45 protein-coding genes and 1 riboswitch (1 of these 46 cut by a window edge) are annotated in these 49,167 nt (G+C 73.2%); of the genes, 28 read left to right on the top strand and 17 right to left on the bottom strand.

Annotation, left to right across the window (positions count from 1 at the left end):
- The 7 genes from ACFV7Q_RS06455 to ACFV7Q_RS06425 all read left to right on the top strand — a co-directional run.
- Positions 1-730 (top strand): FAD binding domain-containing protein (locus ACFV7Q_RS06455; protein ID WP_385424283.1); only part of this gene is annotated, 730 nt, incomplete at its 5' end.
- A 35-nt stretch (positions 731-765) separates the two neighbouring features.
- The gene (locus ACFV7Q_RS06450) at positions 766-2,040 is read left to right on the top strand and encodes an MFS transporter (protein ID WP_385424281.1); all 1,275 of its coding nucleotides are present in this window, start codon (positions 766-768) and stop codon (positions 2,038-2,040) included.
- Positions 2,037-3,545 carry an ATP-binding protein gene (locus ACFV7Q_RS06445; protein ID WP_385424278.1) on the top strand — a complete coding sequence of 503 codons (1,509 nt, stop codon included), beginning with the start codon at positions 2,037-2,039 and terminating at the stop codon, positions 3,543-3,545. The genes ACFV7Q_RS06450 and ACFV7Q_RS06445 overlap by 4 nt, the downstream gene beginning before the upstream one ends.
- Positions 3,546-3,557: 12 nt before the next feature.
- Positions 3,558-3,899: a nuclear transport factor 2 family protein gene (locus tag ACFV7Q_RS06440; RefSeq protein ID WP_385424275.1), complete on the top strand. Its 342-nt coding sequence runs from the start codon at positions 3,558-3,560 to the stop codon at positions 3,897-3,899.
- An 81-nt stretch (positions 3,900-3,980) separates the two neighbouring features.
- Complete coding sequence (locus ACFV7Q_RS06435; RefSeq protein ID WP_385424272.1) at positions 3,981-4,628, top strand: TMEM175 family protein; 648 nt, start codon at positions 3,981-3,983, stop codon at positions 4,626-4,628.
- 71 nt (positions 4,629-4,699) lie between these two features.
- Positions 4,700-6,079: an IS701 family transposase gene (locus tag ACFV7Q_RS06430; protein ID WP_385424269.1), complete on the top strand. Its 1,380-nt coding sequence runs from the start codon at positions 4,700-4,702 to the stop codon at positions 6,077-6,079.
- A 248-nt stretch (positions 6,080-6,327) separates the two neighbouring features.
- Entirely contained in the window at positions 6,328-7,776 is a 1,449-nt protein-coding gene (locus ACFV7Q_RS06425; RefSeq protein WP_385424295.1) for a GuaB1 family IMP dehydrogenase-related protein, read from the top strand.
- 99 nt (positions 7,777-7,875) lie between these two features.
- Here the strand turns inward: ACFV7Q_RS06425 and ACFV7Q_RS06420 are convergent, their stop codons facing one another.
- The 6 genes from ACFV7Q_RS06420 to ACFV7Q_RS06395 all read right to left on the bottom strand — a co-directional run bounded on the left by ACFV7Q_RS06420 (position 7,876) and on the right by ACFV7Q_RS06395 (position 14,477).
- A complete protein-coding gene (locus ACFV7Q_RS06420; RefSeq protein ID WP_385424266.1) occupies positions 7,876-9,108 on the bottom strand; it encodes a sensor histidine kinase in 1,233 nt (410 codons plus the stop codon).
- A complete protein-coding gene (locus ACFV7Q_RS06415; RefSeq protein WP_385424264.1) occupies positions 9,105-10,907 on the bottom strand; it encodes a cation acetate symporter in 1,803 nt (600 codons plus the stop codon). Before ACFV7Q_RS06415 ends, ACFV7Q_RS06420 begins: the two co-directional genes overlap by 4 nt.
- A gap of 118 nt (positions 10,908-11,025) precedes the next feature.
- On the bottom strand, positions 11,026-11,301 hold the full coding sequence (locus ACFV7Q_RS06410; RefSeq protein WP_385424261.1) for a hypothetical protein: 276 nt from the start codon (positions 11,299-11,301) through the stop codon (positions 11,026-11,028).
- A gap of 160 nt (positions 11,302-11,461) precedes the next feature.
- Positions 11,462-12,250: a LytR/AlgR family response regulator transcription factor gene (locus ACFV7Q_RS06405; protein ID WP_385424259.1), complete on the bottom strand. Its 789-nt coding sequence runs from the start codon at positions 12,248-12,250 to the stop codon at positions 11,462-11,464.
- A gap of 113 nt (positions 12,251-12,363) precedes the next feature.
- Positions 12,364-13,335: an SCO0930 family lipoprotein gene (locus ACFV7Q_RS06400; RefSeq protein ID WP_385424292.1), complete on the bottom strand. Its 972-nt coding sequence runs from the start codon at positions 13,333-13,335 to the stop codon at positions 12,364-12,366.
- Between the two features lie 125 nt (positions 13,336-13,460).
- Entirely contained in the window at positions 13,461-14,477 is a 1,017-nt protein-coding gene (locus ACFV7Q_RS06395) for a GDSL-type esterase/lipase family protein (RefSeq protein ID WP_385424257.1), read from the bottom strand.
- A gap of 308 nt (positions 14,478-14,785) precedes the next feature.
- On the opposite strand from ACFV7Q_RS06395, the gene ACFV7Q_RS06390 reads away from it, so the two are divergent.
- The gene (locus ACFV7Q_RS06390; RefSeq protein ID WP_385424255.1) at positions 14,786-16,240 is read left to right on the top strand and encodes an amino acid permease; all 1,455 of its coding nucleotides are present in this window, start codon (positions 14,786-14,788) and stop codon (positions 16,238-16,240) included.
- A gap of 10 nt (positions 16,241-16,250) precedes the next feature.
- Complete coding sequence (locus ACFV7Q_RS06385; RefSeq protein ID WP_179177713.1) at positions 16,251-16,706, top strand: Lrp/AsnC family transcriptional regulator; 456 nt, start codon at positions 16,251-16,253, stop codon at positions 16,704-16,706.
- 215 nt (positions 16,707-16,921) lie between these two features.
- Here ACFV7Q_RS06385 and ACFV7Q_RS06380 read toward each other — a convergent pair whose 3' ends face one another.
- A complete protein-coding gene (locus ACFV7Q_RS06380) occupies positions 16,922-17,248 on the bottom strand; it encodes a WhiB family transcriptional regulator (RefSeq protein WP_385424253.1) in 327 nt (108 codons plus the stop codon).
- Between the two features lie 130 nt (positions 17,249-17,378).
- Positions 17,379-18,101 carry a GNAT family N-acetyltransferase gene (locus ACFV7Q_RS06375; protein WP_385424250.1) on the bottom strand — a complete coding sequence of 241 codons (723 nt, stop codon included), beginning with the start codon at positions 18,099-18,101 and terminating at the stop codon, positions 17,379-17,381.
- 412 nt (positions 18,102-18,513) lie between these two features.
- Between ACFV7Q_RS06375 and ACFV7Q_RS06370 the strand changes: the two genes are divergently transcribed.
- Both ACFV7Q_RS06370 and ACFV7Q_RS06365 read left to right on the top strand, forming a co-directional pair.
- Positions 18,514-19,314 (top strand): carbon-nitrogen hydrolase family protein, encoded by an 801-nt coding sequence (locus ACFV7Q_RS06370; protein WP_385424248.1) that lies wholly within the window; start codon positions 18,514-18,516, stop codon positions 19,312-19,314.
- Positions 19,315-19,429: 115 nt separating this feature from the next.
- Entirely contained in the window at positions 19,430-21,127 is a 1,698-nt protein-coding gene (locus ACFV7Q_RS06365) for a flavin monoamine oxidase family protein (protein WP_385424245.1), read from the top strand.
- A gap of 204 nt (positions 21,128-21,331) precedes the next feature.
- On the opposite strand, the gene ACFV7Q_RS06360 is transcribed toward ACFV7Q_RS06365, so the two are convergent.
- The 3 genes from ACFV7Q_RS06360 to ACFV7Q_RS06350 form a co-directional block, all read right to left on the bottom strand.
- The gene (locus tag ACFV7Q_RS06360; protein WP_385424241.1) at positions 21,332-22,039 is read right to left on the bottom strand and encodes a DUF5995 family protein; all 708 of its coding nucleotides are present in this window, start codon (positions 22,037-22,039) and stop codon (positions 21,332-21,334) included.
- Positions 22,040-22,179: 140 nt separating this feature from the next.
- The gene (locus ACFV7Q_RS06355; RefSeq protein WP_385424239.1) at positions 22,180-23,574 is read right to left on the bottom strand and encodes a uracil-xanthine permease family protein; all 1,395 of its coding nucleotides are present in this window, start codon (positions 23,572-23,574) and stop codon (positions 22,180-22,182) included.
- An 84-nt stretch (positions 23,575-23,658) separates the two neighbouring features.
- On the bottom strand, positions 23,659-24,879 hold the full coding sequence (locus tag ACFV7Q_RS06350; RefSeq protein WP_385424236.1) for an MFS transporter: 1,221 nt from the start codon (positions 24,877-24,879) through the stop codon (positions 23,659-23,661).
- Positions 24,880-24,937: 58 nt separating this feature from the next.
- Between ACFV7Q_RS06350 and ACFV7Q_RS06345 the strand changes: the two genes are divergently transcribed.
- Positions 24,938-26,089, top strand: a complete 1,152-nt coding sequence (locus ACFV7Q_RS06345) for an ROK family protein (RefSeq protein WP_385424233.1) — start codon at positions 24,938-24,940, stop codon at positions 26,087-26,089.
- A 12-nt stretch (positions 26,090-26,101) separates the two neighbouring features.
- On the opposite strand, the gene ACFV7Q_RS06340 is transcribed toward ACFV7Q_RS06345, so the two are convergent.
- The 3 genes from ACFV7Q_RS06340 to ACFV7Q_RS06330 form a co-directional block, all read right to left on the bottom strand.
- Positions 26,102-26,845 (bottom strand): SDR family oxidoreductase, encoded by a 744-nt coding sequence (locus ACFV7Q_RS06340; protein WP_385424230.1) that lies wholly within the window; start codon positions 26,843-26,845, stop codon positions 26,102-26,104.
- 29 nt (positions 26,846-26,874) lie between these two features.
- A complete protein-coding gene (locus ACFV7Q_RS06335) occupies positions 26,875-27,081 on the bottom strand; it encodes a hypothetical protein (RefSeq protein WP_385424227.1) in 207 nt (68 codons plus the stop codon).
- A gap of 838 nt (positions 27,082-27,919) precedes the next feature.
- Complete coding sequence (locus ACFV7Q_RS06330; RefSeq protein WP_385424224.1) at positions 27,920-30,304, bottom strand: chitinase C-terminal domain-containing protein; 2,385 nt, start codon at positions 30,302-30,304, stop codon at positions 27,920-27,922.
- Between the two features lie 271 nt (positions 30,305-30,575).
- Positions 30,576-30,705, top strand: a riboswitch (FMN riboswitch).
- Between the two features lie 151 nt (positions 30,706-30,856).
- Here ACFV7Q_RS06330 and ribD point away from each other — a divergent pair.
- The 10 genes from ribD (at position 30,857) to ACFV7Q_RS06280 (ending at position 39,515) form a co-directional block, all read left to right on the top strand.
- Complete coding sequence (gene ribD / locus ACFV7Q_RS06325; RefSeq protein ID WP_385424221.1) at positions 30,857-31,993, top strand: bifunctional diaminohydroxyphosphoribosylaminopyrimidine deaminase/5-amino-6-(5-phosphoribosylamino)uracil reductase RibD; 1,137 nt, start codon at positions 30,857-30,859, stop codon at positions 31,991-31,993.
- Entirely contained in the window at positions 31,994-32,632 is a 639-nt protein-coding gene (locus ACFV7Q_RS06320) for a riboflavin synthase (protein ID WP_385424218.1), read from the top strand.
- The gene (locus ACFV7Q_RS06315) at positions 32,629-33,282 is read left to right on the top strand and encodes a nicotinamide riboside transporter PnuC (protein WP_385424215.1); all 654 of its coding nucleotides are present in this window, start codon (positions 32,629-32,631) and stop codon (positions 33,280-33,282) included. Before ACFV7Q_RS06320 ends, ACFV7Q_RS06315 begins: the two co-directional genes overlap by 4 nt.
- The gene (locus ACFV7Q_RS06310; protein WP_385424212.1) at positions 33,279-34,574 is read left to right on the top strand and encodes a bifunctional 3,4-dihydroxy-2-butanone-4-phosphate synthase/GTP cyclohydrolase II; all 1,296 of its coding nucleotides are present in this window, start codon (positions 33,279-33,281) and stop codon (positions 34,572-34,574) included. The genes ACFV7Q_RS06315 and ACFV7Q_RS06310 overlap by 4 nt, the downstream gene beginning before the upstream one ends.
- Before the next feature lie 66 nt (positions 34,575-34,640).
- Positions 34,641-35,126 (top strand): 6,7-dimethyl-8-ribityllumazine synthase, encoded by a 486-nt coding sequence (gene ribH, locus ACFV7Q_RS06305; protein ID WP_385424210.1) that lies wholly within the window; start codon positions 34,641-34,643, stop codon positions 35,124-35,126.
- Between the two features lie 35 nt (positions 35,127-35,161).
- A complete protein-coding gene (locus ACFV7Q_RS06300) occupies positions 35,162-35,443 on the top strand; it encodes a phosphoribosyl-ATP diphosphatase (protein ID WP_385424207.1) in 282 nt (93 codons plus the stop codon).
- Positions 35,444-35,493: 50 nt separating this feature from the next.
- Complete coding sequence (hisG, locus tag ACFV7Q_RS06295; protein ID WP_385424204.1) at positions 35,494-36,342, top strand: ATP phosphoribosyltransferase; 849 nt, start codon at positions 35,494-35,496, stop codon at positions 36,340-36,342.
- Between the two features lie 78 nt (positions 36,343-36,420).
- Positions 36,421-36,885 (top strand): PH domain-containing protein, encoded by a 465-nt coding sequence (locus ACFV7Q_RS06290; protein ID WP_385424202.1) that lies wholly within the window; start codon positions 36,421-36,423, stop codon positions 36,883-36,885.
- Positions 36,886-37,092: 207 nt separating this feature from the next.
- On the top strand, positions 37,093-38,445 hold the full coding sequence (locus tag ACFV7Q_RS06285; RefSeq protein WP_385424199.1) for a hemolysin family protein: 1,353 nt from the start codon (positions 37,093-37,095) through the stop codon (positions 38,443-38,445).
- Positions 38,442-39,515, top strand: a complete 1,074-nt coding sequence (locus ACFV7Q_RS06280; protein WP_385424197.1) for a hemolysin family protein — start codon at positions 38,442-38,444, stop codon at positions 39,513-39,515. Before ACFV7Q_RS06285 ends, ACFV7Q_RS06280 begins: the two co-directional genes overlap by 4 nt.
- Positions 39,516-39,717: 202 nt before the next feature.
- On the opposite strand, the gene ACFV7Q_RS06275 is transcribed toward ACFV7Q_RS06280, so the two are convergent.
- Positions 39,718-41,667, bottom strand: coding sequence for an AAA family ATPase (locus ACFV7Q_RS06275; protein ID WP_385424194.1), 1,950 nt, complete (start codon positions 41,665-41,667; stop codon positions 39,718-39,720).
- 377 nt (positions 41,668-42,044) lie between these two features.
- Complete coding sequence (locus ACFV7Q_RS06270) at positions 42,045-42,680, bottom strand: uridine kinase (RefSeq protein ID WP_385424191.1); 636 nt, start codon at positions 42,678-42,680, stop codon at positions 42,045-42,047.
- Between the two features lie 133 nt (positions 42,681-42,813).
- Here ACFV7Q_RS06270 and ACFV7Q_RS06265 point away from each other — a divergent pair, with 133 nt between their 5' ends.
- The 4 genes from ACFV7Q_RS06265 (at position 42,814) to ACFV7Q_RS06250 (ending at position 46,791) form a co-directional block, all read left to right on the top strand.
- Positions 42,814-44,298 (top strand): peptidase C39 family protein, encoded by a 1,485-nt coding sequence (locus ACFV7Q_RS06265; protein WP_385424188.1) that lies wholly within the window; start codon positions 42,814-42,816, stop codon positions 44,296-44,298.
- A 102-nt stretch (positions 44,299-44,400) separates the two neighbouring features.
- Entirely contained in the window at positions 44,401-44,820 is a 420-nt protein-coding gene (locus ACFV7Q_RS06260; protein ID WP_385424186.1) for an SPW repeat protein, read from the top strand.
- Between the two features lie 186 nt (positions 44,821-45,006).
- Positions 45,007-45,159: an SCO1431 family membrane protein gene (locus ACFV7Q_RS06255; RefSeq protein WP_385424183.1), complete on the top strand. Its 153-nt coding sequence runs from the start codon at positions 45,007-45,009 to the stop codon at positions 45,157-45,159.
- 459 nt (positions 45,160-45,618) lie between these two features.
- Positions 45,619-46,791 (top strand): acyl-CoA dehydrogenase family protein, encoded by a 1,173-nt coding sequence (locus tag ACFV7Q_RS06250; protein WP_385424180.1) that lies wholly within the window; start codon positions 45,619-45,621, stop codon positions 46,789-46,791.
- Between the two features lie 236 nt (positions 46,792-47,027).
- Here the strand turns inward: ACFV7Q_RS06250 and ACFV7Q_RS06245 are convergent, their stop codons facing one another.
- On the bottom strand, positions 47,028-47,255 hold the full coding sequence (locus ACFV7Q_RS06245) for a hypothetical protein (protein WP_385424177.1): 228 nt from the start codon (positions 47,253-47,255) through the stop codon (positions 47,028-47,030).
- 231 nt (positions 47,256-47,486) lie between these two features.
- On the opposite strand from ACFV7Q_RS06245, the gene ACFV7Q_RS06240 reads away from it, so the two are divergent.
- Complete coding sequence (locus ACFV7Q_RS06240) at positions 47,487-48,620, top strand: hypothetical protein (protein ID WP_385424174.1); 1,134 nt, start codon at positions 47,487-47,489, stop codon at positions 48,618-48,620.
- Positions 48,621-48,655: 35 nt separating this feature from the next.
- On the top strand, positions 48,656-49,167 hold the start of the coding sequence (locus tag ACFV7Q_RS06235; RefSeq protein ID WP_385424171.1) for a phosphotransferase family protein. The gene runs 634 nt beyond the window's last position; only the first 512 of its 1,146 coding nucleotides appear in the window; it begins with the start codon at positions 48,656-48,658; its stop codon lies beyond the right edge, outside the window.

Genomic DNA, 49,167 nt, shown 5'->3' with positions numbered 1-49,167 from the left:
CCCGACCCCCCGCCCCCCCCCGCGCGCCCGGGACCACACCCCCCCCCTTCGGCTCCCCCCCCGCCGGCGCCCGGGGGGGCGGCGCACCCCCCGCCCCCCCGGCGGGATCCGGATCGGGGCGCTCACCACCCTCGCCGAACTCGCGGGCAGCCCGCTCGTGCTCGCCGAGGCACCGGAGCTCGCCGCAGCCGCCCGCGCCAACGGCGACCCCCAGGTCCGCAACCTCGGGACCGCAGGGGGCAACCTGGCCGCCCGCGGGCCGCGCCCCACTGACCTGCCCGCGGCCGCCATCGCCGCCGACGCGCTGGTCGAGCTGGCGGGCCCCGGCGGGCGGACCACCGTCACCGCCGAGCAGCTGGAGGCCGCGGGGCCGCCGCCCGGGGCCGTGATCACCGCGCTGCTGGTGCCCGCCGGCGGGCCGGCCGCCGCCTTCGAGAAGACCGCCGACCGGGCGACGCGCCACCCGGTGTGCGCCGCCGCCGTGCGGATCACCCCCGACGGACCGCGGATCGCGGTCACCGGGGCCACCGCCCGTGCACTGCGGCTGCGCGGGGTCGAGGCCCGGCTGCGCGGGGGCCCGCACACCACCGGGGCCGTGCTCGCGGCCTTCCGCGCCGAGCCCCGGGACCTGTTCGTCCCCGGGCGCGGCGCCTCGGCCGAGTACCTCGGCCACCTCGCGGGCGTGCTCACCGCCCGCGCGCTGCAGAGGGCGGAACGGGCCCTCGGCTGACCGCCCACCACGGGGAATCGACAGGAGTGGCCGACGTGACCAGGACGACCGCGGGGTCCTCCCCGCGCCCGAGTGGCCCGCGGGCCGCCGGCTCCGGGGGCTCCGTCTCCGGCTCCCGGGGTTCCGGCTTTTGGGTGGTGGGCGCGGTCCTCGTCCTGCTGATGCTCTCCTCCTCCGTACCGTCCGCCCTCTACGTGCTCTACCAGGAGAGATGGGACCTGTCCTCCGGGATGGTCACCGTCGTCTTCGCCGTGTACGCCGTCACCGTGCTGCTCGGGCTCCTGCTGTTCGGATCCCTGTCCGACACCCTGGGCCGGCGCCCCGTGCTGGGCGCCGGACTGGTCCTGGCGATCACCTCCATGGGCCTGTTCGCCGGGGCCCAGGGGCCCGGGCTGCTGCTCGCCGCCCGCGCCGTGCAGGGGCTCGCGGTGGGCGTGGCCACGGGGGCGATGGGGGCGGCCCTGCTCGAACTCTCCCCGCGCTCGCGGCCCGCGTTGGGCGCCCAGGTCAACAGCGCGGGGCCGACGGTGGGCATCGGGCTGGGCGGGATCGGCGCCGGGCTCCTGGTCCAGTACGCGCCCGCCCCGACCGTGCTCAGTTACCTGCTGCTCGTCGGCGCGTTCGCGGTGACGCTGGTCGGGGTCGCCCGGATGCGCGAGAGCGCCCCGCTCGGCCCCGGCGGCCGCAGCTGGCGGATCGTCCCGCACCGGATCGGCGTCCCGGCCGCCGTGCGGGGCCGCTTCGCCGTCCTCGTGCTCACCGTCGTCGCCGTCTGGACGGTCGGCGGCTTCTACCTCTCGCTCGGCCCGCACCTGGCCCTGTCGCTGCTGCGGAGCACCAACTACCTCGTCGGCGGGGCCACGGTGGCCCTCCTGGCGGGCGCCGCCACCGCGGCCCAGTTGCTGCTCGGCCGCACCGCCCCGCTGCGGACCGCCGTGCTCGGCCTGGGCGGGCTGCTGGCCGGGCTCGCCCTGGTCCTGGTCGCCCTCCGGGCCGGCTCGGCCGGCGTGTTCCTGGTCGGCACGGCCGTTCTCGGCAGCGGTTGGGGCGCGGCCTTCCTCGGTGCCTTCCGGGCGCTGAGCGCACTGGCCGAGCCGGAGCACCGCGGTGAACTGACCGCCGCCGTCTACGTCTTCGCGTACCTCGCGATGAGCGTGCCGGCGGTCCTCGCCGGGCTGCTCACCAACATCCACGGGCTGCACCGCACCTCCGTCGGCTTCATGGCCGCCGTCGCCGGGGTGTGCGTCCTCGCCCTGTCCGCCACGCTGCGGCTGGCCGCCCGGACCCGGGCCGAAGGGAGTACGCCATGAGCGCCGCGAACGGCACCGGTCCGACCCGCAGGGAGCTGCGGCGGGCCCTCGCCGGGCTGGAGGTCTTCGCCGCCCTGACCGAGGAGCAGCTCGACTGGCTGGTCTCGGTCTCCGAGCCCCTGGTGCTCGCCGACGGGGAGGTCCTGTTCCGCGACGGCGAGGAGGCCACGGGCTTCCACGTCCTGCTCTCCGGCGGGCTCGTCGTCACCAAGGTCGTGGACGGCCGGGAAGAGGTACTCACCCGGCACTCCACCGAGGAGGACGGCGCCGCCGCCGAGGACCACGACGGCAAGCCCTCGGCCGCTCACCGGTTCACCGGTGAGCTACCGCTGCTGACGGACGGCGCGTACGTGGCCACGGCGGCCGCGAGCGGCCCGGCGACCACGGTCGTCGCCTACCCGAAGCCGGTGTTCTTCGAGATGCTGACCCGCTGCAACGGCGTGGCGGCCGTCCTGATCCCGGTACTGGCCTGGCGGATCAAGTCCTCCGAGGTGCAGGCCCGCAAACGGGCCACCGTGGAGGCCCTGGGGACGCTCGCCGCGGGCCTCGCGCACGAGCTGAACAACCCGGCGGCCGCCGTCGCCCGGGCCGCCCAGGAGCTGTCGCCGGCCCTGGACCGGCTCACCCGGAGCGCCCACGCCTGGGGTGCCGCCGCGGGCGGCGCGGAGCGTTCCGTACTGGACCGGGTGGCCGAGGAGCTGGACGAGCTGCCCCCGCCGGCCACCACGGACCCGCTCGCCCAGGCCGACGCCGAGGAGGAGGTCGCCGACTGGGCCGAGGAGGCGGGTGCCGAGCGCTCCGGACTGCTGGGCGCCGGGATCGCGGACCTCGGGCTGGAGTTGGGCTGGCTGCTGGAGCGGCTGGAGGGCATCGGCGCGCCGGCCCTGCCCACCGCCCTGGACCACCTGGCGGCCCTGCTGGAGATCCGGGCCCTGGCCGCGGAGCTGCGGGCGGCCGGTCCGAGGATCTCCCAGCTGGTCGCCGCCACCCGGGATTACGCCAATCTCGACCGGGCGCCCGAGCAGCGCTTCGCGGTGCCCGACGGACTGGAGAACACGCTGGTCGTGCTGCGTGCGAAGTTGGCGGGCATCACGATCGTGCGCGCGTACGAGCCGGACCTGCCCGAACTGACGGGCTACCCGAGCGAGCTGAACCAGGTGTGGACGAACCTCGTCGACAACGCGGCCGAGGCCATGGAGGGCTCAGGAACCCTGACCCTGCGGGTGCGGGCCGAGGGCGGCTGCCTGGTCGTGGAAGTGGCCGATACCGGCCGGGGCATCCCCGAGGAGTCACTGCCGCGGATCTTCGAGCCGTTCTACACGACCAAGGACGTCGGCAAGGGAACCGGCCTCGGCCTCCACCTCAGCTACCGCATCGTGACCCAGCGCCACCGCGGTTCGATCACCGCCCGGTCACGTCCGGGGGAGACCCGGATGATCGTCCGGCTGCCGCTGACCGCGGCCGCCGCCTGCGCCGAAACACCGACGGAACCCACCACCAGTTGAAACGGAGTCGCCATGGCCACGTACGACATCTCCACGCTCCACCCGGTCTTCGTCCGGCAGATGGATGCGCTCGCCGCGCTGGACATCGACGCGGTGATGAAGAACTACACCGACGACGCCGTGCTGGTCCGCTTCGAGGGGGCCTCGGTGGGGATCGACGCCGTCCGCGAGACGTTCACCGGCTACCTGTCGCTGAAGCCGACCCTGGTGGAACTCAAGGAGTACATCGAGACCGAGGACACGATCTTCTACCGGGCGATCATGAATCTGAACGGCGAACCGGAGCACGCATTCGGGACACTGGTGGTCCGCGATGGCCGGATCTGGCGCCAGACGGCCGGCTTCGGCAGCTGACGGCCCATATCCGGGTAGCGTGTGCGGGGAGGGCGGGGCAGCGCCCTCCCCGTGTGCGCAGGGAAATGACCAAGGGGAGTCATGGAACGCGAAACCGGTCGTATCGAGGCATTCAGTGACGGTGTATTCGCCATCGTCATCACGATTCTCGTCCTTGAACTCAAGGTTCCGGAAGAAACCGGCTCGGAGTTCTGGCACGGCGTGCGGGAACAGTGGCCGCACTATGCGGCGTACGTGGTGAGTTTCCTCATCATCGGTGTGATGTGGGTGAACCACCACACCATCTTCACCCACCTCAAGCGGGTGGACCGCCCGTTGTTGTTCCTGAATCTCCTGGTGCTGATGGTGGTGTCGGTGATTCCGTACACCACCACCGTCCTCGCGGAACACCTCGTCCACGGCGGCAGCTCCGCCAACTCGGCGGCAGTGCTCTACAGTTCGGTCACCGTGGCCTACGCCCTCGCGTTCCTCGCCTTCTGGTGGTACGTCACCCGCGTCGGCCACCTGTTCCACGAACACGTCGACAAGGACGGCGCCCGCGCGACGCGGCTGCGCTTCGGCCTGGGCGCCATCGCCTACCCGCTCACCGTCATCCTGTCCCTCTTCTCCGCCCCGCTCACTCTCGTCGCGCACTTCCTCATTGCGCTCTACTATGCGGCGAACCAGATCCCCATCCCCCTCGTGGTAGAGGATGAGCGGCTCGAATCTGCCGGCGACCTCAGGAAGTAGCCGCCACGGCCTACGGCCGTTTGGGGCCGTAAAGTAGGGTATTGGATCTAGTGGTCGCGGGGGAGGCCCAGATGGCTCGAACAGTGCTGCCGGAGGAATCCGCCAAGGAAATCTCCGAATTGATCGACGTCCTGATCTCGCTATTCTTCGAATCGTTACCACGGCGGGACCAGCGAAACTGGGCCCGCGTCTATCTCAACGGCCTCGTGCGCACCAGCGGGAAGAAAACGATCCGTAACATCGCCGGAACGGGCGCGAGTTCCGTCGAGCAGAGCCTCCAGCAGTTCATCAGCAAGTCGCCGTGGGACTGGACGCCCGTGCGGCGCTCGCTCGCCCAGTACCTCGAACGCACCGCCCAGCGTCCGCTGGCCTGGGTGGTCCGGCCCATGGTCATCGAGAAGGCGGGCGACCGCTCCGTCGGCGTCGGCCGGCAGTTCGTCCCCCAGCTCGGCCGCACCGCCAACTGTCAGCAGGCCAGCGGGATCTGGCTCGCATCCAGCGAGTCCAGCTTCCCCGTCGAATGGACCCTCACCCTGCCCGCACCGTGGACCGGCGAACTGCTGCGCCGCCGTCGGGCCGGGATCCCCGACACGGCGCGCTCGCTCACCCCCGCGCAGGACGCCGTGCACGCCGTCCAGCGGATGGCCGCCACCTGGCAGCTCCAGCGGCGGCCCGTGGTGATGGAGGTCGCCGGCGGCGACGTCGCCAGCTGCGTGGAGTCCTTCACCCTCCAGGACATCCCGTTCGTCTTCAAGGTCGACGGCTCGCTGCCCGTCTCCTTCGGCGGCGCCGGCCGGCAGCGGCCCGGACCGTACACCGCGCCCGCCCGCGAGCTGATCGACTCCCTGCGCTCCCAGCGACGCGTCGTCGAGTGGACCCGGCACGGCCGCGCCGAGGGGGCAGTGACCCTGCTGACCTCGGCCTCCATCCTCGCCGCCTCCGGCGAGGACCGGCCCGTACCACCGCCGCCGACCCCACTGCTCCTCATGGGCGCCTGGACCGAGGCGGCCCTGCTGCCCACCGAGTTCTGGATCACCAACATCGGCGACCGGCCCCTGGCCCAGCTCTTCCTGCTGGCCAAGCTCACCGACCGGGTGTCCCTCGACTTCATCGAGACCTGCGAACCCGTGGGCATCCGCGATTTCGAGGGCCGCTCCTTCCGTGGCTGGCACCACCACGCCACGCTCGCGAGCGTCGCCCACGCATCGATGCTGCTCGGCGCCCGCGGGCGGACCCCCGCCGGATACCCCGGCCCCGCCCGCGGCCCCCTCGCACCCGCCCGCGCCGCCGTCACCACGGCCGGCCGCCCCCCGGGTGCCGCCCCGGCCGTCACCGCCACGGCGTCCGCCGCCACGGCGCCCGCCAGCGTCACCCGGACCGGGCCGGCGCCGGTGCTGCCGCCGCGGCCGTTCATCCCCGGCCAGAGCGCCCGGCGCGCGTACATCCGCTGATCCGTCTGATCCGTCTGGTCCGTCCGATCCGGCCGCCGGGGGCCCGCGGACGGACGCACGCCGCAGCTCCGAGCCCTCTCGTGGCCTTTCGGGAGTCATATCCCGTAGGAACCCACGAGGGGGCCCGGTATGTCCTGGACGATCAGCCCGGGCGGCATTCGTGCCGGTCCATGGGAGAATGAAGTACGTGCGTTTTCCCGGCTGCCCCTCATGGGTATGACGGGATCCTCCGACTCGACTGGGATGTTCTGCACGTGCGTTTCCTCAATGACCTGAAGCCGCCGTACGACCTGACGTACGACGATGTGTTCATGGTGCCGAGCCGTTCCGCGGTCGGTTCCCGCCAGGGCGTCGACCTCGCGTCGCCCGACGGCACCGGCACCACCATTCCGCTCGTCGTGGCGAACATGACCGCCATCGCGGGCCGCCGGATGGCCGAGACGGTCGCCCGCCGCGGCGGCCTCGTCGTCATCCCGCAGGACATCCCGATCGAGGTCGTCACCGACGTCATCTCCTGGGTCAAGACCCGCCACCTCGTGCTCGACACCCCGATCACGCTGGCGCCCACCCAGACCGTCGCCGACGCCCTCTCCCTGCTGCCCAAGCGGGCCCACGGCGCCGGTGTCGTCGTCGACGCCGACGGCCGCCCGGTCGGCGTGGTCACCGACCACGACCTGACCGGCGTGGACCGCTTCACCCAGCTCTCCGAAGTCATGTCGAAGGAGCTCCTGCTCATCGACGCCGACATCGACCCCCGCGACGCCTTCACCCAGCTCGACGCCGGCCACCGCAAGCTCGCCCCGGCCGTCGACGCGGACGGCCGCCTCGTCGGCATCCTGACCCGCAAGGGCGCCCTGCGCGCGACCCTCTACTCGCCGGCCACCGACGCCCAGGGCAAGCTGCGCATCGCCGCGGCCATCGGCATCAACGGCGACTACGTCGGCAAGGCCAAGCAGCTGCTCGACGCGGGCGTCGACACCCTCGTCATCGACACGGCCCACGGCCACCAGGAGTCGATGATCAACGCGATCAAGGCCGTGCGCGCACTGGACCCGCAGGTCCCGATCGTCGCCGGCAACATCGTCGCCGCCGAGGGCGTCAAGGACCTGATCGACGCCGGCGCCGACATCATCAAGGTCGGCGTGGGCCCCGGCGCCATGTGCACCACCCGCATGATGACCGGCGTGGGCCGCCCCCAGTTCTCCGCGGTGCTGGAGTGCGCCGCCGAGGCGAAGAAGTACGGCAAGCACGTCTGGGCCGACGGCGGCGTCCGGCACCCGCGCGACGTGGCCATGGCCCTGGCCGCCGGAGCGTCCAACGTGATGATCGGCTCCTGGTTCGCGGGCACCTACGAATCCCCGGGCGACCTGCAGCAGACCGCCGACGGCCGGCTCTACAAGGAGTCCTTCGGCATGGCCTCGGCCCGGGCGGTCCGCAACCGCACCTCGGAGGACTCCGCGTACGACCGCGCCCGCAAGGCGCTGTTCGAGGAGGGCATCTCCACCTCCCGCATGTTCCTCGACCCGCAGCGCCCGGGCGTCGAGGACCTGATCGACTCGATCATCGCCGGTGTCCGCTCCTCCTGCACCTACGCGGGCGCGGGCTCCCTGGCCGAGTTCACGGAGAAGGCCGTCGTGGGCGTCCAGTCCGCGGCCGGCTACGCCGAGGGCAAGCCGCTCCACGCCAGCTGGAGCTGATCCCCCTCCGACCCGTCCCGGTGGCCCCGGCCCCGTCCCCCCGCGGGCCGGGCCCGGGGCCACCGGCCTTCTTCGGCCGACCGGTGGAACTCCTCCGGGTCAGGGGCGGGGGCGCGGCTCCCCGGGGACCGAGCTGTGCACGCCCGCCCGGTACTTGGGGATCCGCAGGGTGACCTTCATGCCCGCCCCGATCCCCGTCTCCATCACCGGCCCGTACGCGTCCCCGTACACCTGCCGGATCCGCTCGTCCACGTTCGTCAGCCCGATCCCGGACGAGGACGCGGCCTGCTCCCCGGCCAGGATGCGCCGCAGCAGCGCCGGATCCATCCCGACCCCGTTGTCCTCGATGCTGATCACGGCCTCCGCGCCCGCGTCCCTGGCGGCGATGGTGATCAGACACTCCCCGGCGGAGTTCTCCAGCCCGTGCTTCACCGCGTTCTCCACCAACGGCTGGAGGCACAGGAAGGGCAGCGCCACCGGCAGCACCTCCGGAGCCACCTGCAGGGTCACCTTCAGCCGGTCCCCGAACCGCGCCCCCGCCAGGGCCAGGTACTGCTCGATGGACCGCAGTTCCTCGGCCAGCGTGGTGAAGTCCCCCTGCCGCCGGAAGGAGTAGCGGGTGAAGTCGGCGAACTCCAGCAGCAGGTCACGGGCCCGCTCCGGGTCGGTCCGGACGAACGAGGCGATCGCGGCCAGGGAATTGAAGATGAAGTGCGGGGAGATCTGCGCCCGCAGCGCCTTGATCTCCGCCTCCATCAACCGGGTCCGCGACCGGTCCAGCTCGGCCAGCTCCAGCTGCACCGACACCCACCGCGCCACCTCGGTCGCCGCCCGCACCAGTACCGCCGACTCCTGCGAGCCGTACGCCACCAGCGCCCCCAGCACCCCGTCCTCCCCGGTCAGCGGGGCGACCACCGCCCACTTCAGCGGGCAGTCGGGCCGCTGGCACCCGGTCCGCACGCTCTGGCTGCGCCCCGAGTCCAGCATGACCGCGACCCGCGCCATCGCCCGCCGCTGGTGGTGGTCGGCGCCCGGCCCGTCCCAGGCCAGCACCGACTCCCGGTCCGTCAGGCACAGCGCCTCCGTCCCCAGCAGGGAGCGCAGCCGCCGGGCCGCCTTCCGGGCGGCGTCCTCGGTCAGCCCGGCGCGCAGCGGGGGCGCGGCCAGCGACGCGGTGTACAGGGTGTGGAACGTGGCCCGCTCCACGGGAGTGCCCAGGTCCGGCCCGGTCGCCCGCCCGCCGCGCCGGGCGTGCCACCGGCCGCCCGCCCAGCCCAGGCCGAGCAGCACGGCCCCCGACACCGCGGATGCCGCCAGCAGTGCAGCGGTCACCGGGCACCCCCGGCGCGGGCACCGCCCGGACGGCCGTCGCCCGGACGGCCGTCGCCCCGACGACCGCCCCCGGGAAGCGCACCCGGGAGGGCCCCGGCCACGGTCTCGGGCAGGTGCAGCCGGGCCAGGGTCGCCGCCGTCCCCGCCGGTACCCGGGACCGGGTCGCCACCGACACCAGCACCATGGTGGTGAAGCCCAGCGGCACCGACCAGGCCGCCGGCCAGGCCAGCAGCGCGTGCGCCCAGCCCTCGGAGGCCAGCCCGGCCCGGGTCGCCAGCACCGCGCCCAGTGCCGCCCCACCGCCGGTGAGCATCCCGACCACCGCCCCCGGCGGGGTCAGCCCCCGCCACCAGATCCCCAGCACCAGCAGCGGACAGAACGAGGAGGCCGACACCGCGAACGCCAGTCCCACCGCGTCCGCCACCGGCACGTCGGCCAGCGCCACGCTCCCCGCCAGCGGCACGAGCACCGCCACCAGTACCGCGATGCGGAAGGTCCGCACCCCCCGCCGCACCAGCACGTCCTGGTGCAGCACCCCGGCCACCGCCATGGTCAGCCCCGAGGCCGTCGACAGGAACGCCGCGAACGCGCCCCCGGCCAGCAGCGCCCCCAGCAGCTCGCCGAGCAGCCCGCCCAGCATCCGCTCCGGCAGCACCAGCACCGCAGCGTCCGCGTCCCCGGTCAGGGCCAGCTCGGGCACGTGGATCCGGCCGAGGGCCCCGTACACCGGCGGCAGCAGGTAGAAGAAGCCGAGCAGGGCGAGCACCGCCAGCGTGGTGCGGCGCGCGGCCGGGCCGTTGGGGCTCGTGTAGAACCGCACCGCGACGTGCGGCAGCCCCATCGTGCCGAGGAAGGTGGCCAGGATCAGCCCGTACGTCGCGTACAGGGCGAACGCCGGCCGGTCCCCGCCCAGCGGCTCCGACCAGCGCGAGGCCCCGGCCCCGGCCGCCGGTCGGGACCGCGGCACGGGCGTGCCGGGCGTGAACTCCAGCCGCGCGCGGGCCCCCACGAGGTGCTCCCCGGCCCGGAGGGTCAGCGGGGCCGCGGTGTGCGTCCGCCCGTCCACCTGCCCGGTGACCGTCACCGTCAGCGGTGCGTCCAGGGTGAGGCGTACGTCCTCGGCGAGGGTGACCGCGGTGTGCTCGCGGAAGACCGCCGGGGCGTCGAAGGAGGCCCGGGGCGCCCCGTCCCCGGCCCAGGCGGCCAGCAGGAAGAAGGCGGGCACCAGCAGTGCCGTGAGCTTGAGCCAGTACTGGAAGGCCTGCACGAAGGTGATGCTCCGCATGCCGCCGGCCGCCACGGCCGCGGTCACCACGGAGGCGACGACCAGCCCGCCCACCCAGTGCGGGGCACCGGTCAGGATCTCCAGCGTCAGCCCCGCGCCCTGGAGCTGCGGCAGCAGGTACAGCCAGCCGACCCCGACGACGAACAGCACCGCGATCCGGCGCACCGCCTGCGACTGGAGGCGGGCCTCGGCGAAGTCGGGCAGCGTGTACGCCCCCGAGCGGCGCAGCGGGGCCGCCACGAGGGCCAGCAGCACCAGGTACCCGGCGGTGTACCCCAGCGGGTACCAGAGCATTTCGGGTCCTTCGAGCAGCACCAGGCCCGCCACCCCCAGGAAGGAGGCCGCGGAGAGGTACTCACCGCTGATCGCCGCCGCGTTGAGGCGGGGACCCACCGTGCGCGAGGCGACGTAGAAGTCGGAGGTGGTGCGGGATATCCGCAGGCCCAGCGCGCCGACCAGGACGGTCACCAGGACGACTACGGTGACCGCGGTCAGCGCGTACGTCTGGTTCACCGGGGGTCCTTGAGGCCGGGGGAGGGGGACGGCAGGGACCGGAGTCTACGCAGGGCGACCGGACCGCAACAGGCGTGATCCGGCGCGTTCCGGGACCTGCCGTCAGCCATCGGGCAGGTCAGGGCGCCGGGTCGCGGTGTTCCGTGCAGTCCCGCAGCGCGATCTCCAGCTCCACGTACGAGTCCTCGGCGCGCCGGAACGCCAACCGCAGCGCGGCCTCCGCCCGGGGCGGCAGCTGGAGGTGGACCCCCTCGTTCGCCGCGTACAGGACGTCGGCCCAGCGGGCGGCGGTGCTGCGCAGCCGGGCGAGGAGCACCTCGGCCTCGGCGGGACCGGCCGGCCGGGTCCGGGGCAGTCCGGCCACTGCGTCGAGCAGCGCCTGGATCTCGGCCATCGGCACCCCCTTCCCTGATGACCTGCGGTTCCACGATAGGGGCGGTCGGGGGCTCGGGCGCGTCCCGCTGCGGGGCCTGCGACCGGCGGCACGGGTGGGGCGCCGTACGTCCTGTGCTGCGCGACGAACGGCCCCGGCCGCGCGCCGGACGGTCGGTGCGTCAACCGGTCGCCTGGCGCATCAGCAGGTCCCGTAGCTGCCGCGCGTGCCGGCGGCTGACCTGGAGCTCGGCGGCGCCGATCCGGACGCTGGTGGTGCCGGCGTCCAGCCGGAGCTCGTCGATCCGGCGCAGGGCCACCAGGTGGCGGCGGTGGATGCGGACGAACCCGCGGGCCGCCCAGCGCTCCTCCAGGGTGGACAGCGGGATGCGGACCAGGTGGCTGCCCGCGTCGGTGTGGAGCCGGGCGTAGTCGCCCTGGGCCTCGACGTACGCGATGTCGGTGATCGCGACGAAACGGGTGACCCCGCCCAGTTCGACGGCGATCACGTCCTGGCCGCGTTCGGCGACCGGCGCGGCGGCCGCTCCGGCCGGGGCGGGGGGCTGCCGCGCGGTGCTGCGGCCGAGGTGGTCGCAGGCCCGCCGGACGGCCTCGGCCAACCGCTCCGGCCGGACCGGCTTGAGGACGTAGTCCACGGCCTTGAGGTCGAAGGCCTGCACGGCGAAGCCCTCGTGGGCGGTGACGAACACGATCAGCGGCGGCTGGGCGAACCCGGTCAGCAGCCGGGCGATGTCGAGTCCGGTCAACCCGGCCATGTGGATGTCGAGGAAGACGACGTCGATGGCGTCGGCCCCGTCGGGGCCGCTCTCCAGCGCGCGGGTGATCCGGCGCAGGGCCCCGGTGGCGTCGCAGGCGCCCTCGGCGCTCAGGACGCGGTCGTCGGACCGCAGCAGGTACAGGAGTTCTTCGAGGAGCGGCTTCTCGTCGTCGACGGCCAGTACGCGCAGCATGCGACGAGAGTCTAGGGAGCGGTGCGCCGTGGCGGAACGGTGCGCGGCCCGCCCGCCGGGGGAGGGGGGGGCGGGGGGCCGCGCGGCTCGAAGGGTGGGGGGAGGGGAGGCGGTCAGGAGATGGTGATGGCCTTGCCGTCGGGAGCGACGGCGTACCAGGTGCCGCCGACGCCCTGGCCGTTGATGTCACCGGGCTTCTTGTCACCGGTGAAGGTGTAGATGGGCCAGCAGTCGATGCTCTGCTGCTTCTTGCCGTCGGGGCGGTCGAGCACCGAGAAGCCCTTCTCCGTGATGCCCTTGGCGTTGGCCTTGTCGACCGGGGGCACGACCGGCCACTTGGCCAGGCAGTCGCCGGTGCAGTTGGAGGCCATCGGCCAGGCGGTGTCCTTCTTGAAGCGGTAGACGGTCATGCCGTTGCCGTCGACGACGTGGTCGCCGAGCTTGGGGTCCTTGGCCACGGACAGCGCGCCCGTGGCCGGGGCCGCGCCGGAGCCCGCGCCCGCGCCGGAGCCCTGGCCCGCACCGGCCGCCCCCTTCGCGGCCTTCTTGCCGTCGGGGGCGAGCGCGAACCAGGTGCCGCCGACGCCCTGACCGTTCAGGTCCCCGGCCTTGGTGTCCTTGGCGTAGCGGTACACCGGCCAGCCACCCACCGTCAGCTGCTTGCTGCCGTCGCTGCGGACGACCTCGCCGAGCGCGGAGGCGTCCATGCCCGCGGCGGCGGTGACGTCGCCGGCCGGGACCGGGGGCCAGGCCTTGGCGCAGTCGCCGTCGCAGTTGGACTTCGGGGGCTTGGGGGTGTCCTTGTCGAAGCGGTAGAGGGTGAAGCCGGCGCTGTCGGTGAGGACCTGGCCGAGCTGTTCGGTCTGCGCGATCGCCAGCTGCCCGCCGGCCTTGGTGGCCACGTCCGCGCCCGCGCCGGCGTCGCCGCCCGAGCCGTAGTCGGAGCCGTACTCGGATCCCGCCTGGGCGGCGGCCCCCGCCGGCTTGACCGCGCCGGCCTTGGTCTCGCCCTGGCCGCAGGCCGTGGCGGTCAGTGCGACGACGACCGCCACGGTGGCCAGGGTGGTTCCGCGCTTGATGCCCATCTCGATCTCTCCCACGTGTGGTGTTCCCGTGTCCGGCGCCCGGTGTGCGGTGCGCCGGCAACTGTGCACAGGACACGGCGTGGGGAGCCCGGTCCGTTCAAGGCGGGCCGTGTGGGGTGTTTCACTCACCTCCCGTCGAACCCGGCCCGCCGCAGAGCCGTGACCACAGCAAGGCCCATCGCCCGGTGTCCGGCGTCATTGGGGTGCAGCCCGTCCTCCAGGTGCTCGGGTCCGAGCAGGTCACGACCGGGCAGCAGGGCCAGCCGGTCGTCCCCGGCGGCCATCCGGTCGCGGGCGGCCCGCTCCATCGCGTCGCGCAGGGCGCCCAGGGTGGCGCCCAGCCGGTTCGGGGTGCGCTCCGCATCGGGCCGCAGCACGGGGGAGACCAGCAGCAGAGGGGTCCGCGGGTGCCCCTGGCGGACCAGGTCGAGGAAGACGCGGGTGGTCTCGTACAGCAGCGGCACCGAATGGGGGACGCGGGACCAGCAGTTGGTGCCGAAGGCGAGGGTGAGCACGTCGGCGGGGAGTGCGGCGAGCTGCTCGGCGGTGGCGAGCTCGCCGCGCGCGGCACCCGCGTAGCCGAGGTTGACGGTGTCCCAGCCGAGTACCCGTCCGGCGACGGCCGGCCAGCCGTGGGCGGGGCGGGTCGACCACCACCCCTCGGTGATCGAGTCGCCGTGCACCACCCAGCGCGGGGCGGCCGGCGCCGGCGCGAGGGGGCCGCCGACCCCGCGCAGGCCCAGGATCCGCGGTGACTGGGTCTCGGGCGGGTGGACGGTGAAGGGGCCGGGCCCGCCGGGCAGGCCGATGCGCACGACGGCCTCGGTGGCCGGGTCGGTCCAGACCTCGCGGACCATCCCGTGGCGGTCCCACAGGGAGAAGCCGTGGGCGAGGTCGCGGAGCGCGTCGGTGGGACCGGGGACGGTGGCCCGGTAGCGGATCTCCACGGCGTGCGCCGCGTCCGCCGCGGTGAACTCCAGCCGCACCCCGATCGGCAAGCTGGCCCGCTCGCCCGTGTCCCGGGGCAGCCGCAGGGTGTCGGCCGGGTCGGCCCGGACCGGGAGTCCCCGGTCGAGCCAGGCGACCCCGCGGAGGAAGGGCAGCGGATCCAGCCAGGCAGTGGCCGTGCTGTCGGCGTCCATGGGCGCACGCTGCGACATTTCTGACGGGCTGTCAAGGCGGGCGGTTTGGGCGATTCACGCACTGATCGATCATCCACGTGCAACAAAGGGCCATCCCGAACGGATCCGTGCAACGATCGTGCGCCAATGTGCAAGGATGGTGCATTACGGGCGCTATCTCTCAGCTCGTAGGCTCACTCGCTGTACGTGGAGTGGCGCGGTCCGCCTGCTCGGCGGTCCGCCCATGCCCAGACGCATGTCTGTGTCCTGCTCCGGATCGCTGCGGCCGATGCCTCAACCCCCATCCGCAGTGTCAAAGGAGTCCCCTCGTGCTCGACCACGACCAGGCGCCGCCGCTCCCGAAGGAGTCGCGGGGGCCTGTGAACCCGCTGTTCCGCCGCAAGCCCGTGGAGCAGCTCGTTTCCGAGGGCGGCCAGGGTGAGGGCGGCGCCCTGCGCCGTTCGCTCACCATGTGGCAGCTGACGATGATCAGCATCGGCGCCACGCTCGGCACCGGCATCTTCGTGGTCCTCGGCGAGGCGGCCCCCAAGGCCGGCCCCGCCGTGACGATCTCCTTCATCATCGCGGGCCTGACCGCGCTCTTCTCGGCCCTCTCCTACGCGGAGTTGGCCGGCTCCGTGCCCGTCTCCGGCTCCTCGTACTCGTACGCGTACGCCACGATGGGCGAGTTCATCGCCTGGGTCTGCGGCTGGTGCCTGGTGCTGGAGTACGCCGTCTCCGTCTCGGCCGTGGCCGTCGGTTGGGGCCAGTACCTCAACGAGCTCCTCGACGGGATATTCGGCTTCACCATCCCCGAGAGCCTCTCCACCCCGCTGTTCGACGGCGGCTTCATCAACCTGCCCTCGCTGGTCGTGGTCCTGCTCGCCATGGTCTTCCTGATGCGCGGCGCCAAGGAGAGCGCCCGCATCAACACGATCATGGTCGTCATCAAGGTCGTCACGCTGCTGCTCTTCATCGGCATCGGCGTGCTGGGCATCAAGTCCGGCAACTACGCCCCGCTGGCCCCGCTCGGCATCACCGGCATCAGCGCCGCCGCCTCCACCCTCTTCTTCTCCTACATCGGCTTCGACGCCGCCTCCACCGCCGGTGAAGAGGCCAAGAACCCGAAGAAGGACCTGCCGCGCGCGATCATGCTGTCGCTGGGCATCGTCACCGTCCTGTACTGCCTCGTCGCCTTCGTCGCCGTCGGCGCCATGCCCTGGCAGGACTTCGAGGGCACCGAGGCCGCGCTCGCCCAGATCATGACCGACGTCACGGGCGGCAGCTTCTGGGGCATCGTCCTGGCCGCGGGCGCCGTCGTCGCCATCGCCTCCGTCGTCTTCGCCGTCCTCTACGGCCAGACCCGCATCCTCTTCGCGATGTCCCGCGACGGCCTCGTCCCCAAGGTCTTCGCCAAGGTCGACGAGAAGACCGGCGCTCCCCGCGCCAACGTCGTCATCGTCTCCCTCTTCTGCGGCGCCCTCGCGGCCTTCGTCCCGCTGGGCGAGCTGGCCAACGCCACCAGCATCGGCACCCTCTTCGCCTTCGCCCTGGTCAACGTCGCCGTGGTGATCCTGCGCCGCACCAAGCCGGACATGCCGCGCACCTTCAAGGTGGCCCTCTTCCCGGTCACCCCCATCCTCGGCTTCATCGCCTGCGGGTACATGATGTACAGCCTGCCGATGCCGACCTGGATCGCGTTCGGTGTCTGGATGGTCGTCGGTGTCGTGGTCTACTTCCTGTACGGTGTCCGCCGCTCCCGACTGGCCACGGCAGAAATGTGATCCACCCGCAGTGCGACTGAACGATCTCGACGAACGCATCGTGCACGCCCTCGCCGAGGATGCCCGCCGCTCCTACGCGGACATCGGCTCCGAGGTCGGACTCTCGGCCCCGGCCGTCAAGCGGCGCGTGGACAGGCTGCGGAGCGAGGGGGCCATCACCGGCTTCACCGTCCGCGTCGACCCCGCCGCCATGGGCTGGGAGACCGAGGGGTTCATCGAGATCTACTGCCGCCACAACACCTCCCCGGACGACATCCGGCGAGGACTGGAGCGGTACCCGGAGGTGGTGTCCGCGTCGACCGTGACCGGTGACGCGGACGCCCTCGTCCAGGTATTCGCCTCCGACATGCGGCACTTCGAGCGGGTCCTGGAGCGCATCGCGGGCGAGCCCTTCGTGGAGCGCACCAAGTCGGTGCTCGTCCTCTCCCCGCTCCTGCGCCGCTTCACCTCCGGCGCCCCCGCGTAGCGCGGGCCGCGGGACGGCCCCGGCCGGTCCGCCCGCCGGACCGCAGCGGCAGGGGTACGTGGAAGGCCCCCGGTATCCGGGGGCCTTCCACGTACCCGGGCCGCACTCCCCGAGGGGCGCCCGCACCGGCGACCGGCTCGCTCCGCCCCCCACGAGCCGCCCCCCACGTGCTACCGGGGAGCACCGCCCGCCGCACGGAGCCGGCAGGGGCGCGGTCACCAGCCGCGACCGGCACCGGAGGCCGGCGCGCGGCCGGCCCCCACGGGCTCCCGGCGGGCCAGCAGCGCCCGGCGCTCCTCCTCGGTCAGCCCGCCCCACACCCCGAAGGGCTCACGCGTGCGCAGCGCGTGCTCCAGGCACGCGGCCCGCACCGGGCAGACCGCGCACACCCGCTTCGCCGCCTCGTCGCGCTCCTCCCGCTCCGGCCCCCGCTCTCCCGCCGGGTGGTAGAAGCGGCCGGGGCCCAGGTTCCGGCAGGCGGCGCGCAGCTGCCACTGCCAGTGGTGGTACGCGGCCCCCGGAAGTCGTGAGACGTCGTTCATGGCGGTGTACCTCCTGTCGTCGTTGCGTCCGCGTGTGACCGCTCGCCGCCCCGGCAAACCTGCCGGCTGCCGCAGAGCACTCCGGATGGCGTGATTCCGCCCTTCCCGGGCCGGGCCGGGCCGGCACCGGTCAGCCCCGCGGCGCCGCGGGGGCGCGCAGACCGATGAAGGACGGGCGGCGGCGGAGGGCGAAACCCATGGACTCGTACAGGGCGATCGCCCCCGTGTTGTCGGCCGCGGCGTGCAGGAACGGCCGGTCGCCGCGCGCCGTGATCTCCGCCGCCACGGCCCGGACCAGCCGTGCGGCGAGCCCGCGCCCCCGGTGGTCCGGGTGCGTGCACACGGCGCTGATCTCCGACCAGCCAGGCGGCCGCATCCGCTCGCCCGCCATGGCGACGAGCCGTCCCTCGTGCCGTATGCCCAGGTAGGCGCCCAGTTCCACGGTCCGCTCCAGGAACGGTCCCGGCTTCGTCAGCTCCACCAGCTCCGCCATCTCCGGCACGTCCGCCGGGCCCAGCCGGACCGCCTCCGGTGCGGGCTCGGCCCGCACCGTCGAACCGTCCAGCTGTACGCCCTCGATCGACAGCACCGTCGTCCACCCGGGCGGCGGGGCCAGCAGCCCGGTGACCCACACCGGCCCGTCCGGACCCACCAGCTCCGCCAGGTCGGCCCAGGCGTCCGGGTCCCGCGGGTCCGCCAGCGCGGCGAAGGGCGAGGTGTCGGTGGTGTAGCGGGCGGCGAGCCCGCCCGGCGCGGTCTCGGCGAAAGCGCTGCCGCTCGGGCCGTTCAGCGCGGCCCAGACCGGGTTGTCCAGGACGTGGACGGGCGCGGCGGTCTCCGTTTCGGGCGACATGGGGCGGTGCACTCCTCTCCTCGGACGGCGCGCCCGGGCCCCGGACGGTGTCATGACGGCCCCGCGCACCGTCAACGGGCTACTCGGTACGACGGTCACCATGGTCAGCAACCACCGCGGGCGGCTTTATGCCCCGCGGCGGGCGGCAGGGCGCACCGCCGCCGACACGGCGGCCATACCCTTGATGACCTGCGGCGTCGCAGCGCCCGTCCAGCCTCCCGCCCCGGCGCCCCGGGCCCGTTCCCAGCTCCCGGCAGGACGAAGCGCGGGCCCCCTGCGCAACGAATCGCCGCCCCACCGGCCAAACGCGCAACGATTCGATGAGCGCAGCGCAACGGTCACGGCTTGTCCGGGTCGAACACAAAACCGTACCTTCGTAGGACCCCACCCCACCTGCCACAGAGGTACGCCCATGCCCCCGCTGCGCACCGCCCTCCTCCAGAGCTCCGGACTTCTCGGCGACACCGCCGTGAACCTGAAGGCGCTGGACGAGGCCGCGGCCCGTGCCGTCGAGGCCGGTGCAGGGCTCCTCGTGACCTCGGAGATGTTCCTGACCGGCTACGCACTGCCGGTCGAGGACATCGCCTCCCTCGCCGAGGCGGCCGACGGCACGTCGGCCCGCGCCGTCGCAGGGATCGCCCGCCGGCACGGGCTCGCCGTCCTGTACGGCTACCCGGAGCGGGACGGCGGGACCGTCTACAACTCGGCGCAGCTCATCGGCCCGGACGGGGCCCGCCTCGCGAACTACCGCAAGACCCACCTGTTCGGCTGCTTCGAGCAGGAGGCCTTCACGCCCGGCGACACGCAGGTCGTCCAGGCCGACCTGAACGGCCTCCGCATCGGCATCATGATCTGCTACGACGTGGAGTTCCCGGAGAACGTCCGGGCCCACGCGCTGGCCGGCACCGACCTCCTCCTGGTGCCGACCGCGCAGATGCACCCGTTCCAGTTCGTCGCCGAACAGATGGTCCCCGTCAGGGCCTTCGAGAGCCAGATGTACATCGCGTACGTCAACCGCACCGGCCCTGAAGGCGAGTTCGAGTTCGTCGGACTCAGCTGCCTCGCCTCCCCGGACGGGGTCACCCGCACCCGGGCCGGCCGCGGCGAGGAGATGGTGATCGGCGAGGTCGATCCCGAACTGCTGCGGAACTCGCGCGAGAACAACCCCTACCTGCGCGACCGCCGCCCCGGGCTCTACTCCTCCCTCGTCTGAGCCCCCTCCCGGCCCCCGGCCCCTAGGCCCCCGGCCGCCCCTAGGCTCCCCGGCCCCCGGCCCCCGGCCCGCTCCGCCCACCCCCTCTGCCCCACCCTGCAAGGAGTCGTACCCCATGACGTCCACGGTGCCCACCACCGCCGTCCCGCACAGCGACGGACGCCTGCCGATCACCATGTTCGGTCCGGACTTCCCGTACGCGTACGACGACTTCCTCGCCCACCCGGCGGGTCTGGGTCAGATACCGGCGACCGAGCACGGCACCGAGGTCGCGATCATCGGCGGCGGCCTGTCGGGCATCATCTCCGCCTACGAGCTGATGAAGATGGGCCTCAAGCCCGTCGTCTACGAGGCGGACCAGATCGGCGGCCGCCTGCGCACCGTCGGCTTCGAGGGCCCCGGCACCGAGGGCCTCACCGCGGAGATGGGCGCCATGCGCTTCCCGCCCTCCTCCACGGCCCTCCAGCACTACATCGACCTCGTCGGCCTGAAGACCGAGCCGTTCCCGAACCCGCTGGCCGAGGCCACCCCCTCCACCGTCGTGGACCTCAAGGGCGAGACCCACTACGCCGAGACGATCGCCGACCTCCCGCAGATCTACCGCGACGTCGCCGACGCGTGGAACGCCTGCCTGGAGGAGGGCGCCGACTTCTCCGACATGAACACCGCGATGCGCGAGCGCGACGTCCCGCGCATCCGCGAGATCTGGGCCAAGCTCGTCGAGAAGCTCGACAACCAGACGTTCTACGGCTACCTGTGCGAGTCGGAGGCCTTCAAGTCCTTCCGCAAGCGCGAGATCTTCGGCCAGGTCGGCTTCGGCACCGGCGGCTGGGACACCGACTTCCCCAACTCCATCCTGGAGATCCTCCGCGTCGTCTACACCGAGGCGGACGACCACCACCGCGGCATCGTCGGCGGCTCCCAGCAGCTGCCGCTGCGCCTGTGGGAGCGCGAGCCCGAGAAGATCCTCCACTGGGCGCAGGGCACCTCGCTGTCCTCCCTCCACGACGGCACCCCCCGCCCGGCGGTGACCCGCCTGCACCGCACGGCCGGCAACCGCATCACGGTCACGGACGCCTCCGGTGACATCCGCACGTACCGCGCCGCGATCTTCACGGCCCAGTCCTGGATGCTGCTCTCCAAGATCGAGTGCGACGACTCGCTGTTCCCGATCGACCACTGGACGGCGATCGAGCGCACCCACTACATGGAGTCCTCGAAGCTCTTCATCCCGGTGGACCGCCCGTTCTGGCTGGACAAGGACGAGGAGACCGGCCGCGACGTCATGTCGATGACGCTGACGGACCGGATGACCCGCGGCACGTACCTGCTGGACAACGGCCCCGACCAGCCGGCCGTGATCTGCCTGTCGTACACCTGGTGCGACGACAGCCTGAAGTGGCTGCCGCTGTCCGCGAACGAGCGGATGGAGGTCATGCTGAAGTCCCTCGGCGAGATCTACCCGAAGGTCGACATCCGCCGCCACGTCATCGGCAACCCGGTGACGGTCTCCTGGGAGAACGAGCCCTACTTCATGGGCGCGTTCAAGGCCAACCTGCCCGGCCACTACCGGTACCAGCGGCGCCTGTTCACCCACTTCATGCAGGACCGCCTCCCGGAGGACAAGCGCGGCATCTTCCTCGCCGGCGACGACATCTCCTGGACGGCCGGCTGGGCCGAGGGCGCCGTACAGACGGCGCTGAACGCGGTCTGGGGCGTCATGCACCACCTCGGCGGTGAGACCGACGCCACCAACCCGGGCCCGGGCGACGTCTACGACGAGATCGCCCCGGTCGAGCTCCCGGAGGACTGAGCCCCCGGCTCCCCGTGACCACGGGCCGCCCCCGCGTACACAGCGCGGCGGCGGCCCGTTTTCAACGCCCGCGCGGGACCTCGTCGAAGATCCCGGGAACCGGTTGCATCCCGATCGTTCTCGCTCAGGGCGTCGACACCGCGGTGGACGGGGCCGAGGCCGAAGCGGGCCGTCCGAGGGCGCGTCGGGTGCCGGGCCGCAGGATCAGCAGCCGTGCGCCGGCGCGTTGCGCACGGACGTCGGGGTCAGCAGGCAGCGGCCGACCAGGCCGACGCCTGCGCCCAGGGACTCCGTGAACTCACCCGTCAGGTCGGGGCTGTCGCGCAGCATCCACAGGAGGCGGGCCGCCGACCAGGCTGCGTCCCGGGCCCGTTCCAGGCTCCAGGAACCGAGCAGATGCGTCAGCGGGTCGGCGACCTCCAGCAGGTCCGGGCCCGGCATCAGGTCTTCGCGGATGTGCTCTTCCAGCGCCACCAGGGTGTCCCCGACCCGGTCGAAGTCGGCTTCCAGGGCGGCGGGCGCGCAGCCCAGGGCCCGGCAGCAGGCGACCACCGCCACAGGGAGGTCGTAGCCGATGTGCGCGTTGATCCCGGCCAGGGCGTGCTGGAGGGGGCGCACCCCGGGGTGACGCCGGTACTGGAACAGGGGCCGCCAACAGGCCGGTACCCGGCGACCGTCGGAGGCCGTCTCCACCGCCGCGAGGTACCGCTCCGCGAACAGCACGGTCAGGGTCGTGGCGGTGCGCACCTCGGGGAACCCGCCGCGGGCGATGCGCTCGCGCAGCTCGCGCGTGACCGTCAGGTAGACCCGGTTGAAGACCGCGACCCCGTCGCGCGGGTGCAACCGCCCGTCCAGCCCGCGCATCCGCGCGAGCACCGGGTCCAGCGACACCTCGACCGTCATCTGCGCCATGGGCCCGAGGGTTCCAGGGGCTGCCCGTCGACGGGAGGGCGCACGGCCGCGTTTCGCCGGTTCGGGGGAAACCGCGGCCCCCGGAGCACTGCTGCAGGGCACCACCCCGGGCGGATCCGCCGGGCCGGGGACGGGGCGGATCAGTCTGCGGTGCGCCCCGTGCCGTCGGCGTCGTACGTGGAGGTGCCCGCGTCCAGCAGCGGTTCCTGTTCCTTCATGTGTGCGGGGGCGAAGTAGCGCAGCGTGTGGTAGCCGGTGATCACCACGATCGTGCCGAGGGCGATCCCGCCGAGCTCGAACGACTCCGTCAGCTGGAGCTCCACCCCGCCGATGCCGATGATGATGCCCGCCGCGGCCGGCACCAGGTTCAGCGGATTGCGCAGGTCCACGCGCCCGTTGAGCCAGATCTGGGCGCCGAGGAGGCCGATCATGCCGTACAGGATGACGGTGATCCCGCCGAGCACGCCGCCGGGGATCGCCGCCACGACGGCGCCGAACTTGGGGCACAGGCCGAAGAGGAGGGCGAAGCCGGCGGCCGCCCAGTAGGCCGCCGTCGAGTAGACCCGGGTGGCCGCCATGACGCCGATGTTCTCGGAGTAGGTGGTGTTCGGCGGGCCGCCGACCGCGGTGGACAGCACGGACGCGGCCCCGTCGGCGGCGATGGCCGTGCCGAGGGTGTCGTCGAGCGGGTCGCCGGTCATCTCGGCGACGGCCTTGATGTGCCCGGCGTTCTCGGCGATCAGGGCGATCACCACCGGCAGGGCGACCAGGATCGCCGACCACTCGAACTGCGGGGCGTGGACGGCCGGCAGGCCGATCCAGTCGGCCTCGGCGACCCCGGAGAGGTCGAGCCGCCAGTGGTCGACGGCCCCGGTCCCGCCCGCCGGTGAGTGGATCTTGCCGAAGAGCAGGTCGAAGAGGGCGGAGACGGCGTACCCGAAGACCAGCCCGAGGAAGATCGCGATGCGCGACCAGAACCCGCGCAGACAGACCACGGCCAGCCCGGTGAACAGCATGGTCAGCAGGGCCGTCCACTGGTCCTGCGGCCAGTAGGTGGAGGCCGTCACCGGCGCCAGGTTGAAGCCGATCAGCATGACCACCGCGCCCGTCACCACCGGTGGCATCGCCGTGTGGATGATCCGCGCGCCGAACCGCTGGACCGCGAGGCCGGCGAGGAACAGGGCCACGCCCACGCTGAGCAGGGCGCCCGTGACCACCGCGCTGTCCCCGCCCGACGCCCGGATCGCCGCCGCCACGCCGACGAACGACAGCGAGCAGCCCAGGTACGAGGGCACCCGGCCGCGCGTGGCCAGCAGGAACACGATCGTCGCCAGACCTGACATCATGATCGCCAGGTTCGGGTCCAGGCCCATCAGGACCGGCGCGACGAAACTCGCACCGAACATCGCCACGACGTGCTGGGCGCCGAGCCCCGCCGTGCGCGGCCACGACAGCCGCTCGTCCGGCCGGACCACCGCGCCGGGGGCGGGAGTCCGCCCGTCTCCGTGCAGGGTCCAGCGCACGCCGAGGCCCATGTCCCACCCACCACTTCCGTCGAGCCGGTCGATCGAGCATTCCGGCCGCGACGGGTCGGTGGACCCGCCGAGGCCAGTGTCATGTTACGGCCGTATACCAGTGGGTTCGTCCCGATCGGCGAGGGCGGTGCCCCCGACCGCGGGCCGCGGCCGCAGTGCCGAGGCCCCCACGGTCAGCCCGAACGCCAGCAGCGTGACCAGTCCGAAGGACACCACGAGCGAGGTCGCGTCCGCCACTGCGCCGATCGCCGACGGGGCGATCAGTCCGGAGGTGTACGTGATCGTCGCGACACCCGCGATGGCCTGCGCGGGCGCCGGCCCGCTGCGCCCGGCCGCCGCGAACGCCAGCGGCACCACCACCGCGACGCCGAGCCCGATCAGGCCGAAGCCCACCAGGGCCGCGGCCGGGTGGCGGGCCGTCACCACCAGCAGTCCCCCCGCCGTGGCCAGCGCCCCACCCGCCCGGACCGTGCGCACCGCCCCGAACCGGTCCACCACCCGGTCCCCGGCGAGCCGGGCGAGCGTCATGGTGAGCGCGAAGGCGGTGGTGCTCGCGGCCGCGAGCCCGGCGTCCGCGTCCAGCACGTCCCGCAGGTAGACCGCCGACCAGTCCAGGCTCGCCCCCTCCGCGAAGACCGCGCAGAACCCGATGAGGCCGATCAGCAGCACGGACGCCGGCGGCCGGGCGAAGTGCGGCGGAACAGGTTCGTCCGCCCCGCTGCGCAGGTCCAGCACGCCCTGTACGGCGACGAGCCCGGCCGCGGTCAGCGCCAGAGCGGCGAGCAGGTGGTGCAGCTGCGCACCGCCCCCGGCGTGCGCGGCGACGGTACCGGCGGCCGACCCCAGGAGGGCGCCCCCGCTCCACATGCCGTGCAGCGAGGACATGATCGAGCGGCCGAGCCGGTTCTCGGTCTCCACGCCGAGCGCGTTCATCGCCACGTCCGACATCCCGGAGGTGGCCCCGTACACGAAGAGCGCGGCGCACAGCGCCGTCAGGTTCGGGGCGAGGGCGGGCAGGGCGAGGGACAGCGTCCACAGCGCCAACATCACGCGCAGCGCGGGCCGGGCGCCGAGGCGGTGGTTGACCCTCCCGGCCAACGGCATGGCGAGGGCCGCGCCGAGGGCGGGGAAGGCGAGGGCGAGGCCGAGGGCCCCCGCCCCGATCTGGGTGTGGTCCTGGATCCACGGGATGCGGGTGGCGAAGGAGCCGGTGACGGCGCCGTGGACGCAGAAGACTGCGGCGATGGCGATCCTGGCGCGGCGCAGGCGCTCTGGACCGAGGTCGGATTCCCCGTTCATGACCATGAAACTATCAGGAAGCCTGCCTGATGGTAAGGGCGGCGGAGCTCCTTAGGATGGGCGCGTGACTGCTGCCAAGGCCCGGCCCTCCGCCGCCCCGTCCCCCGCCTCGCCGAGCACGGCCCGGGCCATCAACGACCGCCTCGCCCTGCGCCTGCTGCGGGAGGAGGGAGCCCTGACGGCGGCTCAGCTGAAGGCGCTCACCGGGCTGTCCCGCCCCTCGGTGGCCGACCTGGTCGAGCGACTCACCCGGGCCGGGCTCATCGAGGTCGTGGGGGAGTCCGGCGAACAGCGCCGCGGCCCCAACGCCCGCGTGTACGGGATCGTCGCCCGCCGCGCCTACCTGGCGGCCCTCGACGTACGCACCGACAGCGCGACCGCCGTGGTCACGGACCTGCTCGGCCGGCCCCTGGCCGAGAAGGCGCTGCCGGTGGACGCGGTCGAGGAGGCCGTGGACGTGCTGGAGGCGCTGGCGGGCGAGACCGGCGCCGACCGGCTGCACACGGTGGTCGTCGGCGCCCCCGGACTGGTGGCCCGGGCCGGCGGGGAGCTGCGCAGCACCGCCGGACTGCCCGCCTGGCACCGGGACCTGGTGGCCGCCCTCCAACGGCGGCTGCCCGCGCAGGTCGCGGTGGAGAACGAGACCAACCTGGCCGCCCTGGCCGAGCAGCGCATCGGCACGGCCCGGGACGTGGACTCCTTCGTCCTGTTGTGGCTCGGCGCCGGCGTCGGTGCAGCCGTGGTCCTCGACGGCCGCCTGCGCCGGGGGGCCTCCGGCGGAGCCGGCGAGATCGGCTTCCTCCCGGTGCCCGGCACGGGGGTGTTGCCCTCCGGCGCGGACTGCTCGGGCGGCTTCCACAGTCTGGCCGGCCGGGCCGCGGTGGCCGACCTGGCCGCCGCGCACGGTTTCACCGGGCCGGTGGGCGACGCGGTGGCCGGAGCCGCCGGGGCGGCCTTCCTCGACGCGCTCGCCGAGCGCATCGCCCTCGGCGCGGCCGCCGTCACCGCCGTACTGGATCCCGGGTGCGTGGTGCTCGGCGGCGAGCTCGGCCATGCCGGCGGCCCCGCCCTCGCGGACCGGGTCGCCCGCCGGCTCGCCGCGCTCACCCCGGTGCCGACCTCCGTCCGGGCCACCGCCCTCGGCGACCCGGCGGTCCTCGCCGGCGCCCGGCTGGCCGCCGCCGACGCCGCCCAGGCGGACCTCTTCGGGGCCTGACCGGCCTCCGGGTCAGGCCCGTTCGGCCAGGAAGTCGGCGAAGGTCACCTTGCCCACGGCGTTCTGCGGGGTCAGGTTGCCGCCGCGCCGGAATGCCGCGTACGCCTTGCCCGCCAGCGGCAGCGCGAACACCCGGCGCCCGCGGCCGGTCGCCTCCAGGTACGCACGCCCCAGCTCCACCAGCGCGTGCACCTCGGGCCCGCCCATGTCGGGGACCCGGCCCGCCGGGGTCGGAACCGCCAGTTCGGCCATCCGGTCGGCGACCTCCGTCACGGCGACCGGCTGCACCCGCACCCCCTTCGGCAGCGGCACCGGCAGCACCGGCAGCTTCGCGACCGTGTCCGTGACCATCGCCACCAGGTCGTGGAACTGCGTCGTGCGCAGGATGGTGACCCCCAGCCCCGACTCCAGGAGCATCCGCTCCACCTGGTGCTTGACCTCGTAATAGCGGAGCGGGATCACGTCCACGCCGACGATCGAGACGTAGACGGTGTTCGTGACGGTCCCCGACCGCCGGGCCGCCTCGATCAGGTGCCCGGCGGCCACGTCGTCACCGCCGCGCGGGTTGGTCGCGCAGTGCACGACCACCTCCGCGCCCGCCGTCGCCGCGTCCAGCCCGCGGCCGTCCATCAGGTCCACCGGGTGGTCCTGGGAGTGCCGGCTGAGGGCCCGCACCTCGTGGCCCGCCGCCCGCAGCCGGGCGACGAGCGGAGAGCCGAGGGTGCCCGTGCCGCCCGTGACGAGGATCGTGCTCATGGTGTCCGTCCTTAACTGGGGAGGTGCGTTCACCCGCTGGGATTGGACAGCGACGGGGAACGTGACAGCTGCCGCTGCAGGAATTCCAGCTTGTGCGGGTTCACCACCGCCCGCACCTGCCTGACCAGCCCCTCGTCGAACTCGACCAGCAGGACCCCGTCCCCGCCGACGATCAGCGCGGGCTCCCCGTTGACCACGGCGAAGTCGAGCCGGAGGCCCGCGGCGTACTTGTGCAACGCCCCCGCCAGGAACCGGGCCACCCGGTCCCGGCCAGACGACCGGCCGCAGGGCCGAGCTGACCACGCCGCCGCCGTCCGACACGTACCGCACGTCCGCGGCGAGCATCCCCTCCAGCCGGACCAGGTCGCCGTCCCGGGCCGCAGCGAGGAAGGTCTCCACCAGCACGCGCCAGTGCGCCGGGTCCGCCTCGAAGCGCTTGCGCTCCGAGGCCGCCGACCGGCCTGCGGCGGCCCGGCCCTCCGCCACCCGCGCCGATGCCCGGCGGTAGAGCTCCCGGCAGTTGGCCTCGGACAGGTCGAGGAGCCCGGCGATCTCCGGTGGCCGTACGCGAAGGCCTCGCGCAGCACGTACACGGCCCGCTCCCCCGGAGTGAGCTCCTCCAGCAGCACCAGCAGGGCCGTCGAAACGCCGTCGCGCTGCTCCGCCGACTCCAGCGGCCCGAGCGCTCCGCCGTCGGTGAGGACGGGCTCCGGCAGCCAGGGACCCACGTACTGCTCGCGCCGGGCACGCGCCGAGGTGAGCCGGTGCAGGCACAGGTGGGTGACGGCCTTCGCCAGCCAGGCGCCGGGATGCTCCACGGACGGTGTCCTCGGCCTCGCCCGCGGAGCCGAGCATCCGGTAGGCGATGCCGAACATCCGGGACCGGTGCTCCTCGAAGGCCGCGGTGCGGGCGGTGGCAGAAGTGATCACCGCGGCAGGGTACGGGGAGCGCGGGCCGGGCGGACCGGGCTGCCGGGGACGCGGGTGGGCCCGGGCGCACGGGCGGGGACCCGGTGGCGCCGGGCCACCGGGTCCCCGCGTCCTGCCGGCCGACCCGGCCGTGTCACACGGGTGTCAGCAGGCGCCCAGGTCCTTCCAGACGCCCCAGTCGCCGGTGGTTCCGGGTTCCTCGTTCTGCGTCCACCACTGGGCCTTCCAGTTGCGGCCCTTGTGGGAGACGACCGTCCCGCCGGTGTGGACGCTGCCCGCGACGTACGCCGGGTTGGTGCAGGTGCCGCCCGGCGGCGGGCTGGTCGGGGGCTGGCTGGTCGGCGGCGGGCTCGTGGGCGGCTGGCTGGTCGGCGGCTGGGAGCCGCCGCCCGGTTCCACCACCGCGGTGCCGCGGGCCAGGTCGCCGGCCAGGGCGTACGTGGTGCCGGAGACGCTCACCGTCCAGTTGGAGGGGGTGGACACGGGCAGGTAGTAGTTGAACGCCAGGTCGACGGAGGCGCCCGGGGCCAGTGACTGCCAGGCGGGCAGCTTCAGCGAGACCCGGTGGAAGTCGCCCTTCAGCCCGCCCGTGTTGCTACCGGTGTGGCCGCTGCTGATCACCTTGGTGCCGAAGCCGGATTGGTCGGAGGCGTTGTCCGGGGCCGAGGTCGCGTAGTCGAACTGGAACTCGGTGCCGCCGGGCAGCGCCACCTTCGTATTGTTGGTGATCTTGATCTTCGGGGTGATCGGGTAGTTCGAGTCGCCGAGCTTGAACTCGGTGAACTCCACCTGCACGTCCACGGCCCGGGTCGGCAGCGCGGTGGCACCCGCCTTCTTCGCCCCGTACGGGGAGGCCGCCTTGAACTTGTCGTACATCAGTGAGGTGAGCGTGGAGCCCATCTCGTACTGGCCCTTCGCCGCGTTCCAGGCGTAGTCGCCCGCCAGTTCCCACACCATGGTGCCGCCGATGCCGCGGTCGACCACGTAGTCGGCCTTGGCAGCCACCGACTGCTCGTCCTCGGTGGACAGGAAGACCTTCTTCTGCGCGTTCCACAGCCACGGTGCTACCAGGGCCGAGTCGTACGTGCGGACGTAGGTGCCGGTCAGCGTGGTGTTCGCCGGGAAGCCGTACCGGGTGACGTAGTCGCCGACGATCCCCTTCTCCAGGTTCTTGGCGTGCCACATCGGGTTCGAGCCCGCCGGGGACTCGTTGCCGTTGTCGTCCTTGTCGTGCCACAGGTTGTCGATGCCGACCGCGCCGTCACCGCACTTGGTCAGGCCGGAGCCGGCCGGGCAGCCGGTCGCCGCCGCCTTGCCCCACAGGCCGTTGGTCCCGCCCTGCACGTTCTTGTGGCCGCGGGTGTAGTACGGCAGGCCGATGTTGATCCGGCCGGCCGGCATGGAGCCGCGGAAGTAGTGGTACGCCCAGTCGGTGTTGAGGTAGCCGATGCCGCCGTACTGCTGGGAGCCGTAGACCCCGGCGGCCGCGAGCTCGCCGTCCTTGCCGTCGTCGAAGAGGGAGGCGTTCGGGCCGACGTGCTCGTTCCAGGCGCCGTGCAGGTCGTAGGACATGATGTTGACGTAGTCCAGGTACTTCTGCATCTGGTACGTCTCCATGCCGCGCAGCAAGTAGCCGGAGGACGGGGCGGCCACGGTCAGCAGGTAGTGCTTGCCGTCGGCGGCGCCCGCCCGGTCCAACTTCTCGCGGAGGGTCTTCATCAGCGCGTCGTAGCCCTTGACCAGGCCGGCCCGGCGGGGGTTCGCCAGCGACCAGTCCAGCGGGTTGCCCGCGTCCTTCATCGACGTCGCGTACTCGTAGTCGATGTCGACGCCGTTGAAGCCGTACTTCTTCACGAAGGCGACGGCGGAGTCGGCGAAGGTGTTGATGCCCGCCTGGTTGACGGAGCCGTCGGGGTGGGTGGCCATCGCGTAGAAGCCGCCCGAATCCACCCGGGTGCCGTCGGCGTCGAAGTAGCCGCCGGTCTCGGCCCAGCCGCCCACCGAGACCAGCGTTTTCACGTCGGGGTGCTGCTTCTTGTACTTGGTCAGCAGGTTGAAGTGGCCCTTGTAGGGGAGGGTCGGGTCCATCTCGGCCCCGGCCACGCCCGGCCAGGTCATGCCGGTGGCGGCGTTGTCGGGTCCGTCCGCGCCGACCGAGATCCTGTTGTCGCCGCCGATGTGCGCGAAGGCGTAGTTGATGTGGGTGATCTTGTCCCACGGGATGTCGTCGGCGAGGTAGGCGGGCCGGCCGTCCTTGCCGGTGCGCCAGCCGGTGAAGTAGCCGATCACGCGCCGCTGGTGGTCGGCGCCCATCTTCTCGCGGCCGTCGGTGTCGTAGACCGAGCAGTAGGGGACGTCTACGCCGGGGGTCCGGTAGAGGCCGTCGGGCCGACAGTTCTCTCCCCCGGACTCCGTCCGGGGGGACCCCCAGGCTGCCGGCCCGGTCGTGGTGAGCCCGGTTGCCAGCAGTCCGGCGATCGCCGCGCCGGCTGCCAGGAGCAACGCTCTCGTGCGTGTGGGGGACAGCATGGTGCCTCCTGGGGAAGGGAGGAGTGCAGGACACAACAGGCAGGGAAGTGGTGCGTGTTGGCCCGCGACGTGCGCACATCTGACGGGCCCTCTCCCGGGGAGGTGAAGGGAACGTTAAGAGGACTAGACCAAGCCGTCAATAGGTCTGGACCAATCCTGGGTGCACTTGACGGACTCCCGCGAAACCCCCCCGGCTGTGACTCAGGCCACAGCATTTCTCCCGCATGGCCTCCGATCGCCCGTGGCAGACTGGCAGGAGTACCAGTAAGAGCAGCGCACTCCGGGGTCGGTGTAATTCCGAACCGGCGGTATAGTCCGCGACCCGTCCGCAGCCAGCGGCCGGTTGACCAGGTGAAATTCCTGGACCGACGGTGAAAGTCCGGATGGGAGGCAGTGCGCGGCGGGCAGTCACACCGGTACGCCGCCGTCGGCGGTCCCTGCGCGCGTCCCCCCGGGACGCGTGCCGAGCGGACCGTTCATCCGACCTCGGCGTCCCCGCGTGCCTGTACCGCTCATCTGTCGTAGCCCGACAGGCCCCGGAGTCCGTGCCCGATGAGGCAGGAGGACCCGGTGGCACCCCACGCCGCGCACGCACCGCACGACGCGGACGCAGACACCCGCGCCATGCGCCGCGCCGTCGAACTCGCCGTCCGTGGCCTCGGCTCCACCAGCCCCAACCCGATCGTGGGCTGCGTCATCACCGACGCCTCCGGTGCCGTCGTCGGCGAGGGCTGGCACCAGCGCGCCGGCGGCCCGCACGCCGAGGTCCACGCCCTGAGCGCCGCAGGCGCCGCCGCCCGCGGCGGCACCGCCTACGTCACCCTCGAACCCTGCAACCACACCGGCCGCACCGGACCCTGCGCCCAGGCCCTGATCGACGCCGGCGTCCGCCGCGTCGTCTACGCCGTCCCCGACCCGAACCCCCAGGCCAGCGGCGGCGGCACCACCCTGCGCGCCGCCGGGATCACCGCCGAGGGCGGGCTCCTCCAGGCCGAGGCCGAGGCGGGCAACACCGCCTGGCTGACCGCCGTGCGCCTGGGCCGGCCCCACGTGACCTGGAAGTACGCCGCCACCCTCGACGGCCGCAGCGCCGCCGCCGACGGCACCAGCCGCTGGATCACCTGCCCCGAGTCCCGCGCCGACGTCCACCGCCTGCGCGCCGAGTCCGACGCCGTCCTCGTCGGCGGCGGCACCCTGCGCGCCGACGACCCGCACCTCGCCGTACGCGGTGTCGACGGCGTCACGCAGCCGCTGCGCGTCGCCATCGACACCCGCGCCTCCCTGCTGCCGTCCGCCCGCATCCTCGACGACGCCGCACCCACCCTGCTCGTCGTCGGCGAGGACGCCGACACCCGGCACCTGCCAGGCGTCGAGGTGCTCCGCCTGCCGCTGCGCGACGGCCGCATCGGCATCCACGACCTGCTCGCGGAGCTGTACGCCCGCGGCGTCCGCGCCCTCTTCCTCGAAGGCGGCCCCACCCTCGCCGGAGCCTTCTTCGAAGCCGGCGCCGTCGACCGCGTCGTCGGCTACATCGCCCCGGCCCTCCTCGGCGCCGGACCCGCCGCCCTCGCCGGCGCCGGCATCACCACCCTTGCCCGCGCGGTCCGCCTGGAGATCACCGAGGCCGTCCGCACCGGCACCGACCTGCGCATCACCGCCGTCCCCACCACCGCCCCCAAGGAGCACTGAGTGTTCACCGGAATCGTCGAAGAACTGGGCGAGGTCACCGCCGTCGAGCAGCTCTCGGAGGCTTCCCGCTTCCGCCTGCGCGGCCCCCTCGTCACCGACGGCGCCAAGCACGGCGACTCCATCGCCGTCAACGGGGTCTGCCTGACCGTCGTGGACACCGCCGACGGCGAGTTCACCGCCGACGTCATGCAGGAGACCCTCAACCGCTCCAGCCTCGGTGCCCTCCGGCCCGGCTCCCGGGTCAACCTGGAGCGCCCCATGGCCCTCGGCGGACGCCTCGGCGGCCACCTGGTCCAGGGCCACGTGGACGGTACCGGCACGATCCTCTCCCGTACCCCGTCCGAGCACTGGGAGATCGTCAAGGTCTCCCTCCCGGAGAACCTCGCAAGGTACGTCGTAGAGAAGGGCTCTATCACTGTGGACGGCGTCAGCCTCACCGTGGTAGATGCCGCCGCCGAGCACTTCACCATCAGCCTCATCCCCACCACCCTCGCGCTGACCACCCTGGGCACCAAGCAGCCCGGCGACCCGGTCAACCTGGAGGTCGACGTCCTGGCCAAGTACGTCGAGCGCCTGCTGGCCGCCGGCGTGGACCCCCTGGCCGCGCGCGCCGACGAAGCCGAGGAGACCGACCGGTGACCGCCCTGAGCTGGCTCAACGCAGAGGCCTTCACCGTCTTCGGCCAGAAGGTCATCTGGTCCGACATGATCGGCAACCTCATCGGCCTGGCCGCCCTCGCCCTCGGCTGGCGCCGCTCCATCTGGACGTGGCCCGCCCAGCTGCTCTCCGGCCTGATCCTCGTCGCCGCCTACGCCTCCGCGCACCTCGCCGGTGGCGTCGGCAAGCAGCTCCTCGTCATCGGCGTGGCCGCCTGGGGCTGGCGCGCCTGGCACCTCGGCAAGCGACAGGCCCAGGACGGCTCCCTCGCCGTGCGCACCGGCACCTGGACCGAGCGCGGACTGCTCCTGGCCGGCGCGGCCCTCGGCACCCTCGCCGTCGGCGGGCTGTTCACCCTCTACCCGAACCTCTCGTGGAGCCCGTGGGCCGACGCCTACATCTTCGTCGGCACCGTCGTCGCGATGGTCGCCCAGGCCCGCGGCCTCGTGGAGTTCTGGTTCGCGTGGCTGCTCGTCGACCTCGTCGGCGTCCCCCTCGCCTTCACCAACGGGCTGGCGTTCTCCGGCCTCGTGTACGTCGTCTACTTCGCGCTCGTCCTGTGGGGTGCCCACGACTGGTACCAGCGCTCGCGCACCACCACCGCCCCGGCCCTGGAAGGAGCAACGGCATGACCCCCCTCAAGCCCGTCCCCGACTTCGACGCCCTCCTCGCGGAGTCCTTCCGGCTCGACCCGATCGAGCAGGCCGTCCGCGACATCGCGGCCGGCCGCCCGGTGGTCGTCGTCGACGACGAGGACCGCGAGAACGAGGGCGACCTCGTCGTCGCCGCCGAGAAGATCACCCCCGAGATCGTCGCGTTCATGATGAGCGAGTGCCGCGGGCTGATCTGCGCCCCCATGGAGGGCCCCGAGCTGGACCGGCTCGAACTGCCCCAGATGGTGCAGGACAACACCGAGTCGATGAAGACCGCCTTCACCGTCTCCGTCGACGCGGCCGCCGCCCACGGCGTCACCACCGGCATCTCCGCCGCCGACCGTGCCACCACCCTGCGCCTGCTCGCCGACGGCGCCTGCGAGCCCTCCGACTTCGTCCGCCCCGGCCACGTCTTCCCGCTGCGGGCCAAGCCCGGCGGCGTCCTGGTCCGCAACGGCCACACCGAGGCCGCCGTCGACCTCGCCCGCCTCGCGGGCCTGCGCCCCGTCGGCGCGATCGTCGAGATCGCCGGCGAGGACGGCGTCATGCTCCGCCTGCCCGAGCTCATCCCCTTCGCCCGCAAGCACGGCCTGTCGATCATCTCCATCGCGGACCTGATCGACTACCTCCGCTCCACCGAGCCGACCGTGCGCCGCGAGGCCGAGGTCACCCTGCCGACCTCCTTCGGCGACTTCACCGCGTACGGCTACCGCTCCACCGTCGACGGCGTCGAGCACGTCGCCCTCGTCCACGGGGAGGTCGGCGACGGCGATGACGTCCTCGTCCGCGTCCACTCCGAATGCCTGACCGGCGACATCTTCCACTCCCTGCGCTGCGACTGCGGCCCCCAGCTGCACGCCTCCATGGCCCGCATCAAGGAGGAGGCCCGCGGCGTCGTCGTCTACCTCCGCGGCCACGAGGGACGCGGCATCGGCCTGGTGTCCAAGCTGCGGGCGTACGAGCTCCAGGAACGCGGCCGCGACACCCTCGACGCCAACCTGGAACTCGGCCTCCCGGCCGACGCCCGCGACTACGCCGCCGGCGCGCGGATCCTCGCCGACCTGGGCGTGAAGAGCGTCCGACTGCTGACCAACAACCCCGAGAAGTCCGCGGCCCTCGTCCGGCACGGCATCGCCGTCAACGACCGGGAGCCGATGCCCGTCGAGGCGGGCGAGCACAACCTGCGGTACCTGCGCACCAAGCGGGACCGGATGGGCCACGACCTGCCCTGGCTGGGCGAGACCGTCCCGGCCGCCTGCGGCAACCAGTAGGACAGCACCGGTACACCTGAACCACGCACCATCACCCACGAACACGAACCACCGAGGAGCACAGCAGTGAGCGGCAAGGGCGCACCCGAACTGAGCGTGAAGAACTGCGGGGACCTGCGGGTCGCCGTCATCGCGGCGCAGTGGCACGAGAAGGTCATGGACGGTCTCGTCGACGGCGCCCTGCGCGCCCTGCACGAGCTGGGCATCGACGAGCCCACCGTGCTCCGCGTCCCCGGCAGCTTCGAGCTCCCGGTGGTGGCGAAGGTACTCGCCGGTCGCGGTTACGATGCCGTCGTCGCCCTCGGAGTGGTCATCCGCGGCGGCACCCCGCACTTCGACTACGTCTGCCAGGGCGTCACCCAGGGCCTGGTGCAGGTGTCGATCGACACCGGAGTCCCCGTCGGCTTCGGTGTACTGACCTGCGACGACGAGGCACAGGCGCTGGACCGCGCCGGCCTTGAGGGGTCGAACGAGGACAAGGGGCACGAAGCGGTCATCGCCGCCGTCTCCACCGCAGCAACCCTGCGGTCCGTCAGCGAACCCTGGCGCTGAGTGGCGGCGGACGACCCCGTATTCTGAGGACCATCATGGCGAACGAACCCTCCAAGACCTTCGAAGAGCTCTTCACGGAGCTCCAGGCCAAGGCCGCTGCCGGCGATCCCGGCACCTCCCGCACAGCCGAACTGGTCGCCAAGGGCGTCCACGCCATCGGCAAGAAGGTCGTCGAGGAGGCCGCCGAGGTCTGGATGGCCGCAGAGTACGAGGGCGAGGAAGCCGCCGCCGAGGAGATCTCCCAGCTGCTGTACCACGTTCAGGTGATGATGGTGGCGCGCGGGATCTCCCTCGACGATGTCTACAAGCACCTCTAGACACACCCACACCACACACACCTATCGCATCTCGCACTGAAGGAAGCCTCATGCTGCGCATCGCCGTCCCCAACAAGGGCTCTCTCTCCGGAGCGGCGTCGGCGATGCTCCATGAGGCCGGCTACCGCCAGCGCAAGGAGTCCAAGGAGCTCGTGGTCGTCGACCTCGAGAACGAGGTGGAGTTCTTCTACCTCCGCCCCAAGGACATCGCGATCTACGTCGCCTCCGGTCGGCTCGACCTGGGCATCACCGGCCGCGACCTGCTGCTCGACTCGGGGGCCAACGCCGAGGAGATCCTTCCCCTCGGCTTCGGCAAGTCCACCTTCCGCTACGCCACCAAGCCCGGCACCGCGAAGGGCACCGAGGACTTCCACGGCATGACGATCGCCACCTCGTACGAGGGCATCGTCGCCAAGCACCTCGCCGACCAGGGCATCGACGCCTCCGTCGTGCACCTGGACGGTGCGGTCGAGACCGCCATCCAGCTCGGCGTCGCCGAGATCATCGCCGACGTCGTCGAGACCGGTACCAGCCTGCGCAACGCCGGCCTGGAGGTCATCGGCGAGCCGATCCTGAAGTCCGAGGCCATCGTCATCCGGCGCGACGGCGCCGACGGGGACGACCCGCAGGTGCAGCAGTTCCTGCGGCGCCTCCAGGGCGTCCTCGTCGCCCGCAGCTACGTGATGATGGACTACGACTGCCGTGCCGAGCACCTGGAGCGCGCGGTCGCCCTCACCCCGGGCCTGGAGTCCCCGACGGTCTCCCCGCTGCACAACGAGGGCTGGGTCGCCGTCCGCGCGATGGTCCCCGCCAAGGACGCCCAGCGGATCATGGACGACCTGTACGAGCTCGGCGCCCGCGCGATCCTCACCACCTCGATCCACGCCTGCCGCCTGTGACGCGTACGCAGACCCGTACGCCCACCCGTACGCCGTCGACCGACCCGTACGCCCCCTGAAGAAGGCATCACCCGCACCATGGCCGAGTCCGCCGCCCAGCCCGCACTACCCGCCCTGCCGGTCACCTTCCGGCCGACCCGCACGCGGGTCGTCCTGCTGGGCGTCGGGCTCGCCATGTTCGCGACGATCACCGCGATCGCCCTCCTGCTGGAGAACCTCAGCGGCGGTGAGCGGATCAGCTTCGTCGTCACCGCCGCCCTGATGGCCTCCGTCCTGGTCCTGCTCAGCCGCCCCAAGGTGGTCGCGGACGAGACGGGCGTCACCGTGGTCAACCTCACGACCACCCGCCGCCTGGTGTGGGCGCAGGTCCTGCGCGTCAACCTCCGGCCCGGCGACCCCTGGGTGTTCCTGGACCTCAGCGACGGCACCAGCCTGCCCGTCCTGGGCATCCAGCCCGGCGTGGCCAAGCAGCAGGCCATCGGCGACGCGCGCACGCTGCGCGCCCTCGTCGAAGCCCGCGGAACCGGGCGCCACGACCACTGATAGGGCCTGCGCCGACAAGCGGACCGCTGCGTCCCATTGCGGCGGCGATCTCAATGACTACCCTGGTGGCGGGCGCGGCCGTGCGCCCACCCACCGGCCCCGGGACCCCGTGGCCCGAGGGCACCTGCAACTCAAGGAGTGACTCCCTCCGGCAATGGACGGACCGTCCGGTAGTACCCGCGCCGCCCTCCCCGTGGAGGCGGCCGCATGACCATCCCGCTACTCCTGCTCCTGGCGGCCTTCGCCCTGATCCTCGCCAACGGCTTCTTCGTGGCGGCCGAGTTCGGCCTCGTCACGGTCGAGCGGCCCGAGGCCGAACGCGCCGCAGCCGAAGGCGACCGCCGTGCCCGTACGGTGGTCAGGGCCCTGCGGGAGCTGTCGTTCCAGCTCTCCGGCACCCAGCTCGGCATCACCATCACCTCCCTCGTGGTCGGCATGCTCGCCGAACCCGCCCTCGCCGCACTGCTGGCCGGGCCCCTCGCGGCGACCGGCCTGCCCTCCGGAGCCGTCTCCGGCGTCGCCGTGGGCATCGGCATGCTGCTCGCCTCGGCCGTCCAGATGGTCGTCGGCGAGCTCGTCCCGAAGAACTGGGCGGTCTCCCGGCCGCTCCAGGTGGCACGCTTCGTGGCCGGGCCGCAGACCCTCTTCTCCCGCGCGTTCCGGCCGGTCATCGCCGGCCTCAACGCCGTCGCCAACCGCCTCGTGCGGGCCTTCGGCGTGGAACCGGCCGAGGAGATGGCCTCCGCCCGCACCCCCGGCGAACTGGTCTCCCTGGTCCGCCACTCGGCCCAGGCCGGTGCCCTCGAACAGGACACCGCCGACCTCTTCGTACGGACCCTCTCGCTGGGCGAGCTCACGGCCCAGCACGTGATGACCCCCCGGGTGAAGGTCAGCGCCCTCCAGCAGACGGCCACCGCCGCCGACGTGCTCAACCTGACCCGCGCCACCGGCCTGTCCCGTTTCCCGGTCTACCGGGAGCGCATCGACGAGGTCACCGGCGTCGTCCACCTCAAGGACGCCCTCGCCGTGCCCGAGGCCGACCGCGCCCGCACCACCGTGGGCCGGATCTGCGTCCCCCCGCTGCTGGTGCCCGGCTCCCTGCCGGTGCAGCCGCTGCTGGAGCGGCTGCGCAGCGAACAGCCGATGGCCGTGGTCGTCGACGAGTACGGCGGCACCGCCGGCGTGGTCACCCTGGAGGACATCGTGGAGGAGCTCGTGGGCGAGGTCCGCGACGAGCACGACTTCGCCGAGGACGACGGCCCCGAGCTGGCCGCCGTACCCACCGAGGACGGCCGGCCCTCCTGGGAGGCCGACGGCAGCTGCCGGGTGCACACCCTGCGCCGGATAGGCCTGGAGGTGCCCGACGGCCCGTACGAGACCGTCGCGGGCCTCGTCGCGGACCTGCTCGGCCGGATCCCCGCCCCCGGTGACCGCGCCGAACTGCCGGGCTGGAAGCTCTCCGTCCGCCAGGTCGGCCGCTACCGCGCCGAACGCGTCCGCCTGGTGCGCACCGCGCCCAGCCCGGCCGTCCCCGCCGAACTCGAGGCGGCGGGCCGGTGAACGCGCTCCAACTCCTGTTCGCCCTGCTCCTGGTCCTCGCCAACGGCTTCTTCGTCGGCGCCGAGTTCGCCCTCGTCTCCGTACGCCGCAGCCAGATCGAGCCCCTCGCGGCCGAGTCCAAACGGGCCCGCCAGGTCCTCCACGGCCTGGAGAACCTGCCGCGGATGATGGCCGCGGCCCAGTTCGGCATCACCCTGTGCTCGCTCACCCTCGGCGCGGTCGCCGAACCCACCGTGGCCCGGCTGCTGGAGCCCGTCTTCCACGCCGCCCACGTCCCCCAGGGCCTGATCCACCCCCTCGGCTACGCCGTCGCCCTCGCCGCCGTGGTCTTCCTGCACCTCGTCATCGGCGAGATGGTCCCGAAGAACCTCGCGATGGCGGCCCCCGAGCGGACCGCCCTGTGGTTCAGCCCCGGCCTGGTCGCCTTCGCCCGCCTGTGCGGTCCGATCACGACCGCCCTCGGGGCCTGCGCCGCCGTCGTCCTCCGGCTCTTCAAGGTGGAGCCGAAGGACGAGGTCGAGGCCGTCTACACCAGCGCCCAGCTCGGCCGGCTCGTCGAGGACTCCCGGCAGGCCGGGCTCCTGGAACCGAGGGAGCAGGAACGCCTGGAGGACGCCCTGGAGCTGGGCAGCCGCCCGGTCACCGACGTGCTGCTCGCCCGCGACCGGCTGGTCACGGTCGGCCCGGCGGCGACGCCCCGGCAGATCGAGCAGCTGACCGTCCGCACCGGGTACTCCCGCTTCCCCGTCCGCTCCGAAGGCGGCGCCTTCATGGGCTACCTGCACGTGAAGGACGTCCTCGACCTGGAGGACCGGGAGCGGGCGGTGCCGCAGCGGGTCTGGCGCCGCATGCCGACGCTGTCGTCCACGCTTCCCCTGGACGACGCCTTGAGCGTCATGCGCCACGACGCCACCCACCTGGCCCAGGTGGCGGACCCGGCCGGCCGGATCCTGGGCCTCGTCGCCCTGGAAGACGTCCTCGAAATGCTGGTCGGCGAAGTCCGGGACCCCGCCCACCGCATCCCGCCCCGCCGCCCCGGCCCCCAGCCGGTACGCGCCCTGACCGCCTGACCGCCTGACCCCCAGGGCCCGGCCCCCGCGGGACCCGACGCCCCGCCGGCGCCGCGCTCCTGCGGGGCCGGGCCCTGCGGACTCTCCCCACCCCTCCCGCCCCGCCGGTGTTCCAAGCGCTGGGGGTCCAGGGCGGAGCGACCGGTTGCGGGACCGGGCGGGGTGGGGGAACGGCTGAGCGGAGCGGTCAGCGGGGCGGCCGCTACAACGGTGGTGGCGGGGCCTCCGGGCGGTCGCGGTCCGTCGGGCCGCGACCCGACAGGACCTCCCCGTACGCCTGCATCAGATCCGGCAGCCGCAGCGTCGCCAGGTCCTCCCGGGACGGCGCGCCCAGGAACCCGGCCAGCCGCAGATCCCGGTACGCGCAGCTCTTCTCGTACAGAGTGCGCAAGAACCGCCCGTTCCCGAGTTCGTCGATCCAGCCCTGCTCCACCACGTGCGTGCTGACGCTCCGCAGCTCTTCCAGCGCCTCCTCGTCCCAGCAGTCGCCGTTCCCCTCGGCCAGCACCTCCCCGATCGCGGTCAGCTCCGACGGCCGGTAGCTGGGGAAGTCCACGCGGGTGGTGAACCGCGAGGACAGCCCCGGGTTGGTGGACAGCAGCCGGTCCATGCCCGCCGGGTAGCCGGCCAGGATCACCACCAGGTGGTCCCGGTTGTCCTCCGCCCGCTTCAGCAGCACCTGCAGGGCCTCGTCCCCGTACGCGTCGCCCTTGCTGTAGCCCGAGTTGGACAGGCTGTACGCCTCGTCCACGAACAGCACCCCGCCGATCGCCGAATCGATCAGCTCGTTGGCCTTGACGGCGGTCTGCCCGAGGAACTCGCCCACGAGGTCAGCCCGCTGGGCCTCGACGAGGTGGTCGCCGCCGAGCAGCCCCAGCGCGTAGAACACCCGACCCAGGATCCGCGCCACTGTGGTCTTGCCGGTGCCGGAGGGCCCGGAGAACACGAAGTGCCGTTTCGGGGGTTGCACCGGCAGCCCCTGCCCGGCCCGCAGCCGGGCCATGTGGAGCTGCGCCGACAGTGCCTTGACCTGCCGCTTCACCGGCTCCAAGCCGACCATCCGCTCCAGCTCCGCGAGCGCTTCGGCGAGCAGCTCCGGGTCCGCCGGCCCGGCCGGCAGGCCTCCGGGCACGCCTTGGGCGGGGAGCGACGTCTTGCGCCGCGCGCCCTCGCCCCGGCCCGGGGGCGGCCCTCCGAAGCGCGGCGCCGGCGGGTCGGGTGCGGTCAGCGGGTCCGGCGGCTCGGGCTGCCCGTCCGGGGCGACGCCCAGGTCCTGGGCGGGGCCGCCGCCCAGGGTCACCGCCGCGAAGCCGCCCGCCTGGGTCAGGTTGTGCCCGCCGTAGGCCTCGCACCCCGTTCCCGCATATCCGGCGTACCCGTCGTAGTCCTCGCTGTCCTCGATCGCCGTCAGCCGTGCCGCGGTGTCCATGAACGCCGGATCCACCCGGTGCACCGCCCGGTACAGCGGCAGCGCCGCCGCACTGCGCCCGGTGCCCTCGTGCGCCCGGGCCAGCCAGTAGCGCAGTTCCTTGCGCTGCGGCTGCTCGCTGCGGCAGCGCATCAGTGCGGCCGAGAGCATGGGCTCGGCCTGCCCGTACATCTCCAGCCGGACCCGGGCCATCCCGCCGAAGAGCCCGGCCTCGATGCCGAGCAGCGGATCGTCCACGAGCGGCTCGGTGTGCCGGACCAGCTGCTCCCAGTCCTTGACCAGATAGGCCCGGCAGGCGTGCAGGAAGCGGACCTGCGGGTCGGCGTCCACCGGCGGCAGCGCGGCCAGCGCCTGGTCCAGCTCGGGCACGTGGCGGCCGTCCAGCCAGTGCGAGGCGTGGGCCAGCAGCAGGTCCCGCCTGCTCTCCAGCACCGGCTGGACCCACCAGCCCAGCCAGTACCAGGAGTTCAGGGTCCGCCGGTGCCTGGTCCGCTGTTCGCCGAAGCGGTCGCGGTGGGTGTACATGCGCAATAACGCGGTCGTGGTGTCCACGCGCAGCGCGTGCAGGCCCAACCAGGCGTCGGCCATCGAGGGATCCAGCCGGACGGCCGTCCGGAACTCCTCCTCGGCCTGCGGATAGGCGCCCATGGTGCAGGCGTCCACCGCGCGCAGCCAGGCGAGTTCGGCCGGGGCGTGCGCACTGCCCGGCGTCCCGAAATCCATCACGTCCCCCACAAGCCTGCCCCCGTGGTGCCCGGCAACCCCCGCGTCGATTCCGCGAGTTGTCGCCGTGCCGATGAAATCAGGGCTGCATCGTACCTGCGGCGACGCACCTTACGTAGGGTGCTGCGGGTACCGGTCCGCAGCGCCGGGTCGGGGCCCTACGTGACTCAGGGTGAAGATCCCGGGGAGGTCGACCCGCCGGGACGGGGGCGGGGACGGGTACCGGGGCAGAACGAAGCCCCCGATCACGGGGGAACAATCGGGGGCTTCGCGTCCGCTGCGGCCTGGAAAGACCGCGCATTCAGAACGTAAGGCCGGTGCGGGGCCCAGGTCAAGCAAGCCGGTGAACACCTGCGCAAGTGGTTTTCCGGAGCTGGTCAGGCCCGGGGGAGTCCGTCACCTTCAGTGATGGAAGCCGCCCTTCCGGCAGTCGCTCCAGCCTCGGAAGACCACTCGTATCCCGTACCGCTCTGGCGCACCAGGGTGTCCGCGAAGGGGCGCGAAGGATCATCCGAGAAGTGCGCGAGCTCCGCGCGCTCCCACCCGTCCCAGAAATCGGCGAGATCACGCCCGTCCCGGTGGCGTCCGCGCCCCCAGGACTCGGCGCGCGGCGTCTCCATCCACAGCAGCCGGGCCAGGCGGGGCCGCAGTGCGCGCCGCCCGGCCCCCACGCCTTCCACGAGCAGCACCGGCGCCGGTTCCAACACCTGTTCCGGGCCGAACCGCCGCGCCACCCAGTCGTACGGGGCCCAGCGCGCCGGGCGGCCGGCGGCGAGCGGCTCCAGCACCTGTGCGCGCAGCCGGTCCGGCCAGGCGAAGAGCTGCTCGTGGCTGGCCACGTCGTCCAGGTGCAGTACGGGCGCCCCGCCGAGGGCCTCGGCGAGCCGTCGGGCGAAGGTGCTCTTGCCGGACCCGGCGTGCCCGTCGATCCCGATCAGCCGCACGGGGCCGAGGGACGGGGGCAGGGCGCTGATCTCGCGCGCGAGCGGCGCGAGCGACTGGTGTGACTCCACCCGGCCAGCCTACGGCCGGACCCGGCACACGCGGGTTCACCCCGACACGGGCCGCCGGCGTCGACGCCCGACCGTCGGGAACTGGAAGGGTGGAGCAGCCGATCCGCCTCACCGACCCACTGGGGGATTCCGCATGACCGCACCCACACCACGCAGGGCCGTCCTGGCCGCCCTCGCGGCCGCCGCCGCAGCCGCGGTGCCCGGCGGCAGGGCCGCGGCGGCCGCCGCGCAGCCGGGAGTCGGCCCGGGAGTCGGCACGGCGCAGGCCGCCGCCGGAACCGGTACCGCCGGCGAAGTCGCGGCCGGCGCCCGGGCCGGCGCAGGAGCCACGACCGGAACCGGCGCCGAGGCCGGCGCCGAGGCGGGGGGCGCCGCCCGCCCCACCGTGGACAACCGGTTCTGGTTCTCCCGCAGCCACTGGGAGGCGGGCACCCACCGGGGCACCGCCGTCCTCGCCGGTGCCCGGCCCGGACTGCAGTTCGCCGCCCCGGCGGGCCGCACGGAGTACGCCGACCCGCACACCGGGAAGAAGGGCACCTGGGACTACGCCGTGTGGACCTCGCCGGTGCACCGCTCGACCGTCCCCGGAACCGAGGTCATCGCCTCCTGGAACGCCGCCACCCCCGCCGGCACCTGGATCCAGGCCGACCTCCGGGTCACCTACGGCGACGGCTCCACCAGCCCCTGGTACGTCATGGCCCGCTGGGCCTCCGGCGACGCCGACATCCGCCGGACCTCCGTCGACGGCCAGTCGGACGGCCGGTCGACGGTGTGGACCGACACCCTCGCCGTCGACGCCCCCGCCCGGGCGTCAGGGCTTCGGATCGCCGCCTGGCAGCTGCGCCTCACCCTCCACCGCAGGCCCGGCGCCGCGGACGGCCCCACGGTGTGGCTGGCCGGAGCCATGACCTCGGACGTCCCGGACCGCTTCACCGTCACCGCCTCCACCCCCTCCGGGCGGGCCCACGAGCTGAAGGTGCCGCGCTACTCGCAGGAGGTCCACCTCGGCCGGTACCCCGAGTACGACAACGGCGGGGAGGCCTGGTGCAGTCCCACCTCCTCCCAAATGGTCATCGAATACTGGGGCCGAAAGCCCGCGGCGAAGGACCTGGAGTGGGTGAACCGCGCCTACGGCGACCCGCAGGTGTGCCACGCAGCCCGCGCCACGTACGACAACGCTTACCGGGGATGCGGGAACTGGCCCTTCAACGCCGCCTACGCCGCCACCTACGAGGGGCTCGCCGGCGTCGTCACCCGGCTCCGCTCCCTGACCGACCTGGAGGCCGTGATCCGCTCCGGCATCCCCGTGATCACCTCGCTGTCCTTCCGGGCCGAGGAGCTCACCGGCGCGGGCTACGGCACCGCAGGCCATCTGATGACCGTCGTGGGCTTCACCGGGGCCGGCGACATCGTCGCCAACGATCCGAACTCGCCGGACAACCCCTCCGTCCGCCGGGTGTACGAGCGTCGCGAGTGGGAGAACGCCTGGCTGCGGACCAAACGCCACAACGCCGCGGGCAAGGTCCTCTCCGGCTCCGGCGGGGTCTGCTACCTCTACGCCCCGGCCCGCCCGTCCCTCGCCCAGGTCGTGGCGCTCAAGGCCGTCGGGGTGCTGTGAGAGAAGGGCCCGGGAGGTCCGCCACCCGTTGACCTGGAGAAAGGACAAGCGCAACATAAGCGATAAAGGGCACATAAAGTCTTCTACAGGAGGCGGCCCGCCATGACCACCCACAGCATCGAACACCACCCCGACCTCGCCGAGATGCGCTCGCGGTTCGAGCGGGTCACCAGCACGCCGGCCGCCCAGGCCGTGGAAGCACTGGCCCTGATCACGGGCCTGTACCTGGCCGCATCGCCGTGGATCGCGGGATTCAGCGGCCTCACCTCGTTGGCGGTGAACAATTTGATAGCCGGCCTCGCCTACTGCCTGTGCATGAGCGGACTCGGCTCGGCCTACGAACGCACCCACGCCATGGCGTGGACGGCGGTCGCCATCGGTGCCTGGACGATCATCGCTCCGTGGTGCATCTCCGGCAACGTCGACACGACCCGCACCGTGGTCAGCAACGTCATCGCGGGCGGCGTCGCCCTGCTGCTGGCGCTGGCCATGGCGAGCATGGCGGGCCGCAACCGCGCCTGAGCGGTCCCGCGCCCGGCGCCGCCCCCACCGGCGCCGGGCGGCGGACACCGCCCACCGGGCACACCGGCACACCGGGCCCCGGCCGTACGACGGCCGGGGCCCGGCGGTGCGGCGGGGACGTGACGCGCGCCACCAGTGACCCTCGTCTCTACCGCGAAAGCCGCGAACGCTGGCACATTGGACGGCATGACCGCACACAGCGCCGCCCCCACCGCCCCCGTCCGGACCCGGGCCCGCACCGGAGGCCCGGAGGACGGCTCCTCGTGGCTGGAGCACGTGCTCGGCTGGACCCTGGTGGTGGTCGTCGCCATGTTCGTCACGCAGCTCGGCTGGCTCTGACCGGCCCCGGGAACTCCCGGGCCGCCCCGCGTCGTCGTCCCGCGGCGTACGCCGGAGGTGAGGGCCGAAGTTCCGCCCGCCGCAAGGTACTTGTCCGGTACAACCCCTGCTGCCTACGCCGCAGGCACGCCGCCGCCCGGCCCGCCCGTACCGCCGAGGAACCCGACCGGCCCCCTCCGCCACCCGGCGGACGCGTCCGCCCGCCCCGCCCCGGCGCCGCCGACGGCTGCTGCGGGTTCGTCCCGGAGTGTCCAAAACCGCCCACTGCCTGGGCTTTCTCCGGTGATCTTGCCCCGGTGACGGGAAGCCCCTGATCGGGCATACTCATGCCGCCGCAGCCGCTGAACTGCCCGTTCCGTGATCCGGGAGGCAGTATCGGCTGTAAGAGCACCGTTACCCGGCGGCGCGTCCCACACCTCACGCGTCGCCGCCGTGCCCACGAGGGAGGAGAGCGCCGCCATGAACGACCGCGCCCCGCAGCCGGTGGACCGTCAGCTGCCCACCGAGGAGTCCCGGGACCTCCTCGCGCTCGTACGAGAGATCACCCAGCGAGAGGTTAGCCCCCGGGCCGCCGAAGAGGAGGAGGCCGGGCACTTCCCGCGCGAGGTCTTCACCCTGTTGTCCGAATCCGGCCTGCTCGGCCTGCCGTACGACAGCGAGTACGGCGGCGGCGACCAGCCCTACGAGGTCTACCTCCAGGTCCTGGAGGAGCTCGCCGCGGCCCGTCTGACCGTCGGCCTCGGCGTCAGCGTCCATTCCCTGGCCTGCCACGGCCTGGCCGGCTACGGCACCAAGGAGCAGCGGGCCGCCCACCTGCCCGCCATGCTCGGCGGCGGCCTGCTCGGCGCCTACTGCCTCTCCGAGCCGGCCGCCGGCTCCGACGCCGCATCGCTCGCCACCAAGGCCGTCCGCGACGGCGACGACTGGGTCATCAACGGCACCAAGGCCTGGATCACCCACGGCGGGATCGCCGACTTCTACACCGTCCTCGCCCGCACCGGCGGCGACGGCCCCAAGGGCATCACCGCCTTCCTCGTGCCCGGCGACGCCGAGGGCCTTTCGGCGGCCGCCCCCGAGAAGAAGATGGGCATGAAGGGCTCGCCCACCGCCCAGCTGCACTTCGACGGCGTCCGCATCCCCGACGCCCGGCGCATCGGCGAGGAGGGCCAGGGCTTCACCATCGCCCTGGCCGCCCTGGACGCCGGCCGCCTCGGCATCGCCGCCTGCGCCATCGGCGTCGCCCAGGCCGCCCTGGACGAGGCCCTCGCCTACGCGCAGGGCCGGACGCAGTTCGGCCGCCCCATCGCCGACTTCCAGGGGCTGCGGTTCATGCTCGCCGACATGGCGACCCGCATCGAGGCGGGCCGGGCCCTGTACCTGGCGGCGGCGCGGCTGCGCGACGCGGGCAAGCCGTTCTCCCGGCAGGCGGCCATGGCCAAGCTGTTCTGCACCGACACCGTCATGGCCGTCACCACGGACGCGGTCCAGATCCTCGGCGGCTACGGCTACACCCAGGACTTCCCGGTGGAGCGCCTGATGCGCGAGGCCAAGGTGCTCCAGATCGTCGAGGGCACCAACCAGATCCAGCGCATGGTCATCGCCCGCCACCTGGCCGGCCCCGAAACCCGCTGACCCGCCCCACCGGGTGAGCCCGCCTCGGCCGTCGGGGTGGACCCGCGCGCGCTTCGCCGCGCCGCGCGGGCCCGCCCCGCTCCCGCGGGGCGCTGGATCGGGGCGAGGGGCGCTCGGCCGGTACGCCCGGGCGGCTGAGCGTGGTCCCCAAGGAGCGGTCGACGCCGCCGCCTGCTGGCGCCGCCAGGGCTTCGGCGCCGAGCCGGACGCGTGCCACGGGCCGCCCGCACCGTGGGTCATGCTTCGAAGAGGGGTCCCGCCGGCCAGATCGGGGACGTCGCGACGCGGGACCACTCCGGGTCGCGGTGGCCCGGCAGGGTGCGGCCGGCGGCCGCCCAGCGGGCCAGCAGCGCCCGGTAGATCGGCGGGTCGGACTGCCGGTGCTGAACCGATTCTTCGGCGGTGTGCGGCGCCGGGCGCCGGCGTCGGCCCGTTCTCGGGCCGGGCGTGTCGAGTGCGGTCATACCCGGACCAACGCGCCGCCCGACCAGCGGTAACCGCGCCCGCCCCCCGGGTTTGCGTTCGAGGTGTCCCCGTACGGCCCCCGCACGGCGCCGCGGACGGCCAGGCGTGCCGGGGTGTCGCGGTATGCCAGAAGTATGGGCGGCGGCTGCATTTCTGACGTACCGTCAAGTCTGATCAGTCGCACCGCACCGCACCGCGCCCCGCCCCCGCGACGCCCCTGGAGCTGCGCCATGCCCGCGGACCGCCCCGTCCCCCTGGACGAGTACCCCATCCACCAGGCCCCGCTGTCGATGAAGCACGTCGTCACCGGCGATCGCAACGCCTACGACCGCTGCATCTTCCACGTCTTCGACCACGCCGGCCGGGCCGTCCTCATCGCCGGCCTCGGCGTCTACCCCAACACGGGCGTCATCGACGCCTACGCCACCCTCCGCACCGGCGACCGGCTCCTCGCCGTCCGCGCCTCCGACGCCCTCACCGACGACCGGATGAACCTCGCCGTCGGCCCGCTGCGCATCACCGTGGAGGAACCCCTCAAGCGGATCACCCTGCGCTGCGACCCCGACCCCGCCGACCCCAACGGCCTCTCGTACGACCTCACCTGGACCGCCGAATTCCCCGCCGTCTGGGAGCCGCACCACACCCAGCGGCGCGGCGACCGGCTCGTCCTCGAAGGCCGCCGCTTCGTCCAGGCCGGCCACGTCACCGGCACCCTCCGCGCGCGGGGAGAGGAACACACCCTCACCCCCGACGCGTGGACCGGAACCCGGGACCGCAGCTGGGGCGTCCGCCCGATCCCCGGCGAGGACGGCGGCCGCGCCGCCGAGGAACACCGGCCCGAGGGCTTCCACTGGCTCTGGATCCCCGTCCGCTTCCCGGACCGGTTCGTCATGGTCATCGTCCAGGAGGACGCCGACGGCCACCGCACCCTCAACGAAGCCGTCCAGGTCTTCCCCGAGGGCACCGGCCGCCCCGATGCCCAACTCGGCTGGCCCCACACCGACATCCGCTACCGTCCCGGCACCCGGCACCCCGAGAGCGCTCTCGTCCACCTCATCGACCCCGCCCGCAAGCCCCTCGAACTCGGCGTCGAGATCCTGAACTCCTCCCCGCTCGCCGTGGGCGCCGGCTACCCGCCCGCCACCGACTGGCAGCACGGCACCTGGCAGGGCCGCGGCTGGACCGACCGCCGCGTCCTCGACCTCTCCGACCCGGCATCCCACCCCATGGCCGCCTACGGAGTCACCGACCACTCGGCCCGGTTCACCCTCGACGGCCGAACCGGCCACGGCATCTTCGAACACGGCAGCTTCGGCCGCCACGACCCCAGCGGGTTCACCGACCACGGCTCGGTCGCCCCGTAACGGACAGCCGGCAGCGCACAGGAAGACGGGCAGTCATGGCAGCAGCACCAGCACCTGCACCACGACCAGCACCAGGACCAGCACCAGCACCAGCACCAGTACCACGTCCCCGCACCTCCACCCGGGAACCCGGAGCGCTCGCCCGGCGTCTCGCCGCCTGGCTCGACGGCCGTCTCCCCGGCGCCCGCGTCTCCGGCGTTCGCGTCCCCGCCTCCAACGGCATGTCCAGCGAGACCCTGCTCTTCGACGTCGAGCACCCCGACACGCCGGTCCGTGCCTGCGCCCTGCGCCTCGCCGCCGACCCGGCCGCCCACACCGTCTTCCCCGTCTACGACATGCCCCGCCAGTACCGGGTCATGAGCCTGGTCGCCGCCCGCACCGACGTGCCCGTCCCGCGCGTGCTGTGGCTGGAGGAGGACCCGGGACCGCTCGGCGCCCCCTTCTTCGTCATGGCGCGGGCCGAGGGCCGGGTCCCGCCCGACGTGATGCCCTACACCTACGAGGGCAACTGGCTGCACGACGCCACTGATGCGGAACGCGCCGCCCT

It is taken from the genome of Streptomyces sp. NPDC059851, from assembly GCF_042732005.1.
Taxonomy (GTDB): Bacteria; Actinomycetota; Actinomycetes; order Streptomycetales; family Streptomycetaceae; genus Streptomyces.
This window is presented reverse-complemented; position numbering and strand designations above follow the sequence as displayed.

Coding starts and splice junctions, on each gene's coding strand:
- ACFV7Q_RS06445 (WP_385424278.1), top strand. CDS start 2,037: ATGAGCGCCGCGAACGGCACCGGTCCGACCCGCAGGGAGCTGCGGCGG.
- ACFV7Q_RS06440 (WP_385424275.1), top strand. CDS start 3,558: ATGGCCACGTACGACATCTCCACGCTCCACCCGGTCTTCGTCCGGCAG.
- ACFV7Q_RS06435 (WP_385424272.1), top strand. CDS start 3,981: ATGGAACGCGAAACCGGTCGTATCGAGGCATTCAGTGACGGTGTATTC.
- ACFV7Q_RS06430 (WP_385424269.1), top strand. CDS start 4,700: ATGGCTCGAACAGTGCTGCCGGAGGAATCCGCCAAGGAAATCTCCGAA.
- ACFV7Q_RS06410 (WP_385424261.1), bottom strand. CDS start 11,301: ATGGCCGAGATCCAGGCGCTGCTCGACGCAGTGGCCGGACTGCCCCGG.
- ACFV7Q_RS06405 (WP_385424259.1), bottom strand. CDS start 12,250: ATGCTGCGCGTACTGGCCGTCGACGACGAGAAGCCGCTCCTCGAAGAA.
- ACFV7Q_RS06400 (WP_385424292.1), bottom strand. CDS start 13,335: ATGGGCATCAAGCGCGGAACCACCCTGGCCACCGTGGCGGTCGTCGTC.
- ACFV7Q_RS06395 (WP_385424257.1), bottom strand. CDS start 14,477: ATGGACGCCGACAGCACGGCCACTGCCTGGCTGGATCCGCTGCCCTTC.
- ACFV7Q_RS06380 (WP_385424253.1), bottom strand. CDS start 17,248: ATGAACGACGTCTCACGACTTCCGGGGGCCGCGTACCACCACTGGCAG.
- ACFV7Q_RS06375 (WP_385424250.1), bottom strand. CDS start 18,101: ATGTCGCCCGAAACGGAGACCGCCGCGCCCGTCCACGTCCTGGACAAC.
- ACFV7Q_RS06370 (WP_385424248.1), top strand. CDS start 18,514: ATGCCCCCGCTGCGCACCGCCCTCCTCCAGAGCTCCGGACTTCTCGGC.
- ACFV7Q_RS06365 (WP_385424245.1), top strand. CDS start 19,430: ATGACGTCCACGGTGCCCACCACCGCCGTCCCGCACAGCGACGGACGC.
- ACFV7Q_RS06360 (WP_385424241.1), bottom strand. CDS start 22,039: ATGGCGCAGATGACGGTCGAGGTGTCGCTGGACCCGGTGCTCGCGCGG.
- ACFV7Q_RS06355 (WP_385424239.1), bottom strand. CDS start 23,574: ATGGGCCTCGGCGTGCGCTGGACCCTGCACGGAGACGGGCGGACTCCC.
- ACFV7Q_RS06350 (WP_385424236.1), bottom strand. CDS start 24,879: ATGGTCATGAACGGGGAATCCGACCTCGGTCCAGAGCGCCTGCGCCGC.
- ACFV7Q_RS06340 (WP_385424230.1), bottom strand. CDS start 26,845: ATGAGCACGATCCTCGTCACGGGCGGCACGGGCACCCTCGGCTCTCCG.
- ACFV7Q_RS06330 (WP_385424224.1), bottom strand. CDS start 30,304: ATGCTGTCCCCCACACGCACGAGAGCGTTGCTCCTGGCAGCCGGCGCG.
- ribD (WP_385424221.1), top strand. CDS start 30,857: ATGAGGCAGGAGGACCCGGTGGCACCCCACGCCGCGCACGCACCGCAC.
- ACFV7Q_RS06310 (WP_385424212.1), top strand. CDS start 33,279: ATGACCCCCCTCAAGCCCGTCCCCGACTTCGACGCCCTCCTCGCGGAG.
- ACFV7Q_RS06300 (WP_385424207.1), top strand. CDS start 35,162: ATGGCGAACGAACCCTCCAAGACCTTCGAAGAGCTCTTCACGGAGCTC.
- hisG (WP_385424204.1), top strand. CDS start 35,494: ATGCTGCGCATCGCCGTCCCCAACAAGGGCTCTCTCTCCGGAGCGGCG.
- ACFV7Q_RS06290 (WP_385424202.1), top strand. CDS start 36,421: ATGGCCGAGTCCGCCGCCCAGCCCGCACTACCCGCCCTGCCGGTCACC.
- ACFV7Q_RS06285 (WP_385424199.1), top strand. CDS start 37,093: ATGACCATCCCGCTACTCCTGCTCCTGGCGGCCTTCGCCCTGATCCTC.
- ACFV7Q_RS06275 (WP_385424194.1), bottom strand. CDS start 41,667: ATGGATTTCGGGACGCCGGGCAGTGCGCACGCCCCGGCCGAACTCGCC.
- ACFV7Q_RS06265 (WP_385424188.1), top strand. CDS start 42,814: ATGACCGCACCCACACCACGCAGGGCCGTCCTGGCCGCCCTCGCGGCC.
- ACFV7Q_RS06260 (WP_385424186.1), top strand. CDS start 44,401: ATGACCACCCACAGCATCGAACACCACCCCGACCTCGCCGAGATGCGC.
- ACFV7Q_RS06255 (WP_385424183.1), top strand. CDS start 45,007: ATGACCGCACACAGCGCCGCCCCCACCGCCCCCGTCCGGACCCGGGCC.
- ACFV7Q_RS06250 (WP_385424180.1), top strand. CDS start 45,619: ATGAACGACCGCGCCCCGCAGCCGGTGGACCGTCAGCTGCCCACCGAG.
- ACFV7Q_RS06245 (WP_385424177.1), bottom strand. CDS start 47,255: ATGACCGCACTCGACACGCCCGGCCCGAGAACGGGCCGACGCCGGCGC.
- ACFV7Q_RS06240 (WP_385424174.1), top strand. CDS start 47,487: ATGCCCGCGGACCGCCCCGTCCCCCTGGACGAGTACCCCATCCACCAG.